This is a genomic window from Paenibacillus aurantius (assembly GCF_032268605.1).
Taxonomy (GTDB): Bacteria; Bacillota; Bacilli; order Paenibacillales; family NBRC-103111; genus Paenibacillus_AO; species Paenibacillus_AO aurantius.
In genome coordinates this window covers 128,997-172,500 of sequence record NZ_CP130318.1, presented here as the reverse complement: position 1 = coordinate 172,500, position 43,504 = coordinate 128,997, and the positions used below count along the sequence as shown (strand labels likewise).

At 58.5% G+C, this 43,504-nt stretch carries 33 protein-coding genes (2 of these 33 only partly in view); 13 read left to right on the top strand and 20 right to left on the bottom strand.

Annotated features, from left to right (window positions below):
- From ligA to MJA45_RS00745, 7 genes are all read right to left on the bottom strand, one after another.
- On the bottom strand, positions 1–1,023 hold the 5' portion of the coding sequence (ligA, locus tag MJA45_RS00775) for an NAD-dependent DNA ligase LigA (RefSeq protein ID WP_315607912.1). 987 nt of this gene lie to the left of the window's left edge; 1,023 of the gene's 2,010 nt are visible here — the first part of the coding sequence; it begins with the start codon at positions 1,021–1,023; the stop codon falls past the left edge of the window.
- Positions 1,024–1,107: 84 nt separating this feature from the next.
- The gene (pcrA, locus tag MJA45_RS00770) at positions 1,108–3,387 is read right to left on the bottom strand and encodes a DNA helicase PcrA (RefSeq protein ID WP_315605423.1); all 2,280 of its coding nucleotides are present in this window, start codon (positions 3,385–3,387) and stop codon (positions 1,108–1,110) included.
- A gap of 54 nt (positions 3,388–3,441) precedes the next feature.
- The gene (locus MJA45_RS00765; protein ID WP_315605422.1) at positions 3,442–4,122 is read right to left on the bottom strand and encodes a heptaprenylglyceryl phosphate synthase; all 681 of its coding nucleotides are present in this window, start codon (positions 4,120–4,122) and stop codon (positions 3,442–3,444) included.
- 192 nt (positions 4,123–4,314) lie between these two features.
- Positions 4,315–5,229, bottom strand: coding sequence for a DUF4340 domain-containing protein (locus MJA45_RS00760; RefSeq protein WP_315605421.1), 915 nt, complete (start codon positions 5,227–5,229; stop codon positions 4,315–4,317).
- Positions 5,226–6,623, bottom strand: a complete 1,398-nt coding sequence (locus tag MJA45_RS00755) for a GldG family protein (protein WP_315605420.1) — start codon at positions 6,621–6,623, stop codon at positions 5,226–5,228. The genes MJA45_RS00760 and MJA45_RS00755 overlap by 4 nt, the downstream gene beginning before the upstream one ends.
- 13 nt (positions 6,624–6,636) lie before the next feature.
- Complete coding sequence (locus MJA45_RS00750; RefSeq protein WP_315605419.1) at positions 6,637–7,347, bottom strand: ABC transporter permease subunit; 711 nt, start codon at positions 7,345–7,347, stop codon at positions 6,637–6,639.
- Positions 7,340–8,590 carry an ABC transporter ATP-binding protein gene (locus MJA45_RS00745; protein ID WP_315605418.1) on the bottom strand — a complete coding sequence of 417 codons (1,251 nt, stop codon included), beginning with the start codon at positions 8,588–8,590 and terminating at the stop codon, positions 7,340–7,342. Before MJA45_RS00745 ends, MJA45_RS00750 begins: the two co-directional genes overlap by 8 nt.
- Positions 8,591–8,832: 242 nt before the next feature.
- Here MJA45_RS00745 and MJA45_RS00740 point away from each other — a divergent pair, with 242 nt between their 5' ends.
- Complete coding sequence (locus MJA45_RS00740) at positions 8,833–9,825, top strand: oxidoreductase (protein WP_315605417.1); 993 nt, start codon at positions 8,833–8,835, stop codon at positions 9,823–9,825.
- 162 nt (positions 9,826–9,987) lie between these two features.
- Here the strand turns inward: MJA45_RS00740 and MJA45_RS00735 are convergent, their stop codons facing one another.
- On the bottom strand, positions 9,988–12,483 hold the full coding sequence (locus MJA45_RS00735; protein ID WP_315605416.1) for a U32 family peptidase: 2,496 nt from the start codon (positions 12,481–12,483) through the stop codon (positions 9,988–9,990).
- A gap of 230 nt (positions 12,484–12,713) precedes the next feature.
- On the opposite strand from MJA45_RS00735, the gene MJA45_RS00730 reads away from it, so the two are divergent.
- From MJA45_RS00730 to MJA45_RS00705, 6 genes are all read left to right on the top strand, one after another.
- The gene (locus MJA45_RS00730) at positions 12,714–15,914 is read left to right on the top strand and encodes an FG-GAP repeat domain-containing protein (protein WP_315605415.1); all 3,201 of its coding nucleotides are present in this window, start codon (positions 12,714–12,716) and stop codon (positions 15,912–15,914) included.
- Between the two features lie 66 nt (positions 15,915–15,980).
- Positions 15,981–16,232, top strand: a complete 252-nt coding sequence (locus MJA45_RS00725) for an acyl carrier protein (RefSeq protein WP_315605414.1) — start codon at positions 15,981–15,983, stop codon at positions 16,230–16,232.
- A gap of 4 nt (positions 16,233–16,236) precedes the next feature.
- A complete protein-coding gene (locus tag MJA45_RS00720; RefSeq protein WP_315605413.1) occupies positions 16,237–17,430 on the top strand; it encodes a class-II aminoacyl-tRNA synthetase family protein in 1,194 nt (397 codons plus the stop codon).
- Between the two features lie 15 nt (positions 17,431–17,445).
- Complete coding sequence (locus MJA45_RS00715) at positions 17,446–18,378, top strand: SGNH/GDSL hydrolase family protein (protein WP_315605412.1); 933 nt, start codon at positions 17,446–17,448, stop codon at positions 18,376–18,378.
- Between the two features lie 166 nt (positions 18,379–18,544).
- Complete coding sequence (locus tag MJA45_RS00710; RefSeq protein ID WP_315605411.1) at positions 18,545–19,690, top strand: MBOAT family O-acyltransferase; 1,146 nt, start codon at positions 18,545–18,547, stop codon at positions 19,688–19,690.
- Positions 19,691–19,742: 52 nt separating this feature from the next.
- Complete coding sequence (locus tag MJA45_RS00705) at positions 19,743–20,711, top strand: sugar phosphate isomerase/epimerase family protein (protein ID WP_315605410.1); 969 nt, start codon at positions 19,743–19,745, stop codon at positions 20,709–20,711.
- 216 nt (positions 20,712–20,927) lie between these two features.
- Here the strand turns inward: MJA45_RS00705 and MJA45_RS00700 are convergent, their stop codons facing one another.
- Positions 20,928–21,152: a DUF2759 family protein gene (locus MJA45_RS00700; RefSeq protein ID WP_315605409.1), complete on the bottom strand. Its 225-nt coding sequence runs from the start codon at positions 21,150–21,152 to the stop codon at positions 20,928–20,930.
- A gap of 253 nt (positions 21,153–21,405) precedes the next feature.
- Between MJA45_RS00700 and MJA45_RS00695 the strand changes: the two genes are divergently transcribed.
- Both MJA45_RS00695 and MJA45_RS00690 read left to right on the top strand, forming a co-directional pair.
- Positions 21,406–23,031, top strand: a complete 1,626-nt coding sequence (locus MJA45_RS00695; protein ID WP_315605408.1) for a nitrite/sulfite reductase — start codon at positions 21,406–21,408, stop codon at positions 23,029–23,031.
- Positions 23,032–23,168: 137 nt separating this feature from the next.
- Positions 23,169–24,002, top strand: coding sequence for a copper amine oxidase N-terminal domain-containing protein (locus tag MJA45_RS00690; protein WP_315605407.1), 834 nt, complete (start codon positions 23,169–23,171; stop codon positions 24,000–24,002).
- Positions 24,003–24,150: 148 nt separating this feature from the next.
- Here MJA45_RS00690 and uvrA read toward each other — a convergent pair whose 3' ends face one another.
- Positions 24,151–27,033: an excinuclease ABC subunit UvrA gene (uvrA, locus tag MJA45_RS00685; protein ID WP_315605406.1), complete on the bottom strand. Its 2,883-nt coding sequence runs from the start codon at positions 27,031–27,033 to the stop codon at positions 24,151–24,153.
- A gap of 192 nt (positions 27,034–27,225) precedes the next feature.
- The gene (gene uvrB, locus MJA45_RS00680) at positions 27,226–29,223 is read right to left on the bottom strand and encodes an excinuclease ABC subunit UvrB (RefSeq protein WP_315605405.1); all 1,998 of its coding nucleotides are present in this window, start codon (positions 29,221–29,223) and stop codon (positions 27,226–27,228) included.
- 364 nt (positions 29,224–29,587) lie between these two features.
- On the opposite strand from uvrB, the gene MJA45_RS00675 reads away from it, so the two are divergent.
- Together MJA45_RS00675 and MJA45_RS00670 are read left to right on the top strand one after the other, a co-directional pair.
- Positions 29,588–30,388 (top strand): flagellar motor protein, encoded by an 801-nt coding sequence (locus tag MJA45_RS00675; RefSeq protein ID WP_315605404.1) that lies wholly within the window; start codon positions 29,588–29,590, stop codon positions 30,386–30,388.
- Positions 30,372–31,151 (top strand): flagellar motor protein MotB, encoded by a 780-nt coding sequence (locus tag MJA45_RS00670; protein ID WP_315605403.1) that lies wholly within the window; start codon positions 30,372–30,374, stop codon positions 31,149–31,151. Before MJA45_RS00675 ends, MJA45_RS00670 begins: the two co-directional genes overlap by 17 nt.
- A 149-nt stretch (positions 31,152–31,300) precedes the next feature.
- Here MJA45_RS00670 and MJA45_RS00665 read toward each other — a convergent pair whose 3' ends face one another.
- The 5 genes from MJA45_RS00665 to ftsE all read right to left on the bottom strand — a co-directional run bounded on the left by MJA45_RS00665 (position 31,301) and on the right by ftsE (position 37,149).
- On the bottom strand, positions 31,301–32,596 hold the full coding sequence (locus MJA45_RS00665; protein ID WP_315605402.1) for a PDZ domain-containing protein: 1,296 nt from the start codon (positions 32,594–32,596) through the stop codon (positions 31,301–31,303).
- Positions 32,597–32,715: 119 nt separating this feature from the next.
- On the bottom strand, positions 32,716–34,182 hold the full coding sequence (locus MJA45_RS00660) for a S41 family peptidase (protein ID WP_315605401.1): 1,467 nt from the start codon (positions 34,180–34,182) through the stop codon (positions 32,716–32,718).
- Positions 34,183–34,268: 86 nt separating this feature from the next.
- Positions 34,269–35,555, bottom strand: a complete 1,287-nt coding sequence (locus tag MJA45_RS00655) for a murein hydrolase activator EnvC family protein (RefSeq protein ID WP_315605400.1) — start codon at positions 35,553–35,555, stop codon at positions 34,269–34,271.
- Between the two features lie 12 nt (positions 35,556–35,567).
- Positions 35,568–36,473, bottom strand: a complete 906-nt coding sequence (ftsX, locus tag MJA45_RS00650; RefSeq protein WP_315605399.1) for a permease-like cell division protein FtsX — start codon at positions 36,471–36,473, stop codon at positions 35,568–35,570.
- Complete coding sequence (ftsE, locus tag MJA45_RS00645) at positions 36,463–37,149, bottom strand: cell division ATP-binding protein FtsE (protein WP_315605398.1); 687 nt, start codon at positions 37,147–37,149, stop codon at positions 36,463–36,465. Before ftsE ends, ftsX begins: the two co-directional genes overlap by 11 nt.
- 201 nt (positions 37,150–37,350) lie before the next feature.
- On the opposite strand from ftsE, the gene MJA45_RS00640 reads away from it, so the two are divergent.
- Together MJA45_RS00640 and MJA45_RS00635 are read left to right on the top strand one after the other, a co-directional pair.
- A complete protein-coding gene (locus tag MJA45_RS00640) occupies positions 37,351–37,950 on the top strand; it encodes a DUF1700 domain-containing protein (RefSeq protein ID WP_315605397.1) in 600 nt (199 codons plus the stop codon).
- Between the two features lie 2 nt (positions 37,951–37,952).
- Positions 37,953–38,888, top strand: coding sequence for a DUF4097 family beta strand repeat-containing protein (locus MJA45_RS00635; protein WP_315605396.1), 936 nt, complete (start codon positions 37,953–37,955; stop codon positions 38,886–38,888).
- 249 nt (positions 38,889–39,137) lie between these two features.
- On the opposite strand, the gene argH is transcribed toward MJA45_RS00635, so the two are convergent.
- From argH to MJA45_RS00615, 4 genes are all read right to left on the bottom strand, one after another.
- A complete protein-coding gene (gene argH, locus MJA45_RS00630; protein ID WP_315605395.1) occupies positions 39,138–40,553 on the bottom strand; it encodes an argininosuccinate lyase in 1,416 nt (471 codons plus the stop codon).
- 111 nt (positions 40,554–40,664) lie between these two features.
- Positions 40,665–41,915, bottom strand: a complete 1,251-nt coding sequence (locus MJA45_RS00625; RefSeq protein ID WP_315605394.1) for an argininosuccinate synthase — start codon at positions 41,913–41,915, stop codon at positions 40,665–40,667.
- Between the two features lie 33 nt (positions 41,916–41,948).
- Positions 41,949–42,902, bottom strand: coding sequence for an ornithine carbamoyltransferase (argF, locus tag MJA45_RS00620; protein ID WP_315605393.1), 954 nt, complete (start codon positions 42,900–42,902; stop codon positions 41,949–41,951).
- A 67-nt stretch (positions 42,903–42,969) separates the two neighbouring features.
- A protein-coding gene (locus MJA45_RS00615; protein ID WP_315605392.1) for an acetylornithine transaminase crosses the window boundary here: on the bottom strand, positions 42,970–43,504 show its end. Its footprint extends 653 nt past the window's final position; the window shows 535 of its 1,188 coding nt (coding positions 654–1,188); its start codon lies off the right edge, out of view; the stop codon is at positions 42,970–42,972.

The following is a 43,504-nucleotide window of genomic DNA, read 5'->3' as shown; positions in this document are numbered from 1 at the left end:
CTCCACCGGCTCAACGCGGGCCAGAGGAGTCAGCTTGCCGGTACGCCCCACGTTCCACACGACGGAAAGCAGACGGGTCGTCGCTTCCTCTGCCTCGAACTTGTAGGCTACGGCCCAGCGGGGGAATTTATCCGTGTAGCCGAGCACTTCCCTCGTCCTCATGTCGGTGATCTTCACGACGCTTCCGTCGATCAGGTAATCCATCTGCAGCCGGGTTTCGGCAATCCGCTCCACCTCTTCGGCCACTTCTTCTATAGAATGAAGGAACTTGATGTAAGGATTGACCTTGAAATGGTTGTCCTTCAGGAAGATGACCATCTCCTGGTGATCGGTGAACTGAAGGTGGTCGGCGTAGCCCACATTATAGAAAAAGGCGTCCAGCTTCCGCGTGGCGGTAACGGCCGGGTTGAGGTTCCGCAGCGCTCCTGCAGCGGCATTGCGCGCATTTTTCAAGGGCTCGGCCGCGGTACGGTTGTACTCCTCCAGAACGGAGAGGAACATCAGTCCTTCTCCCTGAACCTCTATCATCCCCTCGGAGTAGGGAATGCTCAAAGGAACGGAGCGGATGGTGCGCACCTGCGGGAGAATACTCTCTCCCACGACCCCGCTTCCGCGCGTGGAAGCTTGAACAAGCTCCCCGTTATCATAGGTCAGGTTGAGCGTGAGGCCGTCGAACTTAAGCTCGACGACGAAGGACAGAGGAGGCAGCGGATCGTCCGGATGGTTGTTGTTGTACTGGTCCACGAGCTTGACGGCGCGGTTGTACCAGGCCATCAGATCGTCCTTGTTCTGGGCTTTGTCCAGACTCCAGAGACGGGCCTTGTGCCGGTGCTCGGCAAAGCCCTTGAGAAGCTCTCCTCCTACCCGCTTGCTGGGAGAGGACGGCAGAATGACCCCGCTTTCCCGCTCGAGCTCAAGAAGACGGTCGTACAGCTTGTCGTACTCCTTGTCGGTAAGCTCCGGGGTGTCCAGCGTGTAATAAAGGTAATTATGCCGGTTAAGCTCGGCAATCAGGCTCTTCATTTCCTCCAGGGATTCCCCGCCTGCCTGGGGTTGGGCCGTTTGATCCGCCACCGTTCCTTCATCCTTTCCATCGGTTCCCAAAATTTACTCTTTCGTAATCGGGGCAAACTTAGCCAGCAGCCGCTTCACGCCGACCGGGGCCGGGAAGGCGATGTGAAGCTCGGTATCGTCCCCGCTGCCTTTGACGGAAGCGACGACGCCCGTCCCCCACTTTCCGTGGGAGACGCGGTCGCCGACTTTGTAGTCGAGCACCGTGTTGACCGTAGCCGCGACCGGCTTCGCCCTGGCGGGGGCTGCCGCCGCCCTCGGAGCCGCCGTACTGCCGCCCCAAGGAGGAGTTATGCTGCGGCTGTAGCCGGAGGTGCTTCCCGCTCCCGAGCCGAAGCCGGGACGGCTTCCGAAACGGGAAGGCGAGCAGTCTTCCTTCAGTTCATCCGGAATTTCCGCCAGGAACCGGGACGGAGCGTTCGCATTGGTCCGCCCGAACAAGGTGCGCATACGGGCACAGGACAGGAAGAGGGCTTCCTCCGCGCGCGTAATGCCGACATAAGCGAGCCGGCGCTCCTCTTCGAGCTCCTCGTTGTCCATGAAGGCCCGGCTGTGTGGAAAGACGCCTTCCTCCATACCGATGATGAAAACGGTCGGAAACTCCAGTCCCTTCGCGCTGTGCATCGTCATCAGCACGATCGCATCCTTGACTTCCTCCTCTTCCGACTTGTTCATGGAATCGATGTCGGCAATGAGGGCAAGGTCGGTAAGGAAGGAAATAAGGGATTTGTCCTCGTTGCGCTTCTCGAAGTCCATCGTTACGGAGAGAAACTCGTCGATGTTCTCCACCCGGGATTTAGCTTCAAGCGTTCCTTCGCGCAGCAGCTCCTCACGGTATTTGGTCGCTTCGAGCACCTGCTCCGTCAACTCCGTCACCGACAGGTAATCGATCATACGGTTCATATTGGAAATCATCTCGTGGAACTGCATCAGCGCGCCCTTCGCGCGGGAGGTGATATCTAGGGAATGAACATCGTTAAGCAGGGCAAAAATCGACAGCCCCCGCTGGGCGGCCAGCTCGCCGAGCCGGTCCATCGTCGTATCCCCGATGCCCCGCTTCGGCACATTCACCACCCGGGTCAGCGAGATGTCATCATCCGGATTGGAGATGAGGCGCAGGTAGCCGAGAATGTCCTTGATCTCTTTGCGGTCGTAGAACTTGATGCCCCCGACGATCTGATAAGGGATATCGGATTTGATGAGAATTTCCTCGATTACCCGGGATTGGGCGTTGGTCCGGTACAGGATAGCGTGATCGGCATATTTTTTGCCGGCGGACCGGTTTTTATTAATTTGCGAAGCGATGAAGTAGCCTTCCTCGTGCTCCGAATCGGCCTGGTACACTTGAATCTTCGGGCCCTCCGGCTTGCTCGACCACAGGTTCTTCGGCTTGCGGCCCGTGTTGTTGCCGATGACCTTGTTCGCCGCCCCCAGAATATTGGAAGTGGACCGGTAATTCTGCTCCAGCAGAATGGTTGTGGCTTCGGGGTAGTCCTGCTCGAAGTTCAGAATGTTGGTGATATCGGCCCCGCGCCAGCGGTAGATGGACTGGTCGCTGTCCCCCACGACGCAAATCCGGTGATGGCTGTCCGCGATCATCCGGCAGAGCATGTATTGGGCCCGGTTCGTATCCTGGTACTCGTCCACGTGAATGTACTGAAACTTCTTCTGGTAGAAGTCGAGAACCTCCGGCACTTCCGTGAAAAGCTGGATGGTCGTCATGATCAGGTCGTCGAAGTCGAGCGAGTTGTTGCTTCTCAGCTTCTTCTGGTACAGCGTGTACACCTTGGCCGCAATGCCCTGGAAGTAGTCGCCGATCTGAGCTTCAAAACGCTCCGGGGTCACCAGCTCGTTCTTTGCTCCGCTGATGGCGGCCTGGACCGCCTTCGGATCGAATTTCTTCGGGTCGACGTTCAATTCCTTGAGGCAGGAGCGAATGACGGAAAGCTGATCGGTGGAATCGAGGATCGTAAAATTCGAGGTAAACCCGATGCGGGAAATGTCCCGGCGCAAGATCTTCACGCACATGGAGTGGAAGGTCGAAACCCAGATGTCGCGCCCGGACGGGCCGACGAGCTTCTCTACCCTTTCCTGCATCTCTCTTGCGGCTTTATTGGTAAACGTAATGGCGAGAATGCTCCAGGGAGCGGCTTTGTTCGTGGCGATCAAGTATGCGATGCGGTGCGTCAGCACCCGCGTCTTGCCGCTGCCCGCTCCAGCCATAATAAGAAGCGGACCGTCCGTCGCCTCCACGGCCTCCTTCTGCTGGGGGTTGAGCTTGTTAACCGCCTGAAAAATATCGACTGCTGGGTACATAGATATATCTTACCTTTCCTGACCGTCTTTGCCGCGGGAAGCGGAGGACGGACTTTATTTCAAAACCGTGGACAGCGCCCGTTCCAAATCTTCATAGATAATGTTGCCGACCACAATCGTATGGGCCGCTTCCGCCGCCTGCCTAGCCTGTTCTTCACTGGAAATGCCTCCGCCGTAGAAGAGGCGGGCCTCCTCCAGCACATGCTTAGCCTGACGGACCCACTCCATGTTCCCGAACGCACCGCTGTATTCCACATAAAAGACCGGAAGACGGAACAGCTTGTCCGCCAAGCGGGCGTAGGCCTTGAGGTCTTCTGGTTCCTCCAGCTCCTGCGCTCCGGTCAGCCGGGCGGCAGTGGAATCGGGATTCAGGATCACATACCCTTCCGGTACCACCCGGCTCCAGTCGAGCAGAGCTCCGTAATCCTTCAAAGCCTGGTGATGGCGGCCGGTAATCCATCGGCCCTGCTCCGTATTGAGAACGGAAGGTATAAAGTAAAGGTCGAATCCCGGAACGACCGCTTCGTCCGTGGAAATTTCCTGCACGCACGCCACCTCGAAGCGCCGGATGCGCGACATCAAATCAACCGTATTGTCATAGGTAACGCCTGAGGAACCGCCGACCATGATCGCATCGGTGCCCGACAGACAAAGCCTCTCGAGAGCCGACTCGTCCAGGCTGCGGTCGGGGTCAAGCTTGAATACATGCTTCCATGCGGAAATGTTCAAATTCACTTCTAGTGACCCCCGAAAACAAGATATCCCGGTTGAAACAAACGGGACTTCTTCAAGTCTATGACAGCCGTTCCGGAGTGTCAAATCCCTGTTTCCAGTATAAGAAACAGAACCTTTGTTCGCAATAGAAAAAACCCTTCCGGGCCGAAAGCCGGAAGGGTTCTGGTAACCTTTTTGCTGAGGGGATGGGGATTACGCCTTGCCCTTATCGGCGATCTCCTGGAGGGAAGCGGCGGGCACCGAGTAGGCCCAGGCTCCTCCTTCCTTGACGATCCAGACGTTATCCTTATCCAGCTTGCCGTGGAAGGTGGATGAGGTCGTCTTGCCCCCGTCTTCCTCCGTTACGACTATCGTAAGCTCCGGAGCATTCACCGCAACCTCGGACGCCGGCTTCACCAGCTGCTCCGTCGAGAGATTCGTGAGCTGCGTCAGAATACCGGAGCCCTCTTCGGGCTTAAGCTCCTTAGCCCCGATCTTCCACGTGCTTTCGAACACCGATTTGTCCGACTCGGCCTTCTCGAGCTTCCAGGATGTGCCCTTCCAGTCGAACTGCACGGTCTTGACCTTCTCGACGTTTACTTTGACGGCTTGCTTGTCCATAAAATCGAGCGGGGCTTTGGCGAGGTTCTGCAGGTTCGTATCGCTCACCTCATAGACCGCCGGCGAATTATCCAGCTTCACATACGAGCTGCCCGGCACGGGCATCGGACGGCCCACGAGGAGCTTGCGGACGGATCCGTCCTTCAGCGTCACCTGGTACTCCTGCTTCGGCTGTGCGAGGCCGTACTCGGCCAAATCGGCTGCATTGTCCGTCACCTTGCTGTCGTACGTCATAGACGAAAGGGTGCCGATCCATCCCTCCACCAGGTAGGAATTAAGCGGAAGCGGGGAAGGCTTTTTCATTTCCCAGGTGTCGTCCTTGCGGGCAATCTCCACCGCGTCCTGTCCATCCGAATAGGAAAGGGACTGAACGTCCCCTTCCGCCAAGGTCAGAAGCTGCTTCGAAGCTTCGTCGGATGGGGCCTTGAAGTAATCTTTGCTCGAGGCATACCAGAAGCCTCCGATGCAGAGCACCACCAGAATGAGGGTAGGAAGGAGACGCTTCATCCGGCTCTCCTCCTCCACCAGATCAAGCCTCCGGCCAGCAGGAAGAGCGCGGGAATCACGCCGACCGTGCCGATCAGAATCGATTTGCCTTGGGCCGGGGTGAGGACGACCTGCTGCATCTGGGCTTCCTCCTGAGGACGGATCGTGACGGCGTTCTTCTGCTCCTGCAGCCAGCCGACGCTGTTAAGCACGAAGTCGCGGTTGCCCTGCTGGGTAAGCCAATCGTTGGTCAGGAAGCTGCCGTTGCCGATGACAACCGCCTTAGGCTTGCCGTCCTTGTTCTCGACGGCATAGGCCAGATCAAGCGGTCCTTTCACATCCTGATCCGCCTGCTTGATGTCATTCGTGGTCAGGCGCTTGCTGAGCAGCTCATTTATATTCGTTTTGCCGTATGCACTGGTGGAGGTGTGGAGCAGAGCCGTCGCCGTGAAATCGGCGTTCGCCCCATCCTTGGCCAGAGCCAAAGCACCGGGCATGACGGTGATGCGGTCCTGCTGCGACAGCTTATCGGTAATCGTATGGGCCCCGTACTCCGGCACGATCGTCAACGGATCGGTCGAGAGGGACTTTTTGTTCTCGACGGCAAGGGCCTTTACGTTCTTCACCCCTACGGAAGCGAGGACGGCATCCCAGTTCTTCCATTGGTCCATATCCTTCGCGAGCCCGAGGGCGACCATCAGCTTGCCCTTATCCTTCACATAGTCCTGAACAAGCTTTGTCTCCGCCTCGCTCAGGTCGTTCTGCGGCCCCAGAATAAAGAGAGTCTCGGCATCGGCCGGAATGGCCGCTTCCTTCACCAGGTTCAGGTCCTTGACGGTGTAGCCCTCGGACTCCAGAGAGCTGCGGAAGGCGCTCGCGTTAGCAGAGGTCATTTCCCCATGGCCCGTCAGGAAGTACACGGTGTGCTTCTCGTTCGAGGTCAGGCTGAGCACGGCTTGGGTGAACTTCTCCTCCCCCGAGAAGGTATAGGAACCTTCGGCCGCGCCGCTTGCATACAATTCGTCGGCGTAGACGTTCTTCGTCTGGCCGTCCAGCTCGAAAACGATCGTGCCGTACCGGTCAATCTTGTATTTCTCGGCGAGCGTCGGCTTCTGCTTCGGATCGACTTCCTCGAACGTGAACTTGTTGTTGCGCTTGTGGTACTCCTGCAGCAGATCGGTGATCTGGCGGCTCACCACTCCCTGGCCGGGATCCGAAAAGGCCGTGACATGCACCGGCTTGTCGAGCTTCTGCAGCATCGTAACAGTCTGGTCCGACAGGGTGAATTTCTTATTCTTGGTTAAATCCCACTGGGTCCCCTTCAACGAATGGAGGAAGACCGTCAGGACGATAAAAATGCCCACGACCGCCAGAGAAAGCACGACCGCGTTGGTGCCTTTGATCCAGTTCTTCACGGTTGTCTTCCTCCTATCTCCAACGTTTTCTTTCGAGGGTTTGAATGCTCAGCACAATAAAGACAGCGATAAAGCTGATGTAAAAAAGAATATCGGACAGGTCGAGCACGCCCTTCTGCAGGTTGGTGGTCCGGCCGGCGATGGAGAATTGGCCCAGCCATTCCTTGCCCGACGTGTAGACGCTGTAGCCCATCCACTCGATCATCCAGAGCACGAGAAGCATCGCGAAGCCCGCGATCCCCGCCACCATCTGGTGGGCGGACAAGGTCGAGGCGAACAGGCCGACCGCCATCATGGCGGCGCCGAGCAGGAACATGCTCAGGAAGGAAAGCCACATGACCGGCTGGTCCAGCGGGCCGAACGAGGACAAGATGAGAGGGTACACCAAGGCGCCGGCGACCAGAAGGAACTGGACGATCACGGCTGCCAGGTATTTCCCGAGAATGATCTCACCGATCCCCGCAGGCGAAGTCAGGAGAAGCTCGTCGGTGCCGTGGCGAAGCTCATCTGAGACAAGCCGCATGGTCAAGAGCGGAATGACGAACAGGTACACGACCATAAAATTGCCGAACAGCGGGCGGATGTCCACCGTCTGGGAATTCAGGAAGTCCATGCTGAAGAAGAACCCGCTGATCAGAAAATAAAACGCGAACGCCACATAGGCGGTCGGGGAATAAAAGTACATCTGCAGCTCTTTGCGGGCGATGGCCCAGGTTCTACGCATCGGCGGAGTCCTCCTTTCCGTCTTCGATGCGGCCGGCGGCAGCCGGCTCGTCCGTCGTCAGCTTGAGGAAGATATCCTCCAGGCTCAGGCGGTTGCGGCGCATCTCAAGAATGGGATAGCCAAGCTCGGCCATACGGAAGAACAACGCTTCCCGCAGGTCCGCCCGCTCCCGGGCTGTCACTTGAAGCTTGACGGTGGAAGCCGCGTCTTCGGTTTCCGGTTCCCCTGCGGGCTGGCCATTGTCCGGAGCATCCGAATCACTCATGGCTCCCGTTGCGGAAGGCGATTCGGAAAGGCCGGTGGGATCCGCCGGATCCGAAAGACCTTCTGCCTCCGGCGCTTCAGACGTGAGTCCCTCTGTTCCAAGGTCCGCAGCATCGGTTTCGGGAACGGCGGTGAGCGCCGGATCCTCTGCTCCGGCAAAGGCCTCTTCCGGACGGGAGGCTTGCGGGGCTTCCCCGCCGGCTGCTTCCGTCCCGAGCTCGGTGACGGTATCCACGTGCGGAATCCGTTTGATTTCGCTGAGGATGATTTCACGCGGGCCTTTGACTTCCAGGCTCACCTCGAACGTCTCGCCCATCGTCTGGGCAATCCGTTCCGGCTTGTCGTCGAGCACCACGCGCCCCTGGTTGATGATCAGCACGCGGTTGCAGATCGCGTTAACCTCCGGCAAAATGTGCGTGCTGAGCAGAACCGTATGGTTCTCCCCGAGCTCCCGGATCAGCTGCCGGATCTCGATGATCTGCTTCGGGTCCAGTCCGGACGTCGGCTCGTCCAGAATAAGCAGGTCGGGCTGATGCAGGATAGCCTGCGCTAGCCCGAGGCGCTGCTTATACCCCTTCGACAGGCTGCGGATAATCTGCTTCTCGCGGCCTTGGAGACCCAATCGGCCGATTACGTCCGAGATGCGGGCCTTCTGATCACGGGCGGGAACATCCCGCAGGTCCGCGATGAACCTTAAATAATCCCGAACGGACATCTCGGGATACAGCGGCGGCGTTTCGGGCAGGTACCCGATCTTGCGTCTTGCCTTCTTCGGGTGATCGGCCATGGACAACCCGTCCACGACAATGCGGCCGCGGGTCGGGTTCAGGTACCCGGTAATCATCCGCATGGTGGTCGTCTTGCCCGCCCCGTTTGGCCCGAGAAAGCCTACGATTTCCCCGCGGCTCATCGAGAAGTCAATCTCCTCGACCCCGCGCCGGTTCGTATACAATTTGCTGACTTGATGGACTTCCAGCAATGCCTTGCCCCTCCTCTTGTGTTCTGTATGGGTGTACGATTTCTACGTTGCCATGCTTGCAGCATTTTCACTATAGGAAAGCTTCAATAAACCAACCTTAAAGAAAGTTAAAAATAACCTTAAAAAAATGTGTACAAATTGTGAACGAGGCAGACTGGAAGAGGAAGAGGGATTGAGGTAGAGTAGAGGGAGAACGTAGCGGAAGGGAACCACAACGGGAAACAGAGAGAGGAGTTGGAAAGATGGCTGCATCTTTTAGAGCATTGATCGTGGACAAAACGGAGGAGGGGTTCGTCCGTGAAATCCGGGAGTTGACGCGGGAAGACCTGCCGCCCGGAGAGCTTCTCATCCGGGTGCGCTACTCTAGCGTCAACTACAAGGACGGCCTCGCCGGCCAGCCGAACGGGCGCGTCGTGACGGCTTATCCGCTCGTGCCGGGCATCGACCTCGCGGGCGAGGTGGCGGAGTCCTCCGACGCCCGCTTCCCCGCCGGCTCCGAGGTGCTCGTCACCGGCTACGGCCTCGGCGTCTCGCACTCCGGCGGCTACGCCGCCTACGCCCGCGTGCCCGCGGACTGGGCCATCCGCCTGCCGGCCGGCCTGACGCCGCGCGAGGCGATGGCGTGCGGCACCGCCGGCTTCACGGCGGCGCTGTCCGTCGCCCGCCTGGAGGCGGCCGGCCTCGCGCCGGAGCACGGCCCGGTGCTCGTCACCGGCGCGACGGGCGGCGTCGGCAGCTTCGCCGTGGCGATGCTCGCGCAGCTCGGCTACCGCGTCGCCGCCGGCACCGGGAAGGCGGCGGAGCACGCCTTCCTGCGGGAGCTGGGCGCCGCGGAGGTGGTGCCGCGCGAGGAGCTCGCGCCGCCGGAGAAGCCGCTGCCGCTCGGCCTGCCGCGCTGGGCGGCCGCCGTCGACCCGGTCGGCGGACCGGCGCTCGCGCGGACGCTGGCGACGGTCCGCTACGGCGGAGCGGTCGCGGTGAGCGGCCTCGCAGGCGGCACGGAGCTGCCGGCGACGGTGCTGCCGTTCATCCTGCGCGGCGTGAGCCTGCTCGGCATTGACTCCGTGCAATGCCCGATGGAGGAACGCCAAGCCATCTGGCAGCGGCTCGCGGGCGACCTCAAGCCCCGGCGGCTGGAGGCCATGATCGGCGAGATTCCACTCGAGGACGTGCCCGAGGCGATGGACGCCATCCTGCAGGGCCGCATGCGCGGGCGGCTGGTGGTGCGGCTGTAGCGGGAAGGTAACACTCGGCCTTCCCGCCCGGCAAGGGTAGCAAGAAAAGGAAAAGACCAGCCCATAAAAAGAACAGCACAAAAAACCTACCGTTCCGGCTTGCCGCCTAACGGTAGGTTTTTTGGGTTTATCCAATCCGTTCCTTTTGCTCCCCCGCCCCCGTCACTTCACCAGCTGGCCGCGGGTGACACCAAGCTGGTTGGTCGCCTTCAGCTTCTTCCACACCTGCGTGCCGCTGATTTCTCCCCGCAGGGCCCGGCTGTACAGGTCGAGCACTTCCTTGACCTTCTCCGGCGTCTCTTCGAGAAACTCGACGCGGTAGTCGGTTACGCCAAGCTCGAGGAAATTCTTCAAATACTCCGAGCCCGACTGCTCAATCGCGTTGTAAACCGTGTTGCGGCAGCCTTCGTCCACCCGAACCGGGTGGGACATGCCGATGCGGTCCTGCAGCGATACGTTATGCTGCTCGCACGGGCGCCCGCAGTTCGTGTAGTCGGTGCCTTCGCTTAAGAAGGTGCAGTACACGCAGTGCTCCGTATGGAACATCGGCAGATGCTGATGGATGACGATCTCGAGCTTCGACGTGTCCGTCTTGCCGAGCAGATCCAGCATCTGCTGGATGTTCAGGTCGTAGGACGGCGTCACGCGGGAGCAGCCGGCGGCTAAGAACAGGTCGACCGCCTTGTGGTTCGCCACATTAAGCGAGAAATCCCCGATCAGCTCGGGATGATACTCTTCGGGGTGGTTCGCCCGGCGCTCCATATAATAGTAGAGAGCGCCCGTGTTGCGCACGAGCACCGCATCCGGCCGCAGGTTCGTGATGTTCTTGAAATACCCCGTTTCGCCCGGCATATGGATACGCGGCGTAGCCAGAGCGATACGGCGTCCCGCCGCCCGCACGGCCGCAACCGCCGCCGGGAACTGCTTGATGAACTCAAAGTCCGCGTAGATCCATTCGACGTCTGTCTCCAGGACGGCATGCACCTGCTCCAGCGTGCGGCAGAGGGCGGTCAGGCGCGGTGCTGAAGGGATGGCGGGCGTCAAGGCATCGCCGTACGTCTCCACTTCCCGCTTGACATAGGCCCGCGGCTGCTGACGCCCTTCTTCCAGGAGCTCGACGGCGCGGCGGCGGAGCTGGTTCAGCTCCCGCATCGGCAGGATGATGTCCCCGTTCAGCTGCACATCGAGCCCGTCGAGCGCATAGATCGTCCCGCCCAGGCGGCCGAACTGCTCGGCGAACAGCGCTTCGTCCATCGGACGCTTCTGCGCCGTCTCGAGCGGCAGCTCCGATACCACTTCCACGGTGCGGTTCTCGAGCATGTCGGTCCACCAGGTCCGAAGCGGCTGTCCAACCGTGCCGAGCACCTTTACGCGAACCGGGAACGTCCGGTACGGCTTGTCGGTTTCGAACGTCTGGCGCAGCCGTTTGTCGAGGTGCGGGTCGTTCGTTTTCCAGATGCGGTCGCCGACATGGAGCCGTCCCAGGTTCACATCGTTCCGGCCGGGAACGATCTCAATGAGGCCTCCGGGAGCTTCTCCCTCGAGCTTGACGCCTTTGCGGCGGATGTCATAGACGCGGCCGCCCTCTTCCTTCTTGGTCGGGTCGCCGGCATCGAACACGATCCCGTCCCCTCGCTTAACCGGAGCTTCTAGCTCGCACACGACGCCGTCGCGCAGAATCTGCTTCACCCGCCCGAGATATACACCGCGGCTCTTCGGATACGTTCCTTCCACGAGCTTCTTGTTGTTCGTTCCCTTCAGGAAGCCGTGGGTGAAGCCGCGCGAGAAGCTCTGCTCAAGCTCCCGCAGCTCCTCCTTCGTCGGCTGGGGATTCTCCCCGTCGAAATAGCGGTCGATCGCCTTGCGGTACTTGCTGACGACGTTCGCCACATACTCGGGGCTTTTGAGGCGTCCTTCGATTTTGAATGAGGTCACCCCCGCCTCGATCAGCTCGGGCACCAGCTCCAGCGCCGCCAGGTCCTTCGGCGACAGCAGGTAGGCGATGTCCCCCATCGGCTTCTGCACCCCGTCAACCATCAGGTCGTACGGAAGCCGGCACGCCTGCGCGCATTCCCCGCGGTTCGCGGAGCGTCCTCCCCACATTTCGGAGGTGAGGCATTGCCCCGAATACGACACGCACAACGCCCCGTGCACGAACACTTCCATCGGCTGCTTGGCCTGCTCCCCGATCGTCTTGATCTGCTTCAGGTTGTTCTCCCGTCCAAGCACGACGCGTTCGATATCAAAAGGCTTCGTAAACTCGACCGCCTCCGGGGACGTGATCGTCATCTGCGTGGACCCGTGAATCGGGAAATCCGGCGAGATTTCGCGGATCATTTTGACCAGGCCTAAATCCTGAACGATGACCGCGTCCACCCCGGCGTCGATGCATGCCTCGATCAGCTCCTTCGCGTCCGCCAGCTCGTTCTCGAATACGAGAATGTTGAACGTGAGGAAGCCCTTTACTCCATAAAGATGAAGAAAGGACATGATCTCCGGCAGCTCGTCCATCTTGAAATTGTTCGCCCGGGCGCGCGCGTTGAATTTCTCCACTCCGAAAAAAACGGCATTGGCCCCGTTCGCCACCGCCGCCCTCAGGCAATCCCAGTCGCCCGCCGGCGCCAGCAGCTCTATATCTTCCCTGCGTATGGTCCGCATGTTGTTCCTCCCAGTTGAAATCTATCGAAAAAGAAATCTATCGAAAACGGCCGGCTCTCGCAAAGCCGTATCCTTTAAGTTTACCAGAAAACCGGGCCCTGTAACCATAAAAACAACCGGGGAATTAAGTTTTTTCCGTGGAAATTCCGGGATCCGACGCCATTCGGCCTTTGTTAACAAAAAACGCGTAAAATGGTATAATGCCGTTATCCTTACGATAGAGGTAGATTATGAAATATAGGAAGCGTCTCATACCGGCAGCCTTGGTGATGGCACTCCTGGCCTTGGCCGTCCTTTTTTATGTGCGGAAGGTGGACACCGTCCGTCTTCTGTACGTCCTATCTGATTCGGGAGGCGATCTTTCCGCTTACGACAATTTCCGGCAGACGCTTCTCGCCAATGCCGAGGTGGACCAAGCCGCCCTGAACGGGGTAACCAAGCGGCAGTTAGGCTCGTACGATGCCGTCTACCTCGATCCCGCCCTGGCGGGGACGGACCTCCTCAAGGCTTCGGCAAGCAAGCTGGAGGCTTATGTGCGGGAGGGCGGCCACCTGTTCCTTGAGAACGATTTCGCTTCCGACTTTCCCTCGGCCTTTCTCGGTGGCTCGGCCGTTCAGGACGTTCCGGCGGAAGCTGCCGGAGGGCTGGCCTTCACGTACCCGCAGGTAGATGCCCATGCTTCGGGCATGCAGGAGGTTGTCCAGCTGTTCGCGGGTAATTTCAAGAACCACGTCGGCATGAGCCATCTGCCGGGCTTCGTCTGGGGCAAAGGGCTCGTGCCGACAACGGCGCAAACGCTCGTTTCGCTGAACGGCCTGTCCCTGATGACGGTGAACCAGGAGGGCAAGGGCAGCGTGCTGCTCGCCTCCTCCTTCCTGCCGAACCGGTATTTCCTTACCGGCTTCGACCTGCAGAGCGGGATGGACCCGAAGCGGGGCTTCGCCGAACGGATCAAGCAGGACAAAACGAACCTCGCGCCCAAGCCGAGCGTCGCTTATTTCGACCGGTCGGAGCTTCCGCTCGACGCTTACTTCCAGTTCGGCTTCGCCACGGCCAATTACCAGCTGCGCAACGAATTCCTCACGTATGTCGCGAAGGAGCGGTACGGCTACAGCGTGAAGAAGGTGCTCGGCCCTTACGGGCGTCCGGCCATGGCGTACCAGAATCATTTTGAGGCTCTCCCGGCGTTCCGCGACAAGGAAGCGATCCAGTGGGCGGAGCTCTTGAAGCAGCACAACATGATTCCCTCGTTCTCGCTCGTCCGGGCCGCCTTCGATTGGGGCCAGTGGCATGAGGACGTGACGGTTCATCTGAACACGGGAACGTCGGCCAAGCCCCATTTTACCGGCCCGTACGTGAACTCGTACTACGGAAGCGGGGTCCGGCTCTCAGGCGACAGCGGCCCGCTGCTGCAGGCGAACTACCCCAAGTATAAGTCCTTGGGGGATCCGATCGAGATGCCGTACCGGGCGTACCCGGCGCTCGCCGACCTGGACGGCGACGGCCGCGTTGACCTCATCACCGGCAGCGCCGACGGCACGCTCGCGGTGTACCGCGGCCTGGGCAGCCGCCCGGCCGCCTACGCGGACCAGCCGCTGCCGGAGGGCCTCACGCCGCCGGACGCGTTCGGTCCGGCCGAGCCGCTCCAGCTCGCCGGCGGAGGGCCGCTCGCCGCGGGCGCCTATACCGCCCCGGCGGTGCTCGACGCGAACGGCGACGGCCGGCCCGACCTGCTCCTCGGCAACGAGCGCGGGGACCTGCTGCTCGCCCTCGGGGAGGGCGGGCTGCGGTTCTCCGCTCCGGTGCCGGTGCAGGCCGGCGGCCAGCCGGCGCGCGTCGGCGCTTACGCCGCGCCCGCGGTGGGCGACGTGGACGGAGACGGCATTCCCGACCTCGTGGTCGGGGATGCCGACGGTGCCGTCCGCGTCTACCGCGGGCTCGCGGGGCGGCCCGGCGCGTTCGGCGCGCCGGAGGAAGCCGCGCGGATCCGCGGGCGCTTCGCGGCGCCGTCGGTGCGCGACCTGAACGGCGACGGCCGGCCCGACCTGGCGGTCGGGGGCAGCGAAGGCGACGTTCAGGTGTTCGTGCGCGAGGACGGCGGCTGGGCGAAGCGGGATCCGCTCGGCGGCGACAACCTCAACCAGATGGGCACCCCCGCCCTTGTCGGCGGGCACAACAGCGTGCCGCTCTGGTATGACATCAACCACGACGGCAAGGACGACCTGATAGTCGGCCAGCTCGAATTCGGACCGGCCGTTGCTTTGGACAATCCGAAGTTCCCGTACAAAGCCGAGCTGAACGAATTCTTGACCTATGCGAAGGACCATTACCTGGAGCTTTACCCGCACTTGTATTTTCATAATTACTTAAGCGATGAACAGGAGAAAACGGAGATCGCCCTGCACCGCAAAGCGTTCGGAGCCCTCGGCCTTCCTTGGACCGAAACAGGTACGAACCAGCACACGTGGCGCATCAACAACCCGAACCGTCTCCAGACGCTGGTGAACGAGAACAACGCGGGCATCTGGTTCAACTTCGGCTTCCGGCCTTCCCATGCGCCGTCCGAGCCGCAATACGGCCCGGATTACATGTGGGGCCTGCCGTTCCAGCTCTCGGATCCGTCCGTGAAACGGCCGATGCTCATCTACACGCCCGCCCCGAATCTGTGGGAGAACGAAACGGGATCGAGCAAGGACATCTTCGAGGCGTACATCGCCCAGGATATGCCGATCGACTATTTCGATCATATCGAGTACCATTTTCCTGCGGCCGTTTCTCTCTCCGATGAGGAGAAGAACGCGCGCCGGCTGAAATACGAGAACGCGATGCGGTACGTGACCTACACGGACAGCATCCGGACCCAATACGATTATAACTTCATGACCGAGATCCAGATGGCCCAGTCGTTCCTGACGACGCTGAATTCCCGGGTGACCGTCTCGCACTCCTGGGGAAGCTACCTGCTCGACCGTTTGAAGGACAAGCTCGGCAAGGGCGTCCACCTGAACGTCATGCTGACGCCTGCCGGAAGCGTACCTTCCCAGGCCGGCGGCTATGCGGGCACACTCGGAGTCGCCATCGAGCCGGGCAAGCCTTTTGCCCAAGCGCCGCTGGCGGTAAGTTCCGACTTCCATACGGCTCAGCACGGCACCTTGTATGCCGGACTGGCCGGCCCGACGAAGCTCGGCGTCTCCTTCGGGGAAGCGGGAAGGCATGTCGTCCGCTCCAATGTCCCGACCGAGATTCAGAAGGACGGCGAGACTTGGACGATCCGGCTGAACGCGGACGGCATGCAGCAGATCAAGCTGTACAGCCCAACGCCACTCGTGATTGAAGGACCCGACCTGCAGATCGAAGAAAACCAAGAGCAGCATACGTATACCGTCACTCACTTCGGGGCCGCGGTCAGCTTGACCGTGCGCTCCCCGTAACCTCGGCTTTTTTGGAACGGACTGCCGGACATCCCTACTTCATTATTTAATCAGGAGGAATCCACCATGGACAGCATTGCCAAGGAACTGGAAACCCATATTCGCGAGCGCTACGAAATCGAACCGGATGACGACGAGTTTACGCCGGAGGTTCATCTGTTTGACTACGGCTATATCGACTCCATCGGGGCGGCGGCACTGATCGCTCATATCGAGAAAACGTACGACGTCCAGGTCACGAACCAGGACCTGATGCTTTACCCGATGAACACCATTAACGAAATCGCCGCCTTTATCGGTCAGAAAACAGGGAGGTAACCTCATGGAATGCATCATCTCGCTGGAGCGTCTTGCTCCCTCCCAGCACGGGCAGGTCAAATACGCCTCCGCTTTCGTCGACGAAACGATCGAAGACATCACGCTCGAGGACGGAACGCTTCGCATCGTTCACCACTCCCCCAAGGGCAATGAAGGGATTGAAGCACAGGTAAACCGCCTGATCGACCGCTTCTCCAAGGGAGACTTCGGCTTCAAGGAAAGCATCCTGTTCGAGAACAAGGGGCCGAAGCCGTACAACGGAGATATTATCGCCGAGCTCGCCGAACGCAAAATCATCAAGGTGCTTGAGCCGGGGCTGTTCATTTTCCGGGAGCCGTTCTCGAGCCTCATGAGGTTTATGGACTATGCCTTCGTCACGAAGGTGGCGGGCCGCTTCGATGTGAAGGAAGAGCATTACCCGGCCGTTATTCACAGCGAAACGCTGAACAAGACGAACCATTTCACCTCGTTCCCGGAGCACATTCACTTCCTGACTCATCTGCGGGAGGACCTCGACGTCATCGAAGCGTTCTCGCAGTCGGTGCGCGACCTCGGCGGATGGAGACTGTCCGATCCGCTGTCCCTCGATGAGACGATGCCGAAGCCGAAATTCACCATGAATCCTTCGACGTGCTACCACTGCTACGAGGGGCTGCAGGACGAGGTGCTCGAGGGTGACGGCGTCGTGGTCTCGGCTATCTCCAAGTGCCACCGCTTCGAATCGAAGAACCACAGCGACTTCGGGCGTCTGCTCGATTTCAGCATGCGGGAGATCATTTTCGTCGGGAAGCCGGATTTCGTGAAGGAGAACCGGCTGAAATCCATGGAGTACCTGAAAGAACTGGCCGCCGAGTGGGAAATGGACAGCTTCATGGAAATCGCGAACGACCCGTTCTTCACGAACGATTTCCAGACGAAGGCCTCGTTCCAGCGCAATCAGGAGATGAAGTATGAGCTTCGCTTGACGATTCCGTATCTCGATAAATCGATTGCCTGCTCCTCTGTCAATTTCCACAGCAACACCTTTGGCAATGCCTTTAATATCAAAATGGGCAAGCGTCCCGCCGTCACCGGCTGCGTAGGCTTCGGCATCGAGCGCTGGGCGTTCGCGTTCCTGTCCCAGTTCGGACTGAATGAAGCCGATTGGCCGGCCGCCTTCCGCGAGCAGTATGAGGCGTGGAAGCAAAAATCCTTGTAAGAAGTAGGTTTAGCGATGAAGGCTTGGCAATTTATCCGGAGCATCCGGTTCGTTCTGCTGCTCCTCCTTGGCTTCTTCCTGGTGGATGCCGCAGCTGCGTACTGGAATCCGATGGTGACGTCCATGCGGTTCCGAAAGAACGACTTTACCAAAACGATCTCTCATCACGGCGGCGCCGAAAGCGGACGGGTCTTCTTCGGAAACTCGGCGGTCACCGGCGCCTATATGGAGGACAAGTCCCGTTATCCCCTCGTGGAAATGGGACTTTCCTACGGAAAAATAACCGATCTCCAGGCCATTCTGGAGCATCCCTGGTACGAGGTGAAGGACCAGCTCGTGCTCGGCATCGACGTGCATACGATGCTGGACAAGCTCGATACCGATCCGACCTACCCTTGGCACAAAAAGGCGTATCAGCCCTACCTATACGCCTACCGGGATTATTTCAAGGAAGCTTTGACGGATGGTGCCCGGCAGCTGTACAAGGGAACGGTGGAGCTGAACCGCTCCGAGCTGTTCGCCTATGAGCCCAAGTGGAACGACAAGGAGCTGTACTTCGGCCGCAACAAGCCCGAGGAGGACGCCCGGGATTGGGAGCGGTACGAGAAGCTGTTCAACGGCAGCCGGCTGGAGAACGGCGATTTTGCCGACAACCTGGCGGCGCTGGACCGGGTGATGACCGACGTGCAGGCCAAGGGCCTTGATTTCAAGGTGGTCTGGATGCCGCTCAACCCGGCCCGCCCTCACCCGGCTTATTTCGACGCCCTGAAGGCGGAGGTAAACCGCCGGCTGCAGGCCCGGCAGGTGCCGGTGCTCGACCTGACGGACCGTTATCCCGAGGAGCTTTTTCATGACCTGGTTCATTTGAACCGGGAGAAGGGGGCCCCGCAGTTTACGAAGGAGGTGGACGAATGGCTCCTGTCGTTCGCAAAGCCGTCGAAGTCCTAGCCTATCTGATTATGCTGATCCTGGTCCTGATCTATTTTACGGGCGAAGGGATCTTTATCTATGAGAAGTTCTAGTGCCTTGTCCGTTAACGGGAAAGTCACTAAGTCAAGCAAGGGGCTTGCCGGAGGATACCCGCTTCCGTTAGGCGCCAAGTAAGGAGTCCGAAATGTTCTTCATCAACATGAATGCCCTCGTGGCCATGGCCGGCATGATCGCCGTTCTGATGCTGACCCGGTGGTGGCCGCTTAACAAGCGCGTCCTGCTTCTCTTCTTCAACCTGGCCTTCCTCGGCGTGTTCAGCCAGAAGCTGTTCCTGTTCGCCGTGGTCTACACGGCGCTGAACTATGCGGGCTTCCTCTTTCTGTGCCGCACGGCCTCATACCGGAAGCTGTGGTTCGTGCTCTCCATTGTTCTTAACGTGGCGGCCGTCTCCTGCGTCCGTCTGTTCGTGATGGAGGTCTGGACCCATCCGCTGTTCGATGCGGTGATCTGGATCGGGCTGATTTACTACGTGCTGAAGGTCATCGACGCTTACTATTTCGCGTACTTTCTCGGTAAGGACGCCAAAGCGCCCGCGCTCGATTTTTTTAATTATATCCTGTTCGTTCCGACCTTCACCTCCGGGCCGATCCTGAAATTCCGGGACTTCATGGCCGACACGAAGAAGCCCTATTCCATCAACGCCGCCCAGTTCGAGGAAGCCGTCAAGCGCATCATTCTGGGCCTCTTCAAGAAGATCGTGCTCGTCACCTGGGTGTCCACCGCGTTCGATCATGTGCTGGCCGGGGAGCTGCATACGGCGCAGTCGCTTTTTCTCATGGTGTGCTTCTATGCCTGGGTGTACTTCGATTTCTCGGGCTACTCGGATATCGCGGTCGGCATCGGCCGGCTGTTCGGCTATACCATTCCGGAGAACTTCAAAAAGCCGTTCCTCTCCCCTACCCTGACGCAGTATTGGCGCAACTGGCACGCCACGCTTGGGGATTGGTTCCGCGACCACATCTTCATGTTCTTCTCCCGCAAAACTCCGTCCCGATGGACGGCCGCCGGCCTCTCCATTCTCATCATGGTGCTCATCGGCTTATGGCACGGGTTTACGGTGCTGTACGTGATCTGGGGAGTGTACCACGGGCTTCTGCTGGCGCTGGAGAACCTGCTCGGGTCCACCCTCGTCAACAAGAAAAAGGTCTCGAAGCCGTACTTCTACTTCCGCTGCTTCCTGACCCAGCTCGCCGTTCTCGCCGCCATTATCATCTATGGGGGAACCCAGGAGACGGTGCTGCGGATCTACCGCGGTCTCCTTTCTTTTTGAGGCAGGAGTGGTATAATTTATTGTAGCTTTTCACTCTTTTGGAGGTGTACCTATGAAGTTAGGCGTTTTTACCGTTCTGTTCGCCCAGCAGCCTCTTGAGCAGGCTCTGGACTACATCAAAGCCAAAGGCTTGGATGCTGTAGAGATCGGCACCGGGGGTTATCCCGGTAATGCTCACTGCGACCCTAACGAGCTTCTTAACGACGACAGCAAGCTGAATGCCTTCAAAAAAGCCATCGAGTCCCGCGGTCTGTTCATCAGCGCTCTAAGCTGCCATGCGAACCCGCTGCATCCGCAGAAGGCGCTGGCCGGGCCCGATCAGGAGCTCATCCGCCAAACCATCCTGCTCGCCGAGAAGCTGGAGGTTTCCGTGGTCAATACGTTCTCGGGCTGCCCCGGCGACAGCGACAATGCCAAATACCCGAATTGGCCGGTTTCCCCGTGGCCTAACGATTACCAAGACCTGTTGAAGTGGCAGTGGGAAGAGAAGGTTATCCCTTACTGGACCGAAACCGGGAAGTTCGCTTCCGAGCATAACGTCAAAATCGGTCTGGAGCTTCATGGCGGTTTCTCCGTACATACTCCGGCTACTCTGCTTCGTCTCCGTGAGGCGGCAGGCGAAGCCATCGGCGCCAACCTCGATCCGAGCCACATGTGGTGGCAGGGCATTGATCCGGTCCAAGCCGTCCATATCCTCGGACGGGCCGGTGCGATCCATCACTTCCATGCGAAGGATACGACAATCGACCCGATCAACGTCAGCCGCTACGGCTTGACGGACATGCAGTCCTACACCCAGATGCTCGACCGCGCTTGGCAGTTCCGCACCGTCGGCTACGGCCATGACCTCAAGACGTGGGCCGACATCATCAGCGCTCTGCGTCTCGTGGGCTACGACTATGTCGTGAGCATTGAGCACGAGGACGGCCTGATGTCTATCAACGAAGGCTTTAGCAAAGCCGTCGACAACCTGAAGCAGGTGCTGATCAACGATCCGGTCGGGGAAATGTGGTGGGTGTAAGGCCCCCCCTGCTCCCGGCGTACCCTCAAAAGGCCGTTCTTTCCGGTTAAGGAAGGAACGGCCTTTTTTCCTGCAAGCTGCGTCTAGTGCCGTATTCGGTAACTTTGTTGGCGAGAAAGCAGAACAACATAGACGGCAAAAAGCCCCTGCCTGCCGGCAAGGGCTTTTCGTGCTGCCATCCGTTCCGATGCTTTCTCCTAAGGAGAGGGAATTCGCCTAGCTCATCCAATGCTGGATCATAATCAAATCCATAAACAGGAAAACAACCAGGGAAACGATCCCGAAGCCGATCGCGAACTTATTTTTCTGGCGTGCCGTCAAGGAGCGAAACACACCCCATGCAATCAGAATGGTAAACACAATAATGAAAAGATCGAACACGTCAAAGGTACTGGCCGCCTCCGCAGCTGCCGCCGGTGCATCCTCTGCCCAATAAAACATGAGAGAGACCCTCCTTAGTCAAAAATCACCTATTCTATTCCTCTATGTTATCTTTTGTGGGAAGCTGTTGCAAGTTTTTTTGAGATCCGTAACAACATTGTCAACATTTCGCCACGTTTTGTTATAACCCGAAAGCCCGGTTGCCATAACGAATCCTTATAGAAGTTTCCGTTTACGCTTCCCCCCTGATGTGGTACGATTAAGGTATATTTCATACCTTTTTTATCGGAATTTATGGGAGGCTTATACGAACATGGCTTATGAACCGATTTGGGCGGCGGACCCGTCCAAGCTGAACAAAGTCGAGCTGCAGAAGCTGGAGAAGGACGGACTCGATGTGATCCGCACGATCATCGAGAAGTACGCCCATGAAGGTTACTCGGCCATTACGGAAGACGACATGAACCGCTTCAAATGGGCGGGCGTGTACGAGCAGAAGCCGAAGGACGGCCACTTCATGATGCGCGTGAGAATCAACACCGGCGCCATGACGAGCGACCAGGCTAGAGCCTTGGCCGGCATCGCCCGCGATTACGGACGGAACCTCGTGGACGTGACCACCCGCCAAGCCATTCAATTCCACTGGTTGACCGTGGAGAACCTTCCGGATATCTTCAAACGTCTCGAGGCTGTCGGCCTTTATTCGTACGAAGCTTGCGGAGACTGCCCGCGTACCATCGTCGGCAATCCGCTGGCCGGGATCGACAAAGACGAGCTGATGGATACGAGGGACCTCGTGGAAGAGGTAAACTCGTTCTTCTTACTCAACCGGGATTTCTCGAACCTGCCCCGTAAGTATAAAATGTCCATCTCCGCCAATATTTATAACACCGCCCATGCGGAGATCAATGACTTGGCCTACACCCCGGCCACTAAAGTGATCGACGGCGAGACGGTGACCGGCTTTCACGTCTGGGTAGGCGGCGGTCTCTCGGCCAAGCCTCACCTGGCGAAGAAGCTTGATGTCTTCGTTCGTCCCGATGAAGTGCTTAAGGTGGCGGTCGGCGTCACGACTATCTTCCGCGACTTTGGCTACCGCGAGAAGCGCCACCAGGCGCGTCTGAAATTCCTCGTGGCCGACTGGGGCCCGGAGAAGTTCCTCGAGGAGCTGAAGAAGCTTACCGGCGAACTGGAGACGGCCGGCGAAGACCGGATCGTGGGCTGGAACGCCGCTTACTTCGACGGGGTTCACCCGCAGAAGCAGGAAGGCCTCAGCTATGTCGGCCTGAATGTTCCTGTCGGACGCTTGGATGCCGATGAGCTGACGGAGCTCGCCCGCGTTTCTGATGAATACGGATCGGGATCCATTCGGACGACGATGTCCCAGAACATTATCGTTCCGAACATTCCTAACGAGAAAGTGGCCGCCCTGCTTCAGGAGAAGGTGTTTGACCGCCTGACTCCCGATCCGAAGCGCTTCATGAGCCGTACCGTTTCCTGCACGGGGAACGAGTTCTGCAACCTGGCCATTGTCGAAACGAAGGAACGCGCCCGTCGTGTAGCGGAATACCTCGATGCTCATGTAGACCTCGAGGAAGAGGTGCGCATCCACTTCATCGGCTGCCCGAATGCGTGCGGCCAGAAGCATATCGCGGATATTGGGCTCCAGGGCTCCCTTGTGAAGACGCCGGAAGGCATGGTCGATGCGTTCGACATCGCCGTAGGCGGCATTCTCGGGCCGAACGCCCAGCTTAACAAAGCACTGAAGGGCCGCGTAAAAGGCGACGATGTAGCCCCTGTGCTCGCCCAGCTCATCCTCTTCTACAAAGAAAACAGGACCGGCGGAGAGAGCTTCCATCAATTCGTCAACCGCGTGGGAACCGAGGCTTTCCAAGACAAACTGACGACGATTCTCGCTCAAGGCAGCGTCGCTTCTTAATCTATTAACCAAAGAACACCTTCGGGTGTTCTTTTTTTGGTTTCTTTTGCCGATATATCCCCTTAAAAGGGCTGGCTTCCGGCGAAAGCTATGGATGTCATACCCAACCAGTAATTATTTCCAAGGAGGAGCAACAGATGAAGAAGACATGGGCAGTACTTGGTACGGCGGTTGTATCGATGAGCGTGTTGTCGGCTACGGCTTGGGCCGCACCGAAGGAAGACAAGGGCGGCAAACCGGCCGTAACGGGAGAAGCACGAGGCAACAACGGACAAGGACAAAGCTCCGATATCCGTGTCACGCTGCCGGAAGGACAGGACACGGTGACTTCGGTTACTTACTCTACCTATGGCCACGGCCATAACGGCTACAAAGGCCTGGAGAATGCCTACGAGCATGTGAAGGGAACACCGGCAGAGAAAGTCATCGCTAATCTGCTGAAAACGAAATACGGCATCGACGTTCAGGCTGACGTCGTCTTGAGCGACGCTGCCAGCGAGCTGGATGCTTCGGGGGATACCGAAGCTGCCGTTGATGTTCAGAAAGAGGCGGTAAAAGCGAACCCCCTCAACCTGGACAGCTACAAGCAGCTCGGCAAGCTTCTGAAGAAGCTCGGCGTCGTGGGTGTAAAAGCGTATGTCAATGGCGAAGAGCCGGCGTTTGAAGTACGTCCGTTCATCAAAGAAGGCAATACCCTAGTTCCATTCCGTGCTATCTCCGAATCCCTGAAAGCCGACGTCACGTGGAACAACGAAGAGCGTTCCGTTACGGTTGTTAAAGGAGATATTACGATCAAGCTGTTCATCGGAAGCACGACCGCTTATGTCAACGGCAAAGCCGTGACCCTGGAAGTGGCGGCGGAGATCAAAGACGGCAGCACGATGGTGCCGGTTCGTTTCGTCAGCGAGTCCCTGAAGGCCAAAGTGGACTGGGACCAAGAAACGCTTAGCGCGATCATCAACGGCAACTAATGCTTGAACTGGGCGTGGCTTAAGTCCACTTGCCTGGGAAAGGCCAAGAAGCCCCCGTTCTCCTTAGGTGGAGACGGGGGCTTCTCTATGGGGTATTCTATGGTCTCCCGGAACGTTCCGGCCTTGCTAGAGGAGGGCCTCTTTCCCGTTAGACGGCGGCATCCTCATGCTGCTTCTCGCGGTTCAGAGCTTCTTCCGTCCGCTTGCGGTCGCGTTCCATAATGGGCTTCAGGTACTTGCCCGTGTAGGACTCCTTGACCTTCACGACCTGCTCCGGGGTTCCGCAGGCGACAATCGTTCCGCCCCGGCTTCCTCCCTCCGGCCCCAGGTCGATCAAGTAATCGGCGGTCTTGATGACATCGAGGTTGTGCTCGATAACGAGCACGGTCTCTCCGTTATCCACCAGACGGTGCAGCACCTTGAGGAGGCGGTCGATGTCGTCGATGTGAAGCCCGGTGGTCGGCTCGTCCAGAATGTAGATGGACTTGCCGGTGTTCCGCCGGTAGAGCTCGGCCGCCAGCTTCACCCGCTGGGCTTCTCCCCCCGACAGCGTTGTAGCCGGCTGCCCCAGGTTCATATAGCCCAGGCCGACATCAAGCAGCGTCTGCAGCTTCCGGTGAATGCGCGGGATGTTCTGGAAGAACTCCGTCGCATTCTCGATCGTCATCTCCAATACCTCGGAGATGTTCTTGCCCTTGTATTTGACTTCCAGCGTCTCCCGGTTGTACCGTTTGCCTTTGCATACTTCGCACGGAACGTACACGTCGGGAAGGAAATGCATCTCGATTTTGATGATGCCGTCCCCGCGGCACGCTTCGCAGCGTCCGCCTTTGACGTTGAAGCTGAAGCGGCCTTTCTTGTAGCCGCGGATTTTGGCTTCCGTCGTAGTGGAGAACAGATCCCGGATATCATCGAATACGCCGGTATAGGTGGCCGGGTTCGACCGCGGGGTGCGGCCGATCGGCGATTGGTCGATGTCGATGACCTTCTCCACGTTCTCCAGCCCGAGAATCTCTTTGTGCTCGCCGGGACGCACCTTCGCCCCGTTGAGCTCGCGGGCCAGCGCCTTGTAGAGAATCTCATTAATGAGTGTACTCTTCCCCGAGCCCGATACCCCCGTAACGCAGGTCATGACGCCGAGCGGAACCTTCACGCTGGTGTTGCGGAGGTTGTTCTCCTTCGCTCCCTTGACCTCGAGCCACTTGCCGTTCGTCTTGCGTCTCTGAAGCGGCACAGGAATGATCTTACGCCCGCTCAAGTATTGGCCGGTCAAGGAGTTCGGGTCCTCCATGATCTCCTTCGGCGTTCCTTTGGCGACGACCTGCCCGCCGTGGATGCCGGCACCCGGGCCAATGTCGATGATGTAATCGGCGGCGAGCATCGTATCCTCGTCGTGCTCGACCACAATGAGGGTGTTGCCGAGGTCGCGCATATGCTCCAGCGTCTGAATGAGGCGGTCGTTGTCCCGCTGGTGCAGGCCGATGCTCGGCTCGTCCAGAATGTAGAGCACGCCCATGAGACTCGACCCGATCTGCGTAGCCAGCCGAATGCGCTGGGCCTCCCCTCCGGAAAGCGTTCCGGCCGCCCGGCTCATCGACAGGTAATCCAAGCCGACGTTAACCAGGAAACCGAGACGGGCATTGATCTCCTTCAGAATGAGATGAGCAATGGCCATTTCCTTCTCGTTAAGCTTCAGCCCCTCGAAGAACGTCTGGGCGTCCCCCACAGACAGCTCCGTCGTGTAGGCAATGTTCCGGCCGTTGATCGTGACCGCCAGACTCTCCGGCTTCAGCCGCTGGCCCTTGCACTTGGTGCAAGGCTTTGCGCTCATATAGGTCTCGATATGCTCCCGGATTCCGTCCGACGCCGTTTCGCGGTAGCGGCGTTCGAGGTTTCTCACGATCCCTTCGAACGATACCCAGGCTTCCTTAGACTGGCCGAAATCATTCTGGTACCGGAACCGGATCCTCTCCCCGCCCGTTCCGTACAGAAGAATCTTCATCTGGTCGGCGTTAAGCTCGCTTACCGGAACGTCGGTCGGAATCTTGTAATGGGAGCAGACGGCTGCCAGAAACTGAGGATAATAGTTGGAGGTGCTGCCGGCCCACGCTTCAAAGGCGCCTTTGTCAATCGACTTGCGGGAGTCCGGAACCAGCAGGTCCGGGTCGACGATCATGCGGCTTCCCAGTCCGTCGCACTCCGGGCAGGCCCCGAAGGGGCTGTTGAAGGAGAACATCCGCGGAGACAGCTCCTCGATCGAGAAGCCGCACTCGGGACAAGCCAGGTTCTGGCTGAACAGGAGCTCCTCCTTGTCCATAACGTCAACCAGCACCCGTCCTTCGGCAAGCTTCAGCGCCGTTTCCAGCGAGTCCGCCAGCCGTGTCTGGACATCGTCCTTGACGACGATCCGGTCCACAACGACTTCAATGGAGTGCTTCTTGTTCTTCTCGAGCTCGATCTTCTCGGAGAGGTCCATTACTTCCCCGTTCACCCGAACGCGGACGAAGCCCTGCTTCTGAATATCCGCAAGCAGCTTCGTATGCTCTCCCTTGCGTCCGGATACGAGCGGCGCCATAATTTGCAGCCGGGTCCGCTCGGGGTATTCCATAATCCGGTCCACCATCTGCTCGACGGTCTGCGAAGTAATCTCGATCCCGTGAACCGGGCAATGGGGACGGCCGACCCGGGCGAACAAGAGGCGCAGGTAATCGTAAATCTCCGTTACGGTCCCTACGGTCGACCTTGGGTTGCGGCTGGTGGTCTTCTGGTCAATGGAGATGGCCGGGGACAGCCCGTCGATTGAATCGACGTCCGGCTTCTCCATTTGGCCGAGAAACTGACGCGCATAAGCCGAGAGGGACTCCACGTAGCGGCGCTGGCCCTCGGCGTAGATGGTATCGAACGCGAGCGAGGATTTGCCGGAGCCGCTCAGTCCGGTCAGCACGACGAAACGATCCCGCGGGATCGTAATGTCTATATTCTTCAGATTATGGGCGCGGGCGCCTTTGACCACGATATTCTCATGTGCCATGACAACACTTCCTTTATGGGCTTGAATCTTTCCTGCGGCCATCCAATGCTTCTAAACCTATTAATCTATCGTAAACCGGTCAGGCAATAAATAAACACCCCCGGCCGGTTTTCTCTATAAAATCCCTCTATCCGCCCTCTCCCATGCCTTACCCGGTAAGTAGAACAACCCTTACGGATAAGGAGCAGGGGATCAGTCCATGGCCTTCAATTCCAGAAGAGCGTCACGAAGCTCGGCCGCCCGCTCGAACTGCAGGCTCTTCGCGGCTTCTTTCATCTCGGCCTCGAGACGTTCGATCACGGCCATGCGGTCCTTCTTGGACATCTTGGTTTCCTTCACGCCCGTCAGGTAATCGGCGTTCTCCTCCGCCACCTTTGTAGCTTCGATGACGTCCCTTACTTTTTTGCGGATCGTCTGCGGCGTGATGCCGTGCTTCTCGTTATAAGCGATCTGGATCGTGCGGCGGCGTTCGGTTTCCCGGATCGCCTTCTCCATGGAGTCGGTGATCTTGTCGCCGTACATGATGACCCTGCCCTCCGAGTTCCGGGCAGCCCGTCCGATGGTCTGGATCAGGGAACGCTCCGCCCGCAGGAAGCCCTCTTTGTCGGCATCGAGGATAGCCACCAGAGAAACTTCCGGAAGATCGAGCCCTTCCCGCAACAGGTTGATTCCGACCAGCACGTGAAAGGTGCCGAGCCGGAGATCGCGCAGGATGGCCATCCGCTCCAGCGTCTTGATGTCCGAATGGAGATAGCGTATGCGGATGCCGATTTCCTTCAGATAATCGGTCAGGTCCTCCGCCATCTTCTTCGTCAAGGTCGTCACGAGCACCCGCTCATCCTTGGAGATCCGGTCGTTGATCTCACCGATCAAATCGTCGATCTGCCCTTTCGTCGGACGAACCTCGATCACAGGATCCAAGAGGCCGGTCGGACGGATAATCTGCTGCACCATGGTCGGGCAGTGCTCGATTTCATACGGGCCGGGCGTAGCCGACACGTAAATGGCCTGGCTCAGCTTCTGTTCGAATTCCTCGAACCGGAGCGGCCGGTTGTCCAGGGCCGAAGGAAGACGGAAGCCGTGCTCGACCAGCACTTCCTTCCGGGCGCGGTCGCCGTTGTACATTCCGCGGATCTGCGGCAGGCTCACATGGGACTCGTCGACGACGAACAGCATGTCGTCCGGGAAATAATCGAGCAGGGTGTAAGGGGTCGCCCCTCTCTCCCGGAACGTAAGCGGTCCCGAGTAATTCTCGATCCCCGAACAGAAGCCCATCTCGAGCATCATCTCGATGTCATACCGGGTTCTCTGCTCCAAGCGCTGGGCCTCCAGAAGCTTGTTCTGCTCCCTCAGCTCCGCGAGCCTTTCCTCAAGCTCCCTCTCGATGTTTACGATCGCCCGCTTCATGGTGCTCTCATGCGTAACGAAGTGGGACGCCGGGAAGATCGCGATATGGTCGCGCTCCCCGATGATCTCGCCCGTCAGCACGTCGATCTCGGTAATCCGTTCGATCTCGTCTCCGAACATCTCGATCCGCACCGCATGCTCGCTTCGCGACGCTGGGAAGATCTCCACCACGTCGCCCCGTACCCGGAATGTTCCCCGCACGAAGTTAAGGTCGTTCCGCTGGTACTGGATGTCCACGAGCCGGTGCAGAATGTCGTTGCGCGGCCGCTCCATCCCGACCCGGAGCGACAGGACCAGGTCCCGATACTCCATCGGGGAACCGAGGCCGTATATGCACGAGACGCTCGCGACAATAATGACGTCCCGCCGTTCGAACAGCGCGCTGGTGGCGGAGTGACGGAGCTTATCGATCTCATCGTTCACACTCGAATCCTTCTCGATAAACGTATCGGAGGACGGAATGTAGGCTTCCGGCTGGTAGTAATCGTAATAGCTGACGAAATACTCCACCGCATTATTCGGGAAGAACTCCTTGAACTCGCTGCACAATTGGGCGGCGAGCGTCTTGTTATGCGCGATGACCAGCGTCGGGCGGTTAAGCCGGGCAATGGTATGGGCAATGGTGAAGGTCTTCCCGGTTCCGGTAGCCCCAAGCAGGGTCTGGTGACGCTTGCCCTCCCGGATCCCCTTCTCCAGCTGATCGATAGCCGCCGGCTGATCGCCTTGGGGACTAAAGTCCGACACCAATTCAAATTTCTTCTGGCTTAATACGAGATCGCTCATTCTAACCTCCCAAAAGGGTAAGCCTGCACAACAAAGGCCGCCGGAGTCCGCATTACCTTTCATGCATAACGTCGTCCCGGCAAGCCTTCGATGCCCAAGCTATAATGATGGAATTCATCTAAACATTTATCGTACATCTTCCGATATAATAGTTGAAGTTGTGACACGGCTGCGGAGGAACGGCATTCCGCCTGCAGGGAGAATGCCTTCCGATCCGTCGAAAGAGTGGAACAAAATAAGAATACTTGTTCGTTTATTATACCGCTTTTCCGGCTTTCTTGCAAACCGTGGAAGGATACACCAGCGCGGAATGCGTCCCGCAGGATAAGAGGAACCATAACAGGCATTGGGAGTGGATACTGAAGTGGATATTACTACAATCTTAGGCATTATTCTCGGACTGGCCGCCTTGATCGGCGGATATGTTTGGGACGGAGGGCATGTCAGCGCTCTGTTCGTTCCAAGCGCCCTGCTTATCGTTCTCGGAGGTACCGCAGGTGCGGTCGTGGTCAGCTTCCCGCTGTCCAAGCTGAAGGAACTGCCGGCCGCGCTTACCATGGCTTTCAAGGAGCCGAAGCGGGATCCCCATATCATTATAGAAGAACTCGTGGACATGGCTACGGTTGCCCGGCGGGAGGGGGTTCTTGCTCTGGAGCAGCGTGCGCAGGAGCATGCCAACCCTTTCTTGAAGGAAGGCCTTATGATGGTCGTGGACGGCACCGATCCGGAGCTGACCCGGCAAATTCTTGAGCTGGAGATGGAGGCGCTGGAGCACAACCATGAGGCTCAAGCCAAAATTTTTGAAGCGGCCGGCGGTTATTCTCCTACGATGGGGATTATCGGGACCGTTATGGGCCTGATTCACGTGCTTGGCAACCTGTCGAACCCGGATACGCTCGGTCCTGCCATTGCCGTTGCTTTTACCGCCACCCTGTACGGGGTAGGCTTGGCGAACGTCGTTTTCCTGCCGTTAGGAAACAAGGTGAAGGGTAGGGGCAAGGAGCAAATCTCCGAGATGGAGCTTATGCTTGAAGGCATTCTGGCCCTGCAGGCCGGGGAGAATCCGCAGCTGATCAAGAAGAAGCTGTCCTCCTTCCTGCACCAGAAGCACTCCAACAAGAACAAGACTGAGGAAGCAGGTGCCGCCAATGGCGAGGAGGTCTAGGAAGAAGCACGCCGAGCATGAGAACCATGAGCGCTGGTTGATTACTTATTCCGACCTGATCACCCTTCTTCTTATTTTCTTCATTATCATGTATGCGATGAGCAAAATCGACATGGCCAAATACACGGTGCTCGCCCAGTCCCTTAATTACCAGTTCACCAAAACCGATTCGATCATGCCTCAGGGCGGCGGAAGCGGGCAGATCGGCCAGATCGACCCGAACCGTAACAAAGACAGCGACGACGAAGTGAACAAGGTGAAGGAACAGCAGGAGCAGGACAAGACGGACAAAGAGGAAAAGGATAAGAAGGAAAAAGAGCTGCAGGATCTGCTCAAGCTGGTTAACCAGTACATTGCAGAGAACAACCTGCAGACCAAGGTGTCGGCCGTCGACATTCCCCGCGGAATCGCCGTCACGCTGAACGACCTGCTCCTGTTCGATCTGGGAAAGGCTGATCTGAAGCCCGAGGCCTATCCGGTTCTCGAGAGGATGGCCTCCCTCTTTCCCACGCTGAACACCAAGATCAGCATCGAGGGCCATACGGATAACCTTCCGCTGGCCACCGGCTCCCTCTATAAGGACAACTGGAGGCTGTCCTCCGAACGGTCCTTGTCGGTGCTTCGTTACTTTACGGACACGGCTAAGCTTTCCCCTTCCACCTTCATGTCCGTCGCCTATGCGGATACGAGGCCGGTAGCCGAGAACAACTCCGATGCCAACCGCCAGAAAAACCGCCGGGTAGAGATCGTGGTCCTTCGCTAAGAGGGGCCGGTCACAGTCTGTCGCCTGACCTGGGACGTTCCGGTGATTGACCATCGAATCTTCCTAGCGACTTTTACGTCAAAAAGCCCGCAGCCCCAGGGATCCCATCCTCCCTTGGCTGCGGGCTTATTTCATTGAAATCGTGCCGGTTACGAGAGGCTTTCGAAGTCGCTGCGCGCCTTGTCGTTCCGCCGCATGCCGCTCCACTTCATCCGCAGGTAAGAAGCGAACCCGGGCGGCTTCTCGGACAGGAAGAACGGAGCCCGGTCATCGGGCGAGAGAATCAAGCCCAGCTGGTGATGCGCATCGGCGTACAAGGCACGGCTCACAAATTTGCTGTGGCCCTCATGGTTCAGAACCTCGAGCTTGCAGAAGGCCGGGTTGATCCGGAGCGCATCGTGGAACTCTTCCTTGGAGCGGACCCGGACCCCGTTCACCCGGTGGACGATCTCCCCGGCTTGAAGGCCCGCTTCCTGTGCCGCGCTGTTCGGAAGCACCGCCAGGATGTGCATGCCTCTATCGTCATGCACATAGAGAGGCTGCTTCCGGTCTTCCTCCCGGCTGCCGTAGCGGATCATCGCCTCATGCAGAAGGGCCGCCAGCCCCGCGCCCAGTAGGCCGAGCGGCTCCCACAGGCCGGCCAGCCCGGCCAGGGCCGCCACGGCCAACGCGTAGGCCCACAGCAGGCCCGAGCTTTGGCGCAGCTTGTCCTTCGGCAGGTAGGCGGTGGTCAGCTGGCTGAAGCCGATGATCGCCGGGAAGGCCAGCAGGCTCCAGCCGGCCAGGCCTTGTCCGCCGGAGAAGAGCGGCTCCCAAGGGAGCGTAAGCGGCCCGCTGCCGGTCGGGACCAGCATGACGAGAGGCACGGGCCAGAACCCTTGGAGCTGATAGCCTCCGACAAGCTTGCCCCGCTTGCTCTCGAGGAAGAGCGGCAGAGCGAGCCGGGCCCCCTGGCGGCGGACAAGCAGCCCCTCCATCAGATGCAGCACGGCCGTCAGCACGAGCAGGGAGGGCACGTGTACCGCCAGCAGCGCTTCGCGCAGCCAGCCGCCTTCCCCTGCCTCCGGAGACCAGAAGAGCTTGGCCGCATAGTGGGCGATTCCCAGCACACCGGCCGAATAGGCCAGGCACAGGTACCGGACACGGATCAGCAGCAGCACGAGCGAGACGGCCCAGAGCAGAATCATCGTGCCCGCTTCCAGGCGCACGCCGGTTACCGTGAGCAGGAGTGAGGCGGCCAACCCCGCTGCCGCCCCCCAGGCCACTGTCCGCGCCGTTTCCCCGATCAAAGAATGAAGCCGCACGGCAAAAAGCTTCCGCTCCAGCGCAATCTGCCGCCGGTATTGAAGAACAAGGAACAAGATGCCTATGTAATAAAAAGGATTCAAGAGCAGCCCCGCCGCTGCCCGCAGCAGCTGCTCCCCTACCTGTAGCCCAACGTTCATCGCGGTTTGGCTCCTTGCAAAAGAAATGAGAAGGAGGCCTCCGGCCTGCCTTCTCTAACCCATTTTACGCGAAAGGCGGGCACCCCCGCAAGAGAAGGGGTGTTCCCGCCTTTGTCCGTCTATTTGCGCAAAGCTTCTTCAGTCACCCGGACCGCCTCATGCAGCTGGGTGTCGTTCTTCGGATCCTTGATCACCTTGATCAGCTCCGCTTCGAGCTTGTTCATCGTGGCTGTATCCGCCTCCCCGGTGGCGGGGAGGTTCTGAAGCCGCTGGAAGGCCTTCAGCTCCGACGCTGTTTTGGCGCTGAAGTAGCCGTCCGTCCGGTCCGGCTTCAGGTTAAGCGCGCCCAGCATCAGCTGGAGCGTTTTGACGTCGTCGCTGACCATGTCCGGCTTGAGCGTTTCCTTCTTGGTAAACGGCGCCGCCTTGTAGTAGGCGGGAGGTTCCACCGCCACGTCCGGCTCGATGCCCTTCTGGTGAATCCAGTTGCCGTTTGGCGTGAGCCACTTGAAGACGGTCATCTTGATGTTGCTGCCGTCCCCCATTTCCTTCTCGTACGTAATCTGAACAGTTCCTTTGCCGTAGGATTTCTCCCCGACAAGCGTTCCGCCCGCCGATTCCTTGAAGGCCCCGGCCAAAATTTCCGAAGCGCTTGCGCTGCCGTTGTTGATGAGCACGGTCACCGGGTATTTCTTCACCGGATACTTGCCCTCGGCATTGGTCGCTTCCTTCTTGCCCTGGCGGTCTTCGATCTGGACAATCGGCTTTCCCTTCTCCACAAAGTTCTCCATGATGTCGACCACGCTGTCGAGCAGGCCGCCGGGATCGTTGCGCACATCGATCACCAGCCCCTTCATGCCCTTAGCTTCCAGCGCGTTCAGCTCCTCCCGGAACCGTTTGGCCGTGTTCGTCGAGAACTGGCGGATTTCGATTTTGCCCACCTGATCCGTCAACATCTCCCCGTACACCGTCTCGAGGGAAATGTCGTCCCGGACCACGTTCACTTCAATCGTATCCGTGGTGCCGGACCGGACGATCCCGAGCTTCGCCTGCGTGCCCTTAGGTCCGCGGATCTTCAGGACGGCCTGGTTAAGCGTCAGCCCGTCCAGCTTCTCCCCGTTAACCGTCGCGATCACATCGTTTGCCCGAAGGCCCGCTTTCTCGGCGGGGGACCCTTTTATCGGAGACATGATCGTCACTTTGCCATCCTGCAGGGAGACCTCCGCTCCGATCCCTTGGAAGGAGGAAGAGATGGTTTCGTCGAATTGCTTCGCTTCCTTCGGATCCATGTACGTCGTATAAGGATCGTTCAAAGCTTCCAGCATCCCGTTAATGGCCCCGTTCATGACCTTGTCATGGTCCGTCTGGGTCAAAAACCGGTTCTGGATCAGATCGTACGTTTTGGCCACCTTGTTCAGATCCTGGGTCGTCAATCCGCTTGTGCCCGAAGAAGACGCTCCCGAGGATTGGCCCCCGGCCGGGTTCCGGCCCAGAAAGGACGGATGAGCAACCGTCAGCGTCAGCACCGAGCTCACGAACATGGCCAAAATCACAAACACGATGACCGTACGTCCTTTAAATACCATCGCCTGCCTACACCACCTTTACAGCCTGTCTACCGCCTCTCCAGTATATGACAGGCTCGTGCGGTTTATTAATCAAGTTCCCGGAGTTATCGTCCCACGTAAGGTCTCGGGTTAACGGGATTCTCGTGAATCCGGACTTCAAAATGAAGATGGTTCCCGGTGGAATCGCCGGTGGACCCGACCTCCGCGATCTTCTGGCCGCGTTTCACGGTCTCTCCCTCGGATACCTTCAGACCGCCTTCGCGGATATGGCCGTACCAAGTCCACATGCCGTTTCCGTGGTCGATGACTACTGTGTTCCCATATCCGTTTACCCACGAAGAGATAAGGACAATGCCGTCATCCGCCGCCACAATCGTGGATCCGTTCGGAGCTCCGATGTCCATGCCCTTGTGCAGCTTGTTGACATGCTTGATCGGATCCATCCGGTAGCCGAATTCCGAAGTGATGATGTTGCTGCTCGGGACCGGCCAGCCGAGCTGTCCTCCGCGATTGGCATTAACCGGGGCTACCGGCTGCTGCGTATTTTTGGCTGAAGCCGCTGCTGCTGCAGCGGCCGCAGCCGCCGCTTCGCGCTGACGCTTAAGCTCCGCCTGGCGCTGCTCTTCCTTCAGAATCTCATTCTTCTGCTGATAGAGGGCCGCTTTCTGCTTCGCGAGGGCGATCAGGTTTGCTTCCGCCTCTTCCCCGTGGTCCTCCGCCTCCTGCTCCTGCTGGTTCAGGCTCGCAATCACGACTTCCTTCTGCTTCTCCTGAACCATCAGCTTCTGCTTGACGGCTTCCGCCTGGGCATACAGGGACTGAACCTCTTTCAGCTCCTGCTCCACCTGCTTTTTCTTCTCGGCTACGAGGTTGCGGTCTTTTTTGTTGTCGTCAAGGATCTTCTTGTCCTGGCCGACTATGTCTTTAAGCGAGTTGAACCGGTCGATGAAGTCCGAGAAGCTGTTCGCGCTAAGCAGCACGTCCACGTAAGAGACCGATCCGTTCATGTACATCAGCTTAACCCGGGATTTCAGCATCTTGTCCCTCGAAGCCACCCGGTCCTCCGCGTCCTCAAGCTCCTTACCGGTTTCCTTCACCTTCCCGGTCACCGTCGTAATCTGCCCGTTCAGCTTATTAAGCTTGGCTCCCTGATCGGCGATATCTTTCTTGAGCGCATCCAGTGTGAGTTTTTCTTTATCCTTCTGGGTTCTCAGCTGGCTGGCCAAATTCTCCGAGCTCTGGCGGGTCTGGTTAGCGGCCTGTTCCTGCTGCTGGAGCTGCCGGAGCTGGCGGTCGATGTCCTCCTTGGCACCGGCTTGGATGATTCCAGGTTGGATCGTAATCGAAAGGACGGCAAACGAAGCCAAGAGTGACAGAAGCTGTCTTTTCAAGTTTGTTTCCTCCTAAACCTTCAAAAATTTGCGTACGGACAACGTGCTTCCCCATACTCCAATGACCAATCCGATCCCCATAAGAAGACCGATTACCCAATAAGCGACTTGAGAGAACGGCTTCAGCTGAAGCATAAACATGCTCAAATCCACGCTGCCGGAATGAATGACTTCCCAATAGCCCCACGTCAGCAGGAGGACGGGAATGGCAGCACCGGTAAAGCCGAGCAGCGCTCCTTCTATAAAAAACGGCCAGCGTATAAATCCATTCGTGGCACCGACCAGCTTCATGATCTTGATTTCCCGGTTACGGGCCAAAATCGTCAGCTTGATCGTGTTGGAAATAAGGAACATGGCGGTAAGCGAAAGACAGCCTACCAGAACCAGGCCTATCGTGCGGACAACCGAGGTGAACTTGAAGAGTTTCTCAACGGTATCCCGGCCGTAGTCGACCTTGATGATCGGCTTCGGGTTCTTGCCCTCGTTCAAAGCATTTATTTGGTCCGCCGTACCCGATATGGATTGCGGATCCTTCACTTCCACGGTAAAGGAGTCCATCAGCGGATTGTTTTCTCCGTCAAGACCTTCCAGGCTGTCGCCCAGCTGCTTCTTCAAGGTCTTTAAGCCTTCTTCTTTCGAGATGTACGTCAGCTTGTCCACTTCCGGCATAGCCTGAATGGTGCTTTGCAAAGAGCTTCTCGTTTCCTGGGAAACCGCCGAGTCGAGAAACACCCGGATTTCCACTTTGCTTTCCATTTGCTGCGACAGATAGCTTACATTAATCGACAGGATCATGAACAATCCCAAGATAAAGAGCGATATGGAAATGGAACTGACCGAAGCGAAGGTCATCCAGCCGTTCCGGATTACATTCTTGCCGCCTTCTCGCAAATGGCGGGACAATGTGCTAATCTTCATACCCGTATTCCCCTCTCACCTCATCGCGCGCAATTTCGCCCTTCTCAATGGCAATCACCCGGCGGCGGAGGGTATTCACGATTTCTTTGTTATGAGTCGCCATAATAATGGTCGTTCCCCTGAAATTGATTTCCTCCAGCAGCTTCATGATTCCCCAAGATGTTTCAGGATCAAGATTTCCTGTCGGTTCATCGGCGATAATGACGGAAGGATTGTTGACTATTGCCCGGGCAATAGCCACGCGCTGCTGCTCCCCGCCGGAAAGCTGGGTCGGAAGCGCTACCGCTTTGTCCTGCAGCTTGACGAGCTCCAGTACCTCTTGGGTGCGTTTCTTGATGAGCTTCTTCGGCGCTTCGATCACTTCCATGGCAAAAGCGACATTCTCCGTCACCGTCATTTTGGGAAGGAGCCGGTAATCTTGGAAGATAACCCCGATGTTTCTCCTGACGTAGGGAATTTTGCGGGGCTTGAGCTTGGCCAAGTTGAACCCGTTGACAAAAATCGTTCCCTTCGTCGGCTTCTCTTCCCTGTATATCATTTTCATAAAAGTAGATTTACCGGCGCCGGACGGGCCGACGACATAGACAAACTCGTTAGGGTTAACCCTCAGGCTGATGCCGCGGATGGCTTCGTGCCCGTTAGGATAAGTTTTCCAAACGTCCTGCATTTCTATCATCATATCACATCCTGTTTTAGATAGCCTATTAAACTTCGACAAATCCTTTAAAATTCCTCTCAGGCTCCCGCTAATTTTCGCGCTATTCACACAATGTTTACAAAAGCAACGTTATGACCGTCACATGACTGCGGTGACTATGTGCTTATGACTTTATTGGAGTATCTTTAGGGTAACAGCTGCAAGAAAGAAGGGGATCGAATGACCAAGGCGGAATTTTTCCATAACCTGGAGGAGAAATTGCGGGGGTTGCCCGAATCGGAACGGCGGAACATCATGGCGATATACGAGGACTTGTTCGTGAAAGCGGCGGAGAATGGCAAAAGCGAGCAGGAGATCGCCCGGTCTTTGGGACACGGCCCTCATTATACTACGGAACCCACCCTGCCCGTCCAGACATATCCTTCCACCCGGGGGAAGGAGACTTTTCCCAGCTACCGCCAGCCCTCCTCCGGAGGCGGCGATCCGGCCTGGCAAGCGGGCATTCGGGGAACCGTCGCTCTAATCGCCCTCTCCTTCTTCAATCTGGTGTTCGTGCTGGGCCCGTTTGCTGCGGTCAGCGCCGTCTTGTTCGCCTTCTGCATCGTGTCTCTCGTCCTTGCCACCAGCCCGCTTTGGATCGTGATGGGGTCGGGGATTCCGGACAGTCTGCCTGCGCTTCAGCTGGAGATCTTCGGAAGCCTGATGCTCGGGGGGCTCGGCGTCCTTCTCTGCCTTGCACTGATCCGTGTCGTCCGGGCGTACGTTTGGGCCGTCAAGAAGTACTTCACCCTCAACATCCGGCTCATTAGGGGGAAATGATCATGAAATGGGGAACCAAATTCATCGCAGGGCTTGCCCTTCTCTCCTTCCTGGCGGGGACCGCCGGAGTAGGCTATACGTTAATGAACAGCCGGACCGTCGGGTCCATGGAAGAAGTCAATTGGGAGAAAACGTTCGATTCCGCTGACGTCCAGCGGGTCTCCGTGACGACGGATATTTCCGACATCACCGTTACCCCGTCTCCGGATAACCAGTTCCGCGTCCGCTACTACGGCCGGATCAGCTCCTCCGACAAGAAGGAATTGCAAACGGAAGGCGAGTTGAGCGGTAATGCCTTGTCCGTTTCGGTCCGTACGCAGAAGAAGTTCCAGATCGGCATCGACATTAACCAGCTTCTGACCCTCCTCGCTTCCGGGACAAGGGAAGCCGCCCGTCTGGAGGTCGCGGTGCCCGCCAAGCTGTACGATTCCGTTTCCTTCCGGACCAACACCGGCCGTCTGACGGCCGAAGGCCTTCAGGCCAAAAGCCTCTCCCTGGAGACAGATACGGGAGCCATTGCGCTGAAGAACGCCGATGCCGGCCAGCTGTCGGCGGAGAGCTCAACGGGAAGCCTCACCTTGTCTGACATCCGCGGCGGCGGTGTCACGGCTGCGACCGATACCGGAAGCATCCGCCTTACCCAAATCGAGGGGGCTCTGAAGGTGGAGAGCAGTACCGGAAGCATCGAGGTGACGGTTCCGCAGCTGCTCCAGCCCGTCCAAGCGGAGACGGATACGGGAAGCATCCGGATTCAAGCGGCACAAAGCGGTGACGTCCGCGTCGATTTCCGCACCGATACGGGGCGGGTATCCGCCGACGTGCCAGGTCTGACTTACGCCGTACGGGATAAGCACGAGCTTCGCAGCACAGGTGGAAGCGGCCCGTTGGTAAAGGCTGAAAGCAGCACCGGAAGCATCACGTTGACGACGGGGCGCTAATGGCTTATGCGGTCACTTGTTTGGCGGGAAAGCCTCTGTAGGCGCATGAGAATCGCAAGGAAAGCAGAACTGGATTTGGGAATAAGGTGCTGGAAGCGGCCGGCCGGGCCTGGAGCGGGACTTCGGGCTTGCCTGGTGTCTTGCCGTCGGCGTGGAACAGATCCGTTCAGTCATTTGTTCCACGTGAAAAATGTCTGAAAATAGCAAACCCTTCCCCGCTTGTTGCCTGGGAAGGGTTTTTGTTCGTCCCTACTTGCTCTTCTGTAAATATTCTTCGACCCAAGCGGACGTTTTCTCCAGCTCCCCGTGGGCCCGGTCAATGGCTCCCTGAACTTGGCCGGCATTCGTTCCGCCGTAGACGTTACGGGCGTTCACGACCTGCTCCGGCTGGAGCACGGCATAGATGTCGTCCCCGAACAGTTCGGAGAACTGGCGGAACTCCTCAAGGCTCAGGTCGAGCAGGTACTTGCCGTTCTGGATGCAGTACAGCACCGTTTTGCCGATGACCTCGTGTGCCTGGCGGAACGGCAGTCCCTTGTTCACAAGGTAGTCGGCGATGTCGGTGGCGTTGGAGAAATCCTGGTTCACCGCCTGACGCATCCGCTCCTTGTTCACCTTCATGGTCGCCACCATCGGGGCGAACAGCTGAAGGGCGCCCTGCAGCGTCTTCACGGTGTCGAACATGCCTTCCTTGTCTTCCTGCATGTCCTTGTTGTAGGCCAGCGGAAGCGACTTCAGCACCGTCAGGAGCCCCATCAGGTTGCCGTAGACCCGCCCCGTCTTGCCGCGGACAAGCTCCGCCACATCGGGGTTCTTCTTCTGAGGCATGATGCTGCTTCCCGTGCAGAAGGCGTCGTCGAGCTCGACGAAGGTGAACTCCGTGCTCGACCAGAGCACCAGCTCCTCGCAGAAGCGCGACAGGTGCATCATGATCATCGAGGCGTTCGAGAGGAACTCCAGGATGAAGTCCCGGTCGCTGACCGCGTCAAGGCTGTTCTCGTACGGCCGGTCGAACCCGAGCTGCTCCGCCACAAAATGGCGGTCGATCGGGAAGGTGGTACCGGCCAGCGCTCCGGCGCCGAGCGGCAGCACGTTGATGCGCTTGTAGCTGTCCTGCAGGCGCTCGATGTCGCGCTGGAACATGGAGACGTACGCCATCAGGTGGTGGGCGAACAGAATCGGCTGCGCCCGCTGCAGGTGCGTGTAGCCCGGCACGATCGTGTCGAGGTTGTTCGCCGCCTGCGTCAGCAGCGCTTCCTGAAGCTTCTGCAGGAAGCCGACGAACTCCACGACCCGCTTGCGCAGGTAGAGGTGCATGTCCGTCGCCACCTGGTCGTTGCGGCTGCGTCCCGTATGGAGCTTGCCTCCGACCGGACCGATCTCATCCAGCAGCGCTTTCTCGATATTCATATGAATATCTTCGTTGCTGACGGAGAATTCCATTTCCCCGCGGCGGATGATGCCCTGTACCTTCAAGAGGCCGTCCTTGATCTTCTCGACGTCCTCCGCCGGCAGAATGCCGCATTTGCCGAGCATGGTGACATGAGCCAGGCTTCCTTGGATATCCTCTTCGGCGAGCTCTTTGTCGAACAGGATCGAGGCGGTATACTCCTCCACCAGCTGATCGGTTTGCTTCGTAAAACGTCCACCCCAAAGTTTAGACACTCGATTCTCGCTCCTTCCCTTATTCGCACAAAAACGCCGGAGGGCCTCCCGACTGGTCAGCCGAAAAGCCCGCCCGCGCCTTGCTTCGCTTCCTTGCTTCTATTCGTGCCGTTACGGCATGATCTTCACTTGGGCGTTCTGCTCCACCCCGGACGCCACCTTCAGACGAAGCGCGTTCAGGCGGATAAAGCCTGCGGCGTCGCCCTGGTTGTACGCCTGGGTCGGGTCGGCTTCCATCGTCGCGATGTTCGGGTTGTAGAGCGAGAACGGGCTCTTCACGCCGGCGCCGATGACGTTACCTTTGTACAGCTTCACACGAACCGTTCCGGTGACGTTCTTCTGGCTTTCGGTGACGAGGGCCTGCAGGGCGAGGCGCTCCGGAGCGAACCAGAAGCCATTGTACACCAGGTTGCTGTAGCGCGTGATCAGGGAATCGCGCAGCGTCATGACCTCGCGGTCCATGGTGAGCGACTCCATCTTGCGGTGGGCGGTGAAGAGAATCGTGCCTCCCGGGGTCTCGTACACGCCCCGGCTCTTCATGCCGACGAACCGGTTCTCCACCATGTCCACCCGGCCGATGCCGTGCTTGCCGCCGATCTCGTTCAACGCGTCCATCACCTGCAGCGGTTCCATGCGCTTGCCGTTCAGGCCGACGCAGTTGCCCTGCTCGAAATCGAGCTCGAGGTACTCCGGCTGGTCCGGCGCATCCTCCGGCGCCACGCTCAGTACGTACATGTCCTTGTTCGAGTCCGCACTCGGGTCGAACCAAGGATCCTCGAGCATGCCGCTCTCGAAGGAGATGTGCAGCAGGTTGCGGTCCGTGGAGTACGGCTTCGCCGCGGAGGCCGTGACCGGGATGCCGTGCTTCTCGGCGTAGGCGATCATCTCGGCGCGGCCCGGGAACTCCTCGCGGAACTCCTCAAGACGCCACGGGGCGATCACTTCGAGCTCGGGAGCGAGCGCCGCCGCAGTCAGCTCGAAGCGCACCTGGTCGTTGCCCTTGCCCGTAGCGCCGTGAGCGATGGCGAACGCGCCTTCCGCACGGGCGATCTCGACCATGCGCTTCGCGATCAGCGGACGGGCTATGCTCGTGCCGAGCAGGTACTGGCCCTCGTACAGGGCGCCCGCCTGGAACATCGGGTAGATGAAATCGCGCGCGAACTCCTCTTGAAGATCATCGATGTAAGCCTTGGTCGCGCCGGTTTTCAACGCTTTCTCCTCCAGGCCGTCCAGCTCGTCCTTCTGACCGATATCCGCCGTAAAGGTGATGATATCCGCGTCATACGTTTCCTTCAGCCACGTCAGAATGACGGACGTATCCAAGCCTCCCGAGTAGGCGAGGACGATTTTGTTTCTTGCCATGGGTTCTTCACTCCATCTCTTATTATGGGATGTTTACATCAAAGCCGCCATGATGGCCTTCTGGGCATGCAGACGGTTCTCGGCCTGGTCAAAAATAATGGAGTTCGGGCCGTCGATGACGCCCTCGCTCACTTCCTCTCCGCGGTGGGCGGGCAGGCAGTGCAGGAACAGGTAATCCTTCTTCGCATAGGCGGCGAGCTCTTCGTTCACCTGGAAAGAGGCAAAAGCCTTCTCCCGGATCTTCTGCTCCTCCTCCTGCCCCATGCTGGCCCATACGTCCGTGTAGATCACGTCGGCATCGGCCACCGCTTCCTTCGCGTCCTCCGTTAGCGTAAATGAGCCTCCGGTTTGCGCCGAGTACTCCTTGGCCGATTTGATGACATCGTTGCTCGGGAAATACCCTTGCGGCGAAGCGACCGCCATGTGCATGCCGAGCTTGGCCGCTCCGATCATCAAGGAGTGAACCATGTTGTTGCCGTCGCCCACGAAGGCGATTTTGAGCCCTTCGAGGCGGCCTTTGTGCTCGAGCACCGTCTGATAGTCGGCGAGTGCCTGGCACGGATGGGAATAATCCGTCAGCCCGTTGATGACCGGCACGGTGGAGCTGCGGGCGAGGTCGATCACGGTGCGGTGCGCGAAGGTGCGGATCATGATTCCGTCGAGGTACCTCGACAGCACCTGGGCTGTATCCGAGATGGGCTCCCCGCGGCCGATCTGCAGGTCGTTGCGGCTCAGGAACAAGGCGTGGCCGCCGAGCTGGTACATCCCCACCTCGAACGACACGCGCGTCCGGGTCGACGACTTCTCGAAGATCATCCCGAGCGTTTTTCCTTTAAGGGGCTGGTAAACCTCCCCGTTCTTCTGCTTCTTCTTCAAATCGATCGCAAGATCGATCAAGTAACGGATTTCTTCCGGGCTGTAATCGGTCAGGCCGATAAAATCCCGGCCCTTCAAGTCCAGATCAAGTGATGGCTTTACGCTTTCCATAGAGGTCAATCTCCCCTTTCTTTGTTTGAATGACGGTCGAGGTAAGGGTGTGCTGCCGCAAAAGGCGCTAGACGGCTGTCTGAGCTTTGGCGGCCAGCACCCGGCTGATCGTTTCGACCGCCCGGTCGATTTCGTCCTCGCTCACGAGTAGATTCGGAAGAAGACGGATCACATCCGGCCCAGCGGAAACGACGAGCAGGCCGTTCCGGTGAATGTCCGCAATCTGCTCGGCAACCGGACCCGCACATAGAATGCCCACGATCAGGCCCTTGCCGCGGATTTCCTTCACGAAATCGTTGCCCTTCAGCGCTTCCGTCAGCTTCGCGAAAAGGTACTCGCCCTTCTCCGCGGCACGCTCGGAGAGCTTTTCGCCCACAATCGTCTCCACGGTGGCGATTGCCGTTGCCGTCGCAATCGGGGTTCCCCCGAACGTCGAGCCGTGGCTTCCCGCCGAGAAGGCTTCCGCCAGCTTCTCCTTGCCCAGCATGGCACCGATCGGGAACCCGCTGCCGAGCGCTTTAGCCAAGGTGATGATATCCGGCTCGATACCGTAATGCTCATAGGCAAACAGCTTGCCGGTGCGGCCCATGCCCGTCTGGATC

Coding starts and splice junctions, on each gene's coding strand:
- ftsX (WP_315605399.1), bottom strand. CDS start 36,473: ATGAAGATTAGCACATTGTCCCGCCATTTGCGAGAAGGCGGCAAGAAT.
- MJA45_RS00750 (WP_315605419.1), bottom strand. CDS start 7,347: ATGCGTAGAACCTGGGCCATCGCCCGCAAAGAGCTGCAGATGTACTTT.
- argF (WP_315605393.1), bottom strand. CDS start 42,902: ATGGAAAGCGTAAAGCCATCACTTGATCTGGACTTGAAGGGCCGGGAT.
- MJA45_RS00710 (WP_315605411.1), top strand. CDS start 18,545: ATGTTCTTCATCAACATGAATGCCCTCGTGGCCATGGCCGGCATGATC.
- pcrA (WP_315605423.1), bottom strand. CDS start 3,387: ATGTACCCAGCAGTCGATATTTTTCAGGCGGTTAACAAGCTCAACCCC.
- MJA45_RS00740 (WP_315605417.1), top strand. CDS start 8,833: ATGGCTGCATCTTTTAGAGCATTGATCGTGGACAAAACGGAGGAGGGG.
- MJA45_RS00690 (WP_315605407.1), top strand. CDS start 23,169: ATGAAGAAGACATGGGCAGTACTTGGTACGGCGGTTGTATCGATGAGC.
- MJA45_RS00725 (WP_315605414.1), top strand. CDS start 15,981: ATGGACAGCATTGCCAAGGAACTGGAAACCCATATTCGCGAGCGCTAC.
- MJA45_RS00715 (WP_315605412.1), top strand. CDS start 17,446: ATGAAGGCTTGGCAATTTATCCGGAGCATCCGGTTCGTTCTGCTGCTC.
- MJA45_RS00695 (WP_315605408.1), top strand. CDS start 21,406: ATGGCTTATGAACCGATTTGGGCGGCGGACCCGTCCAAGCTGAACAAA.
- MJA45_RS00660 (WP_315605401.1), bottom strand. CDS start 34,182: ATGGTATTTAAAGGACGTACGGTCATCGTGTTTGTGATTTTGGCCATG.
- MJA45_RS00625 (WP_315605394.1), bottom strand. CDS start 41,915: ATGGCAAGAAACAAAATCGTCCTCGCCTACTCGGGAGGCTTGGATACG.
- MJA45_RS00700 (WP_315605409.1), bottom strand. CDS start 21,152: ATGTTTTATTGGGCAGAGGATGCACCGGCGGCAGCTGCGGAGGCGGCC.
- uvrA (WP_315605406.1), bottom strand. CDS start 27,033: ATGGCACATGAGAATATCGTGGTCAAAGGCGCCCGCGCCCATAATCTG.
- ftsE (WP_315605398.1), bottom strand. CDS start 37,149: ATGATAGAAATGCAGGACGTTTGGAAAACTTATCCTAACGGGCACGAA.
- MJA45_RS00730 (WP_315605415.1), top strand. CDS start 12,714: ATGAAATATAGGAAGCGTCTCATACCGGCAGCCTTGGTGATGGCACTC.
- MJA45_RS00670 (WP_315605403.1), top strand. CDS start 30,372: ATGGCGAGGAGGTCTAGGAAGAAGCACGCCGAGCATGAGAACCATGAG.
- MJA45_RS00640 (WP_315605397.1), top strand. CDS start 37,351: ATGACCAAGGCGGAATTTTTCCATAACCTGGAGGAGAAATTGCGGGGG.
- MJA45_RS00665 (WP_315605402.1), bottom strand. CDS start 32,596: ATGAACGTTGGGCTACAGGTAGGGGAGCAGCTGCTGCGGGCAGCGGCG.
- uvrB (WP_315605405.1), bottom strand. CDS start 29,223: ATGAGCGATCTCGTATTAAGCCAGAAGAAATTTGAATTGGTGTCGGAC.
- MJA45_RS00735 (WP_315605416.1), bottom strand. CDS start 12,483: ATGCGGACCATACGCAGGGAAGATATAGAGCTGCTGGCGCCGGCGGGC.
- MJA45_RS00635 (WP_315605396.1), top strand. CDS start 37,953: ATGAAATGGGGAACCAAATTCATCGCAGGGCTTGCCCTTCTCTCCTTC.
- MJA45_RS00720 (WP_315605413.1), top strand. CDS start 16,237: ATGGAATGCATCATCTCGCTGGAGCGTCTTGCTCCCTCCCAGCACGGG.
- MJA45_RS00705 (WP_315605410.1), top strand. CDS start 19,743: ATGAAGTTAGGCGTTTTTACCGTTCTGTTCGCCCAGCAGCCTCTTGAG.
- MJA45_RS00760 (WP_315605421.1), bottom strand. CDS start 5,229: ATGAAGCGTCTCCTTCCTACCCTCATTCTGGTGGTGCTCTGCATCGGA.